This window comes from Citrobacter sp. Cpo061, assembly GCF_030332845.1.
Taxonomy (GTDB): Bacteria; Pseudomonadota; Gammaproteobacteria; order Enterobacterales; family Enterobacteriaceae; genus Citrobacter; species Citrobacter portucalensis.
Map to the genome: position 1 here is coordinate 1 of NZ_JAOWHB010000039.1, position 47,678 is coordinate 47,678.

Below are 47,678 nucleotides of genomic sequence, written 5' to 3' on the forward strand. Positions count from 1 at the left end.
ATACTGAATAAACGCATCGCTGATAAACACCTGACCATTAACAACAGCAAAGGGTGAATATTGCGTATCACCGCTGCCACTCATCAGGACGAACTGATTGGCGTTAAATCCGACACGAGTGACTACCGGCTTACCCGCCTCCGCCAGCACCGCAATCGACATTCCGGCGTTATACATCACACCGTTAATCCGGACCCCAGTTTTGAGGGTGTAAATCGCAGAGGCTCCGGTAGCATCAACCACGGCAGTAAGCTTGTCCTCCAGTGCGGCAGTTACATTATTGAACTGCGCCTGCACCTGCGTCGACATTTCAGCCATGGCCTTATCGACCTGCGCAATGGTCGTTTTAACCACCAGAATATCCGCGCGTACTTCGCCGTACTGCGCCCACTGATGTTCCACGGTTCCATGGTTGGCCAGCGCATTCTGCAACGCAGCTTCCAGATTAGTATCAATGTCACTTGTCAGGCGATCACCGTCGGCAGACGTCAGAAAATCATCGGCAATATCGCCCAGGTAGTCGTCAGCATTCGCGTTGGATTGGCCACAAATCCAGTCGGTCCAGTCACTCTGATTACCAATGCGATCGACCAGACGAGCCCGGTACCAGAACTCCTGACCAGCCTTCAAACCCAGTTGGGTATATGTGTGTTGAGGATACGGAACTCCTGCGAGCAGCAGAGGATTATCCCCATTACCGTTTGCTGAATACTGCAACTCGGTCTGGAGCGTGTCACCTGTATCAGCCGGGAAGGACCAGTCAACCTGAATACCCCAGTTGATTGCAGTGGTACGAAGTCCAATCGGTTTTGGAACTTCACCGGTGCGGCCGGTAAGATGGGTCAACGCAGAGGTGGCCCAAAGGCTAGACGCTCCCCCAGAGTTAATCGCACGGACGCGCACAAGGTAATCACCGGAAAAAATCCCGGACACTTCTATATTGCGCAGGCCTGTTTCTGGAATATTGATCCACTCATTATCACCACGTTTCCACTGTGCCTGATACGCTACGATATCTGCCTGGGTTTTCCCGTTTTTATCTACTGGCGCATCCCAACTCGCAACCATAGTGGCGATACGCTGTCCCTGGCGGACCGAATCGTAGCTGCTAATTGCGATATTCGTGGGCTGGCTAACCAGGCCTGTCGGTAACAGACTAATCGGCGGCGTATCCAGCCGGGCGTTGTTATCAACGGCATCGTACTTAGCCCCATTGTACTCTGCACCGGTGATACTGTAGGTGTTCTCTTCATCGTTAAATGTCAGATTGGTTACGCGGAAATACTGGAGGCGCAACTGGCCAGCATCAATAACAAAAATGGCATTAGGTAGTGGCTCAGCGGTAAAGGCAGTTGCCAGTATCAGTTGCTGGCCGTTAACCGCCTGAATGGTTCTGCTCTCAACGGTACCGCCCAGGGTACGAATCATCAGCGTATCGCCGGCTAATGCGCTTGTACCCCGATCGGTAGTTACAGATTTCAGAACGCCGTTGTATTCAGTAATACGTCCACCATAGACACGGCCAGATAGCCGTTCATCGGCAAACGCAAATACGGTCCCCGGCACATAAGCGAAGCCATCAAGTCCCGTCTGGACAGTGATAATACGGTCCAGCGAGTTGGAATAGACGGCCCACCCTCCTCGGCGCTGCGCCTCGCTTTCACGCGTGCATCCGATTGCAGTGAGTTGTGTCTGCTTAAACTTGAACTGTTTTACCAGGTCAGGAAACATTACTGCTGTAGTTCGGTCCTGATAGTGATTCTCCGGATCGCTAAAGTTAATCAGTGCAGAGCTATAGCGGTTCTTTTCACTGCCACTGGAATAGGTTGGTTTCCCGACCACGGAGGCGCGCGTGAGGATCTGGAGTTTTGATGTATCCGCAGGCATATCAGAGACAACATTGAACATATTGTTGCCCCAGAACGTCATGCCATTGAAACCAGCCGCAATATCCTTAATCACCTGCCAGGCATCGGCCTGAGCCTGGATATAAACGTCAAACATAAAGCGAGGCTCGGTACCGCTGCCACCCTTACCATCCGCCACCTTCTGGTCGCAGCGCTGGGCAATACGATATAACTCCCATTTATCGAGCATCGCTGGCGTAACCCTGCGACCCAGGCCGAAGCGAGGTTCAGTAAGAATATCGAACCAGATCCATGCAGGATTATTCGTCCATCCCCATTTGAATGTACCGTCCCATGTACCGCCATAAGTGCGTGTAATCGGATCGTAGTTCTGAGGGATGCGGATTACCCGACCTTTAGGTTTACAAGAAATCTTCGGGATATTGCTGAATGACTTTGCGTTGAATGACACATACAGCAGCGCAGTATGCGGATAGCGCAGGCGAGCATCTATCACCTCGGTGATCGCCTGTACCTGCGTTTTGTTCTGGAGGATCTGGCTGGTACTGTCGTCGGTATCGCGCACGACCCGAATCTGCCAGCCTGTGTTCGCTTTCGGCAGGTTAATACGGTGTGTCAATTCATAGAGAGAGCTGAGTTTCTCCGTAACCGTTTTGGTCATTACCGTCGCGTAAACCCCACCATCAATGGCAAGATCGATATGGTACTGAACGGTTGTGCCAACGATATCGCCATCATTCTCCTGCTGCTGTAATCCAGGGATACCAATACGTACCAGCACCGCGTCAATCTGGGTGTTACTGATCGCACGAGTCCATGGGGTAACTTTCGTCAGCGACACGCCAATACTGGTTTCATTTTCAACAGCTGGAAAGCCTGGGATTGGTGTCTGAACCTGAGTGCCGGGACGGAAGTCCCAGGTAACGTTCTCAAAGTTCATTGAACCGTCTGCATTGCCCAGCGGGGTTCCGTCAAGGAAGATGCGCGTAGCATCCAGCCCACCAGCAAATTCGCCCTCTCCCAGCGCCAGCAGCATACGGCAGCGAGCCATTGATTGCGCGGAGTCCGGCTGTTCTACAGGTGTATGCTGTTTTTGACTTCCGCCCTTCGCACCAGTAATCGTTGCCATATTGCATCCATAAAAAAACCCGCCTAAGCGGGTTGGTTTTTGCTGTGGCTAATCACTGAAAATACGTGACCAACCTTATCTCGTAATCGAAAGTATTTTCAATTCCAGGCTTTTCCACATGAGTGATGATGTCTCCGGGGCTCAGTCGTCTGCCAAGGACATTAATTGTAGAATTGAATTTCTGGTAGTCCCGTCCCCAGTCCATTTTTAAGCATCCCTGCTCACTCTTTTCGCCCGTGAAAGGATAATCCCCGGGAGGTAAAGAACCGTAGCCATATCCCGTAATTAGGCCATATACCTTTTGTTCAGGTTTGATATGTCCGTTGAAATCAATAGCTGCAACAAACTCTAAAGTAGATTCCATGCGAGGATCATTTTCCTCTTTCAACCATTCAGCGACTATTTTTACAGCTGGCATTGTTGTGTCCCCATAGTGGAATGCTGTTGAAGGTAGCATAACACTACGCATGTTAACCGCGAGCTATGTTGCTGAAACTTAAATATCTTCTGCAACGATTCCTGCACTAATAATTGCACCGCCGATCTCCCGCTCCCCATAGAGTGCGGCAACCGGGTTACCCATTGCCAAGGTGTTAACTGAGCTGCCGAAAGCATAGCTGGGTTTGTTATCGGGATCATCGCGCCCCTGAAGCCCTTTTGGTTGGGGTGACAGCATCTGGTAGATACCTCCGGCCATCATCCCGATACCCGCGGATATCATGGCACCACCTACAGGGGAAGCCCAACCATACGAAAGACCAGTAACTACGATACCAGCTACCACCATCACGGCTCCGAGAATGGTTTGAAATATGCCGGCCTTCTTTGCACCTTCCATAACCGGTGCAATGCGAATATCGCTATTCCCCGCCAGTTCCTGGAAGTCCTGCACGCCGATGTTGCGTTTACCGCGGAACACCGCGAACGTCATTCCGTTTTTCTTCGCGTTCATCAGGTAACTTTCCAAACCGTCCAGGTTGATACATAACGCCTTCACAGCTTCAGCTGACGTCTGCACCGCCAGCTTATGCACGCGCCCAAATCTCGCACCCAGCGCACCGTACAGGCGAATTGTCGTTAGCCGCGCCATGGTTTTATTTCCTGAGATAAGTTTTTATGTCGGACGCATATCATCGTCCGGTCTTTGAAATAGCCGCGCGAGTACGGCGTGATGCAGGATGGTTGCCCGTAGAGATGATGAAGTAGCTCACCTTCTTCGGTAATGATCCCCGCATGGTTCCACTTACCAGATTCAACCTGCATGATGACCATGCAGCCTGGCGTCGGGTCACACTCAACAAACCCTTCACGCTCCCAGTTCTCGAAATAGAGGTTGTCCGGGTAGTGGCCTTCCCACCACGGATAATCGACGCGGAAATCGTTTAGCGTCACGCCCTGGGTGGCGTGCCAGTCCATAATCAGTCCCCAGCAGTCATGCGAACCGAGGATGAACGGGCGGCCGATTAGCGGAATAGAATCCGGGGTTATCTCGGCGTATTCATCGCAATCAGGCGCATATATTCCCCATACCACACCTGACTGGTTGCATTGCTGGCGATCGAGGTCTGATGGGATAGCCCTGGCACCATCGCCAGGGTGCGAGTGTATGACTCTAATAATGGTTCCTGCGTCCTCGGCATTTACCCAGTGCTCACCATCAATACGGAAATGCTCAGATGGGTTTTCATGACTGTTCGGTACCGGAATGTATCGCTGACGCCGTCCTGACTGGATGACGAAGCCGCAGCACTCGCGTGGCGATTCCTCCAGAGCATGCACCCGGATAGCGTTCATTATCGTTTTGTTCATATTGAAGTCCGGTTATCGGGAGAATAAAACCGTTGCGGGGAAACCGCCGAAATCAAGAATTGCGGTGTTTGGCTCTGCCAGGCCCGCACCAAATCGCTTCCGGCAATCGCTCAGGCAACCACCGCACACGTCCAGCGCAGGGTCAGCAACCACATTCCCCTTCGCATCAAAATACGCTGTTCCGTTGTAGGTGCAGCCGTCACCGCTACGGTATTGGCCACGCAACGCCCACTCACAAAGTGACGTTATTTGGCGGGTGGGGATTACCAGGTTCTGCAGGTCTGCAGGGCTACTCAACGCCCATGTCACCACTTCATCATCTTCAGATGTTTTCGTGTCCAGCCAGAAAGTCTGGAGAGTAAACATCGACGGATCAGCTGTCGCGTTCAAGCCACCCGGGAAGTTCACCGCATCGAGGTAAACAGCGTAGGTGTCGATAATACTCACCTTTGCATTCACCATATCCTTGAACTGGAGGCACAACGCAGTGATATGCCCGTCAAGGTTCGATACGCTCAGTTTCGGTTCTGCGGCCTGGTCGGTCGATAGAGCGAGGTCAGAAATCTGGAACGGCCAGAAGTCGAATATTTTGCCATCCCAGATGATGGGCTTTGGTCCAAGCTTAGTTTCATTGCCGTACGCCGCTTCAATCTCGGCGGGCGTATGCGGAAATGGTGCATAGTGAAAGCGGTGAATACCGCCGCTGAACTCTGAAGCATCTACTTCGACCAGGCGGACCCTACCACCTGGCGCCAGCATTGCCGCCGTATCAATCAGTGCTGTCATGCTCCACCTCAGGCATAGACGCCGTAGGCGCGCTTAATGGTGAAGGTCAGCTCGGCGAACTTACTGCTGATCTGGTTCTTTCGCACTGAATCGGCCACGACGCGATAAAGCCCCTTCACTTCGCCAGGAGGCTCGATGATAAAAGCCTTAACGGTATGCGCCAGCAGAAAGTCACGGACGGTATTCACTTCAGAGTCAGTGCCCACATGCTTCATCGGTACCTGAATAGCAGTCGAGTTAATGCCGTTCTCGGCTACCTGCTCATAACCATCACCGAACTGCGCAGACCTTATTGTTTGGCTGTATTCGACGGCACCAGCGCCGAGCTGCGAGTGCCAGTTGTATGTTTCAACGGCCATATTTACTCCATAAAAAAACCCAGCCAGGGCTGGGTTCATAGATTGCCAATTATGACTTTCACTTACCGCGATTCTCTTTCATTTCTTTGTACATATTTAAAGCGAATTCAAGATCATTAGCGCTACTGTCAACTTTTTCTTGGCAACGATTGAATCCGCGCAGGGGTTCTTTCCCATCACTAGCAGGTCCTTGAGATAACCCCTGGGCTTCACGCTGAACTCTGTCAGCCTCTTGTATGGCTAAATTTGGCGCGTCAATGATGCAAATCGTTTTTGGAACAGCCATTTTTGTAGATAATTTAAGATATCCCCAATAGCTTCCAGCAACTCCAAAAATAAACGACACGAGCACACCAAATAAAAAACAAAACACTCTATCTTTTGTCACCTAATACTCCTTATGGTTTTCCCATTTATATTCTTTGTCTCGGTATCGTTTGGACCATTCCCTGAGTTCGTAACAATTGGCATTTCTAATCCCGCAACCGTGAAGACTTTATTCACCATCATTCCCTGATTAATATTGTTTGCGCATAATAGCCAGGTGATGCTTTGATGTAACCTGGTGCGCATGATATTGCTCTCTCAGGATCACATTCAGGCTATTATTTTGTCTGGAATTGCCTTCCAAGCAACCCATCACTTCTGGTAGCCCTCATTAAGACCTCGGTCACTTTGGCCTCAATTTCCTTTCCTAACGCCCTTGCTGCGGCATTCCCATCTCCAGACGAGTTTGATGATGTGTTGCCCTTATTATCGACATAAATATCTATGTTGACCTGCGGTTGCCCACCGCTCCCCCCTTGGGCTCTTACCCCGAGACGACCTGATGAGTCGCGCGTGAGTGGCATGATTGCCTCCGCCCCGGCTTCAGCGAAAACGCCACCTTTGGCGAACTTAGATGCACCCTGGAATGTGAAATACTGGGGAGTGTCGTAGACACCGTTCACGTATTTACTGAGGCCCGAAGATTCATAGACTCCACCTTTAGCGTTGAACGTTACCCCTGCTGCAGCATTTGCATACGATCCACCAGGTGTGGCTCCACCTCCCGAACCACCACTTATCCATCCCATAGCTGCCTGCACCGTATAGGCCACCATGAGACGGTTCGTCACATCAAGGATCATCTTGAGCATGGATTTGCCGAATTCTTTAACTGATGCTTTGCCAGTGGTCATCAGCTCAGTCAACATGTCGCTCAGACCTGTTAGCGTGGAACTGGCAACGTTCTTAACGGCGTCGTAAGTGTTCGTGGCTGCATCAAGATATTCATTCCAGCCACTCACCGCACCTGCTTTCCAGTCTCCCCGTAATTTGTCTTCTTCAGCGTAATACTTTCTGAGAGCTGCCAGTTCTTTTTCATAACCGGCATCCTCAAGTTTACCACCACCGTTGAGCCAGCCCTGGCGAAGCTGCGCTTCTTCCATCATGCGTTGAGTTTGGCGACTGCTGAAGCCTGCACTAGCACGCAAAGCATCGGTCTTTTCCGACATCTGGGTGACGTACTTATTAGCCTGCTGTGCCAGCCCGTTAATCTTCTGCTGGGCCTCTACTTCTTTGTTCTTCTGATCCACAACCTTCGCGGCATTCAGAATGGCTTCCCGGCTAGACAGAAGAGATTTCTCCTGTGCGGTGAGGGCTCGGGTTTTGGCGGCCTCGTCCAGTTCCGCAAAACGTGACTGCTGCTTGCCCAGTTCGGTGTTTTTGGCGTGAATATCGCCGGTCTGACGCAGGGTTTCGAGGGTTTCCGTTAAGGTCCTTGCCTGCGCCCGGTAGTTCTCCAGCGTGCGATCGCCAGCATCCAGCGTGGCTTTGGCTTCTTTGGTCTTTTTGGCTGAGTCTTGTGCAAGCTTCGAGACTGCGTCTCTTGATTCTCGACTTGTTCCGCCATCACCTTTTACGTTAGACCCTCGCGCTTCAGCCTCATAGTTTGCCTGTGCGTTAGGCGCAGTGACGCGCTTCCAAAGCTCGTTATAGCGTTTTTTGTTCGCCTCAATCTCTTTGTCCGCTTCCGCACCAGCCTTTTTCATTGCCTCAACGTCCATGCCGAGGAAATTAACCAGCGCACCGCCACCCGGGATTATGTCTGCCCAGCCAGCGATGGTGCTGGTGAACTTGGCGTCCAGAGAGGTGATATTGAGGAACAAGTCTTTGATCGAGGACTTAACCAGTTCGAAAATATCGATGATCTGGTTTCCCCATGCGCGCACGGTAATACCTATATCGCCAAAGGTGTCAGAAGCGCTCTTTTTAAGGTTTTCCCACGTTTTACCGATATTATCGGTCGCTTTGTTGGTCTCCTCTGCGCGCTTTGCCATGACGCCTGCAAACAGCTCAATAGCTTCGGTAACAGCCGCCTGCTCCCCCTTCTGCTTACGTAGCTGGATAATGTGCTTGATCATGGCTTCATCAACGAAACCATATTGTTCATTGAGGCTGGCAAGCCCTTTAACCGGATCGCTGACAATCTTTTCGAAGTCGCTCATTGCCGCTTTGGTATCATTTCCGGCCTTACCCATGAGGGTGATGGTCGTTGCGACCTGCTTCATCTGGCTTGCGGTATATTTGCCAGTATCGTTCAACGTAACCAGCGTATCGACAGTGGAGCTAATCGATGTATTCGTCTTGCCAGCCACTTCCTCAGCGGCCTGGTTGAGCTGCTGCATTGAGGAGAAGCCAGCCCCACCCATCATGATGACAGAGCGTGCCACCTGCTCAAATTGCTCCGAGGAGTTATACGCTGCGGCAGCCAGCAGGCCGATCGTGCCAATCAGCCCACCAAGTGCGATTGTGGTAGGGTTAATCATCCCAGCCATGCTGCGGATGTATTCGCCGACGCCGGACAACGCCCCCTGAACCGAGCCGAACTGGTCTTTAATCTGCCCGCCCTGTTGCAGCAGAATCAGGAACGGCGACTGACCGCCAGCCAGCTGCGTGGCGATATCGGTGAATTGCGCCGGAAGCGTGCGCATTGCTGCGCTGTACTGGCCAACGGAGATTCCAGCGCGCCGGGCAGCAGCTTCCTGCCGGGATAGCGCCTCAGGAAGGACGTCAGCCACGCCCGAGAGCCGTTCGCGCGTCTGGTTTAGGATGGTGTTGAAATGCTCGAACTGGGTGCCGTTAATACGCCCCGCTTCGAAGTGTGTCACCAACTGCGCATGCTGCTCATCCAGCGAATTAAAGGCGCGGATCGTCGGGTCGATTGAACCCAGCAGGTTCTTCAGCGCGGCGGATTGTTTATCTGCCGCCTGAGTGGCCGCGAGTTCTGCCTGGGCGCGCGCCGCTGCTTCGCCAGTGTCAGTCAGCTTAAGGCGGGTGTCGTCCAGAATCTTGTTGTAGTGCTGAAAATCGTCGGTATCCAGAAAACCTTTGGTCTGGAAGTTACGCAGCGCAGCCTGTTGTTCATCCAACCGGTTGAGCGCTTTGTTAACTGGATCGATATTCTCCAGCAGGCCTTTGAGCGCAGCCTGCTGTTCTTTGATACCTTCACTGCCCTGCTTTGCGTACCAGATCGTCTGCACGCTCTTTCACCTTCGCATTGAGGTCACGAGACCATTCATCACGTTTGGCACGCTTACGGATAGCGCCTTCGCTGATGCCGTTCTGCGATGCAATCTCACGGAGGGACATCACTCCGGCCCGGTAAGCCGATTCGATAGCCTCCCAGTCCGGCTTGCTCATTAGACATTCCTTTTTAGAGATTATGACGACTGAAAATAAAGTGAAAAAATCATTCGATTAGAGTTAAGTTATCTAATCACTTTGCCGATACCTCAATCAACCACACTCTACAGGGTAAAACTGATGTTAGGACTTTATGGCGGAGCTACCGGTTTAGTTATTGAATTAGCCGCACGAAAGGCTATTGAAGCCTTTAGTAAAAAATCGACTGATAGCGCACAGACTTCAGCCCAACTATCTGATGAAGCCCAAAAGGCGGAACTTCAGTCGTTAGTTTTTCAATCTCAGGCAAAAGTCCAACAAGAACTCGCTATAGCAAGAAGAATTCTCGCGGCTGAAGAAGTTGAAATTGAAGAGTTCTATGATGGCTCCGCATCGGCTGAATTAGGCGCAAAAGCTTCAACTGAGAAAGTGTCACTTGGGCTCAATGGTGAGGGAAGAAAAATCACTAAGCGTGTCATTAAATTCAAGGGGTTCAATAACCAGGTTGAGCATATTTTACAAGAAATCGATAAGAGCACGTCTGAGATTATAGATACACAGCAACAATGAAAAGTTGGTAACGATGCTCAATATTGCCATTACGATAGTTCTGCCCATGGTGATGGCAATAAAAAACCGCCCGGAGGTGGCCTATGGGATGGCAATATAAATAAGCCAGACCAGATAGATTCAAGCTTTCGGCAGCCGCATCCAGCGCCTTACTTCAAATCGCGAATGACCGACTGTACCAGTAAACCCAAAAATTGCCTGTTTTGGCTCTCCAAATGGATCGAAGCAACCCACAGCGATACCTTTGTCAGTATCCAAAATGACCATTTCAAAACCTTTTGGTTTTTGGTCTTCAACGTTAATCCATTCCATCTCATATCCCCTTATTTAGAATTGAAATAAGAGAATAACAGCGGGAAAAATATTAATGAAATTTGTAACGCCATTATCGAAGCCCCTCAGCGAAGAGCTTCTGTAATGCGGTCAGGCCTGCGCCTTACTGGCAAGCTCAACCAAATCTTTGAAGTCCTGGCACATATCCAGTCGATGACCATGATCATCGACAAAGTTATAACTTTTGAATAGCTCTACGATTTCCTCGGGACTCTTCCCATTCAAACGAGGAAACTGCTTTGATTCGTCAACCTGTTTCATCTTCAAATCTCCAATCAGTAGGTTATGACCAGGCCACTTCGACGCTGGAAATTGCATTCCATAGCAGTGGCATTTATCAATACTCTCGGGTTCCTTCTGCCGTGCACACAGCGTTAATGAATGCACCGTCAAAAGGTCAGTATTTTGATGCCCACATTAAAAAAGCTGGCTACCCTTATCGCAAAGTTGGCTAACAGCTAGCGGGGATTCGTCCCCGCTTTTTGCCACTTCCCGTTGTTCGACTGTCTCACCGAATCGTAAATGCGCTCACACGTCATTCCAGCCCGGTAGCTTTCGTCAGATCGCTCAGCATAATATCGAGCTTCTTCTGCAAAGCGTCCGAGCATGTCGGCGAGCACTGCGGCGTCGGCTCCGGCTGTTTTGCTTCTAACGGCAGAGGCAAGATCTGCGGTGTGCTTTGCGGCATCCAGGCGGGTGGCAAGCTTTGTTGCTTCGGTGCGCAGCTGGCTAACAGTGGCAGACAGGCCAGCAGCAGTGGCAGCAGATTTAGCGGCTTGTGCTTGTGCATCTTTTACAGCCTCATCACGGGCAATAATACGCCCTTGTTCAATCATGCGAGCGGCGGTTTGCGCGTTCGCTGTTCGCGATGATTCCGCGCTATCACGTTCCGCCCACTTTTTTTCCCAACTACGGCTGCTCCATACATTCCCAGCAATGAATGCAACGGCCACCAGCAGCAAAATGGCAACAAATCGATAGCGCAGGCTCACTGGTCTATCCCCCAGCACGTCAGCGCGCTTTCCTGGTCTCGTCGTTCTACCTGGCCATAGCAGCCATTTTTCTGGCCTTTCGTCAGGCGACAATCGCGGCCACCGTCTTTAATCCACCAGCGAATAGCTTCACAGGCTCCTTTACGGTCGCCAGCGTTTATTCGCTTATAGAACGTAGACGGGAAACATTTTCCGGGGCCGATGTTATATGGGCAGAAAGATGCGATACCGGCTTTCTGTGGTTCGGTCAGTGGTACCTTGATATTACGCTCAACCCACGCCAGCGCCTTGTCGCGTTCTATGGCGTTCACCTGGGCGCATTTCTGAACAGCCAGCTTCATGCCCTGAACTACTGGCTTACCATCAACCATCGTGGCGCCACGGCAAATGGTCCAGAGTCCGCCACCGTCGCGATATGCTGTAAGGCTGTTACCCTCTTTCTCATTAAGAAACTGATCGAGAATTACAGGTGCGGAAGCCCCGGCAAGAATTAACCCAACGACCGATGCGCTCAGTTTATTCTTCAGCTTTGGTGACATTGCCATTAAGCCGGTCCTCCCTTTCCTTTTTCCTGTAATACCAGTTCACTGCACAAGTGATAACAGTGCATGCGATACCGACAATAATTGCCCAGTCGCTCAGGCTTAACCCTGCAATTCTGTCGGCCAACATCCAGGACACCTCTTTTGCTGTTTTCGCTGTTTCGGCATATGCCTTCGCTGATACACCGCAGCCGGCAAGCGTGGTTCCTGATCCATATGAAAGTCTGCTGTAAATGGTGCTCATTCTGGTCATAGCCTCACCTCCGATAGTTCGGATGGCATTATCAGGTGTGATGTAATAATGGAGTGGTGATTCCCTTTTTTAGTGCAATCGCACTTCTGGAGTGCATACACCGTAACAAGGTCACCATAAGTAATTGATTTAATTCTCTGAAAAACTGGTTCATTTATTGCTTGATGAACATAACCAAATGGAACCAGAGGGATGAATGATGACAAATACTTTCTTTTACCATTTACAATACTGGGGTTACCTTGCAGTTCTAATATTCCTGTATCAGGCAGTCTTCAATTGAATGACTATTAAGAGCCTGAAAATAAAAATCCCCGGCCATAGCCAGGGATTTGATTTTTGTTTTTTATCGCGGCGGTTGCAGCGGCCCTGGAGAACCTCTGCCTCACCGTTATAGCAAATGTCATCGCCTCTGGTCAGATGCCAGACACCTGTGATTGTTTTACCCGTTTCCAGATCATCAACAGTGTCATTCGTGTAATACGCTACCTGTACAATGCCTACATGCTGAATCCAGTAATACCCTTCTTTCATACATTCCTCCGCAATACTAAGCAAACAGTATAGAACGGAGCAGATGATGCAGCGTTGCAAGAAACCACAACAAACTCAATGTTTGCTGTCCAAGGTGCACATCCTGGCCTTAGAGCCTCACATCCGATTCTTCGGATGGCGCTGTGTGTATGAAAAGGGTCGCCATATGGCGACCTCTAAACTTTAAATAGGATTTTCTCAATGAACGGCTTCGTGATAAATAATCTGCCCGCCCATACCTGAAATCAGCTTATCTACTCGAATATAATCCGTATAGAAAAAAGATGGAGCATAATCCCAGTGACAGAGTGCGATTTCACGCTTCAGATATGTGTCATAGTAGATAACATGAGCCTTACATGACCTGGTTTTTCCTCCAGATTGCGTGGGGTATCTCATTTTGAATCGGTAATTGTCACTCACATGCTTATTAGCTGATGAGATCATTATTAACTCTGGAACGTTCCAAAAGGTAAAAGTCAGGTACATCATAACGGTGAGACAAACGCCAAAAAGCCTCTTAACCAGACCTGTTGAGAACTTATTACTTAGGTACACACGCCAAGCAATGAAAACTCCTATCACGAAGGAAGTCCCCACAATAACTGACTTATAAAGCACCCCATCAAAAAGGTATGTGTCGTGAGTTGTTTTGTCTGCCCATGCACACCAGATAACCCAAATGACTACGAAGCAGAATGAAATCAGCTCTACCTTTGTTGGCAACCTCATTATCATTAATCCATTTCTCAACTTCTTTGAAGCGAAATATATCAAATTGACAACTACCTTTGATACCTCGAAGTGAACTTAGACTTGACGCGTCTGGCAGGGATTTAGCCAGCGAGAATTCAATTATGGCTTGAGTGCTTTACCGCTTGTCTACATTCAAATAAAAAAGCCCAAGGCGTCAACCTCAGGCTTGAAAACTCATTTACTGCCAGTGCATACAACAATGGCACAATATCAGATTTACACGAAATATATGCCAATTAGTTCATTTATGCAATACCTTGCCGACAATTTGCTGCCTTTTGTTGTGAACGTGATCGCGAAACATGAAGTAACGCCTTGGAGTCGAGCCCCCTATAAAGGCTAATCATTGCATCGTAATGTTCCACGTAATTCTGAGACCAGTTTGTTTTGTTAACGCCCAACAGCGCAGCCAGATCGCCATACTGATACGGATCCTTCCCGGATAACGCGCGTTTCACATCCTGCGCAGCAAGCCAGATTAGCTGGCGTAAACGGTCTATCGTCTTCTTCGCTACTCGCTTCCCTTCCAACTGTTGGCTGAACTGATCCCAAGCCCAGCGTGTTATGGCGACCTGATTGTCCCAACCGGTGTTTTCGCTGTAGCTCCACAGCAACCAGGCCTTCTGGTGTTCTTCGAGCGTCATCAGTGCGCGGCGCCACGATGCGGTGGAGTATTCAACTGGCTGCACCAGAGGAATATGTGAACCCTTAGCATGCGACTGTTTGCCCGGTATTGGTGGGTTATCCAGCGTAAACAGTTTCCCGGTCACTTCATCCAGCACTCGAGGCTTTTTACGTTTAAACGTTCCAGTATCGAACTGTGCATTCTCAAGCCAGGCCATTAACTGCCCTTTCGTCGCACCACTTAAATCGGCGGTGGCCACCACCAGCTGCTGGCGCACGTATTCGAGAAATTGAGTGTTCATACAGCACCGCCTATGGTTTTGATGTAGTTCTTCAGTATTCGGTAGTCCGTCAGCACAGAGCCGGGGAAATGGTATAAGCGCAATCGCTGCCAGCGAACGCGGAGGTGATCGGCAAAGTAGGATTCAAATGTCATGCGGCCTCCCTGCTCTTAATTAACCCACGGCGAAGCGCGCTGTAGTGCTTCCTGATGGCTTCGAGTTCTTCGATGGTGTATCGGTGCGGGGTGTTATTTTTTTCGAGTGCCTCGACGCGCTCAGGCCCAATTTTCTCGATAAGGCCAAGGCGGTACTGCTGCTGATTGCCCGACAACTGCACGTTACAGTGGTGACATTGTTTACTGATATTGTCTTCGTGGTAGCGCAGGTGGGATGCCTTACCGCGTGAGCGGTAGTGACCAGCTTCCCACTGGACGGTTTCGAACGTCCCGCAGCTAATGCATGGCAGATCGGCATCACGCTCGCGGATGTAGTCATTGACGACACGCTGCGTTAAATCTTCCCAGTGCTTCAGCGGCTTAACTGCAGCTTTACGCTGGCGCCAGGCGGCTCGCTCTTTCTTCTCAGTGGCGCGCTGTTTGGCGGACTCCTTGCGTTGTGCGGCTCCCCGCGCTTTTCTGGTCTGCTCCTTGCCGACGATGCTGGCACACTCATAACCGCAGACGGTCTGCGTGTCGCGCACCGGATGGAACCACTGCCGGCATTCTTTGTTGGCGCACTTACGGCGCGGTAACTTGGCCATGCTCAACCCCACGCCCTGTTTTGCCATACCTTACTCGGGCGCGGTGCTTTCTCGCTTTCAGGCAGTTGCACGCTGACAGTCCAGGTGATGTTGTCGCGATTCAGGCTACGTTCTACTGTGGCGCCACGGCGGCGGTAACTTGCCACCAGCTCGTCTGCCTGTTCGGTTGTGCATTCGTGATGGTGGAACCAAGAAAATTTCATCGCCATCACCCCGCAAAGCTCATAAGCTGCGCAGCGGCGTTTTCCGCTTCTCGCTGAGTCTTGAATGCCCGGGACAATACCCAGCGCCACAGAACATCGAGCGCGGCTTTGTACAGCTGCTGGAACTCGGTTTCATCCATATTGGCGAAGGCAATGCTGCGGGGGTGTTTGCGAAGGGTGCCGTCAGGAAGCTGTATAGCGTCGTAATGGCCAGACTCGACGATCACCCATGCTCGGTATGCGTCATAGGATTTGCAGATGCTGATACTACCGGCGCGCTTATCAGCGATACGCTCAAGGTATTGCTCAGCAGCATCCAGGAGTGCGGCTTCACTTCCCGCGAATGAGGCAAGGAACTTGGCATAGCCGGTCACCAATTTACGTTCGTTGGAGGAGATTGCCCCGCCAGTAGGTTCCCAGTATTCAAACCCGAGATTCAAGAGCGCAAAGAAACGGCGATGGAATGCGGGATTCCTCACCTGACGAAACTCGGCTACCAGTACGGCACCAAGTTTGATTTTTGATTGCAGAATATCGCTGGTCTCCGGCGTAGCAGGGATCAGGATTCCTGAGGAATGCTTGATTAATTGTAACTGCGCCATGGTACTCTCCGTGGCGCATAAGGTTGTCAGTTGCTCAGACTGACAGAGTCAATTATGGAGGGTTGATTATGGAAAATCAAAGGTCTTCTTCGTCTTGATATTTTAGCCTTTTGGTTTTGATTTTATGAAGCCTTTCCTCAAGTGCGGGGATCACCCACGATGCCAGTTCTGTATCAGGGAAGCCATTCTCTTTGCGGATTCCAGAAGCAATCTCAGCAGCTTTTAACCCAAGTAAGGCAAATTGGAATTGTCTCTCTTCAAAAAACTCTCGATGATCTGGAGGAGACGACATGTATTCACCAGCGAAGTTAATGGCTTTCATAGCCTCATTTTGTTTCATTGGAAGGCTACATATTTCGTACATTGTCTTTGATTTTAGTGACTTCCAGTTTCCCTTAACTAACGAGTAATCAATTTTGTCAGGAATTTTTGTTGTCGTGTCATACTCACCTTGATCGCCATTAGGTTCGCCATCATCCTGAACAACCTCAGCACACTTAACAGCATAATTTTCAAGAAGGAAGACTAGTTCTGCACAAATGAATTTTCTTTCTGGACTGGACTGTTTATTTTCTTTAAACCACCCAATAAAGTGATTTGCGCCATGGCCCATTACTGCCCCGATTACGCCACCGATCATTGAACCAACCCACAGTTCCATTCAAATTCCCTATTTAATGTTAGCTTCTGCTATTTCTATGTAGCCTGGTCAACGTTTAACTTGTCCTGCTCTTCTTTCGATTTTGCTGCGATGCTGAAAGTTCACAAATCTAAGGCTCGCATTTCCAGAATGTATTCTGAACACCACTCCCCGCGGGTAAATTTGGATTCATATTTGCGCTATGAAGATAAGTAGCTCTCGTTTTACCATATTGGCTACACGCTTTAACAGCTGTCTCATGAAGGCTATCGAGTCCGTACCAGCCATCAGACTGGATACTAACCTTCTCACCGTCGTTGTACTGTACTGCAGCGCAGCCAGATAACATCACAGAAAATACAGTCCCAGCAATCATCCTAGAAAATTTCATATAATCCCTCTCTTTATATTGAAAGGGATTATATGTTATGTCGCGATTTGTTTCGACTGTCATAGCTCCGGCAGGTTCGCGCTCACCAGCGCCTCAGCGAACGATAGATGAGTAACACTATCTCCACCTTCAATGTATGAAAAAGGCCTCCGGAGAGGCCTGTTCTGTCGATATGGTCATATAGGCGATTGGGTTATGAAAATTAAATTTCCCCAATAATTTCGATTGGTACTGGCTTCATACCTGAAGACTCAATCAAGGTGTTAATTTTAGATGCAGATAATGTTTCGCCATCCTCCAGAGCTATAGCAATAGCATACCGGTTACCAAGATGGTGTATGACTTTGACATCAAATGTTTGCGCTGGGTATTGCTTCGAAGATGGGTTTGCCGGAGCAAATTTCAGAGAGGGCGCTAGCATGTCTCCGCTATTACATTCATCTTGTTTTATCTCTCCATCCCTTCCATAACCAATCAACAGATAGTCAACAATCATCAGATCTCTCCCGTACTTTAAAGGTAACTTACCGTCTGACTAACGAGTACTGCCTGAAGTGTATCAAGCTACTCACTCAAGTTCTCTACAACTTTCCGGCACGAACTAATGTTTTTGCTACAATTTTGCGCTTCGACATACCTCCCCTCTGGTTTTGCAGGGGGTTATAAATCAGGCTGCTATTTGTTTCTGCTGACAATGCTCCTGCAAATTGCCTTCACCAGTGCTTCAGCGAACGGCGGCGGGACCGCATTACCGCAGCGCGCAACCTGTTTGTCCTTCGCGTACTTCTTGCCCCGATAGTCCTGGTCGATGATGTACCACTCAGGGAAGCCCTGCGCGCGGTAAAGCTCATGTGGTTGCAGCATCAACAAATAGAAAGTTATTTATAATACGTATACAGGATCGTTTGCTACCTTAGGTCTGTTCTCAATGAATATACCTACAAAGCCGTTTCTGATCGCCCCTCCTGACCACTTATTCCAGTTTCTCCCATCCATCGTAAATTGTAGGTTCTTTTCATCCCCTATAAATCTTACCCCCTCAAAAGTCATGTCTAATCGCTCTACAATTATTCCCCTCGGGGGATTCATTTTCAAAACAAGGGCAATCTGACGGGGAGCACTTCTAATGGTTATTCTCGGCCCCTCACAGTCCACATCCCAATTATCTGAATTAACAGACCATTCATTCTCATGGATCCTTAACATCTCCCTTCCAAGTACATCGCAGAATACTCCCGAGAGTAACATTGGAGAGTTTGGTTCAGGAGATGACTGAACAGACAAGATAGGCCGATCATTTACTACTATAAGGTGCTCGCAGTTGTAGAACGTTAATCCACCAAAAACTATTTCCAATGGTTCGCTATGAAAATCAAAAAGCTCATTCGCAAACCCTTGTTGAAGGCACTTAGGATGAGCATTAGCTGACGCAACCTTTTCAGCGGACAGTCTGCCCCTGGCTCGTTTCTGGTTACATTGAGAACATAACAATGTCATTCCATTAGGGTTGTGTTCGGTAGCATCAGCAAAATCTGGATCGAAGTGCTCGTACTCATAAAATCCGAAGCCACAGATCACGCAGCCAAATCCACATCTTTGCCTGATAACTCGTTTAACCTCTGCAGGCACTTGCCGAGAAAGTCCGTGTCGATTCTTTGTTGTCACTTGATTAACTCGATTTTATTTTCAGGTTGATAACTTATACCCCCTCTTTCTATCCCATAAATAATAAAAAAACCATCGTGATAAGATGGTTTTTCATTCTATGGACAATTCATTCAATTCATTAATTATTTGTTTATTCCGACCCCGCATTCCTCGCTTCAAGCACCCATTCAATTACCTTCACAGCATCAGCCATTGCGTATCCGAGATTGCCGCCGTCGCTTTGTGCTGCTGCTTTGCTGAGTATTTCTCGTATCTGGTGCAGGCGCTCGAGTGATACAGGACCGTGCGCCGGGTGGTTGTTAGTTGTCATGGGTTAGTGGCTCCTGAATCCGTTGCAAGCGCGAAGAAATTCGACGATATAACCCTTCATTTTTTCAGCCATGTCGCCTGACCATCCTTCAGGTGGTGTTCATGTTTCTACGATGTCAGCCATCTTTTTCGCTTTGGCTGGGGTGACATCGAGCGGATCATTGGTATGTTGCTGGTTAACAAGTTTTTCCATGCCTGGAATATCCAGCACCGCGAACCATGTCCCATTTGACATTCCGAGTCCGGGGATGCGTTGCCCACTGCGACGTTTATCTCTTAGTTCTACGGTCATCTCACTACCCCTTCACGCCAATGCCAGCGACTATCGGCATAAACGACAGGTCGGCAAAAAATTCACCGAAACCAAAACTGATGGAATACACCATTCTGCCGTGCGGTTTTATGCTTGGGCTTGTGACGTCGGTCATTGCAAAAGTTGAGGTAAACTCATTCACTACAACCTGCGGCGCTGACGGATTATCAGTCCAAGGAATACAAATCAGGTCGAAGTCTCGTGCCATTGTTCCGTGTATTGCCATTGCATAGCCGTGTTTTCGTGATATCTCAGCCAGCTCTGGATAAAGCGAACAATAAACCGGGGCCAAATTTGCTGGTTTCATCTCACTCCCCCTTCACGCCAATGCCAGCGGCGCGGAGTGCTTCTATGAAAATATCAAGCCCCTGATTAAATCCGATAGCCTCATAAAACTGTTTTGTGTGCATGTCCGGTGAATTGCGATATTGGGGCAGCATCACTGTCCGCGCCTCCAGTTCTGCTATGCGCTTCTCTGCGGCTTCCTTTTCCACGCGCAACCGACCAACCGTAAGCATCAGGTCTTGATTCTCTTCGTCGCGTTCTTTTGCGTAACTCTGCGCGGCTTCCAGCTCATCCAGCTCATCCAGCAGCGCCAGCACGGTGCCAGGGTTAGCGGCCTGTGAAAATTCTCTGTTGGCCCGAGCGTCTGGCCCCTCAAAGTGCGCGATTATGAAGTTGCCGTTGGCCTGGTCTTCAGCACTGCAAATTGCCTCCCAACCATCGCCAGACTCTTTAATCCATTCACCTGCGCTGGCTGACCGCGCCTTACTGCGCAGCGCCTGTTTGTTGAGTGCTGTCATTGAGCTGCCTCCTGGGTATCTGCGAGAACTAAGCGCCCATCACAAAGGGCATTGATGATTTCCCGATACTCCCACCCGAAATACATGCTTTCGACGTAAACTCGAAGTGGTGGATAGTCGTGCTGTTTTCGTCGAATGAACGCCTCAGCGGCCTCTCTGGTAAGGTGCGCGTTTACGTGCTGCCATTCTTTTTTGAACCCGCTTACAGTATGATTTTCGAGATCTTCGAGAACAGACCACTGAGTATCTTCACTAAGATCTGTGAATGTCGTGTCGTATGTTTCCTCACATTCAGCATTGAGATCAGCCTGTTCATCATCGTCCAGGTCATCCCAGTATTCTTGTGGGGAAAACCAGACGCTATCTTCGAACGCTACGAAACGTCCATCGCAATAATCGGTGTCCATACCGTAAATTGTGGACTGCTTCTGAACCATGAAAATTGGGTCTGCGGTGATATGGCGGCTAACACCTTCTCCGCGATGGTGATATTTCAGGCGTTCAACAAAATCAGCGAATGTTTCCGGCGTCAGTTTTGCGCCATCTGCGATTGACTTGCTCATAGCGCTGCTCCTTTGCACAGGTCGTGCATTTCCTGAAGCGTCTGCATATCGACAAGGTCACGGTCTGGCATCTGCGTGTCGTTGTACTTGCTGTAAACCAGGCTGGCTTCGCATACCAGTTCCATTGCTTTTGATGACAGCTCCCTGCACTTGCTCTCGGCGTTAGCGAGCTGTACTGCCATGTCTGTGACTTCGGCTTCAAGTTTTTCAGCATATTCAATCAGGAGATCGATTCTTTCCGGCGTTACGGTTTTAACGTATTTGCAAATTGATGACGCATAATTATCATCCTGGAGTGTGCCAGCCAGGCCATTACAAAATTTGCGGTTCCCTTTTGTCGCCTTGATATCGGCGATGATTTTTTTAACATCTGGTTTCATGCTGATGCTCTCCCGTAAAACGCCAGTACACGCTGCATAGCCGGACTTGTGCGGCAAACTGATGTGACCATGTTTTTGCTCATGTTCGATTTGAGCTGCTTGATGTTCAACTCCCCGCCGGGTTGCAGCGAATAGACCGGGTGATGTGGCTCGCCAGCGCGGATTACTACCGCTCTGCGTACCAGGTGAAGCAGCAGGTTGTGTGCCTTCTTGCAGTCGCATCCCAGCAGTCTCTGAACCTGACGCGGCGTTACGGTCTGGTTAACCTGAAGAAAATCGACAATTGCCCACAGTGATTTGCTTGCCATAGTGATTTCCCCCATTAGACCAGATCGGCGTTTTTGCGTTGTTTGTACTGAGCCATCAGCATCTCTGCCGGTGTTGGGCCAGTAGCTGCTTTCGGCGCTGCAAGTGCGCGACGGATTGGCGGTACCGGCTTACCGGACAGTGCTCGTTTTTCCCAGTCATGCAGGATGTCACCAGCGGCTCGGATAAGTTCCTTCTCACTGAACTGTCCCTCTGTTCCACGACGGCGAAGCTCCAGGCAGACGTGGTAATACAGCGGGTTTTTATCCTTCCATGGGAACTGCTCACTGGTCGGATAGCGAAAAACAAGTTTCCGCCAGCGCCAGTATTCGCACATGATGTCGTCCACACTGACCCCCAGCGCACCACTCCCCTCACGGCACCACGAAATAAACTGACCCGGCGACGGCCAGAACGGTGACTGGCTGGATCGGGCTTTCTGCATCCCGGCGGAAAGTTGCTCACGGGAGGTGATGCCTGACTCAGCAAAAGCCGCGATCCATTGCTGCTTTGCAACGCGAATATCAGCGTCAGTACGTAGGTTCGTCTGAGTGGATGCCGGGAATACCTGCATGAGGTTTTCAAAAAGCATATCCACCAGCTTTTCAGCGTCAGCGTTTACAACCTTGCGTCCGTCGTAAGAATCTCCAGCCATGCGCGATAGCATTTCGCTGTCGCAATTCTGAATTGCACGATAAAGATCCGGGGTCATAAAAATTTCTCCCATGCTTCAGGACTGTTCCAGTGCGGGCCAGTTTCGGATTTGTTTGCGCTGACATCTGTGCGTGGCTTACGGGTAGTGTCTTCGCTGTGAAGGGTTAAAGTGTCCCACTTGGCGCGGAGCTTTGCGGGGGAGAGAATATTTTTGTACCAGAACGAGTCTTTGCAGGCCCATCGGAAAAGCTCACAAATCTCTTTGTGGGTGCGTCCGTCCAGTTGGCGCATCAGGCGTATATCATTCGCCCAGCCAGTCATGTTCGGTTTTTTCAGGGATGGTTTGGTGATGTCGCGCAGCGCCAGCATCCACTCTGCACAACGGAGATCGTCAGATGTCCCCCACTTGTCACCTTTCGGAGTCTGGACAGCTGCATCAGGAACAATTTTTGAAATTCTCTGACGTACATTAAATACGTTAGTATTTAATATTACTTCTTGTTCATGATTCTCGGGCTTAAGCGCGGCCTTATGCTCGGGGTTATGCTCGGCATCCACTCCCGAAGCCTCGCCATTGCTGGGTTCGCTATGCGCGGGACTATGCTCGCTGTTATGCGCGGCGTTATGCGCGGGTAAATCGTCCATTTTTTGAGCGTAACGTGCGAAATTTGTGATGGTAATTACAGTGCCTTTTCTCTTCTCGCCAGCGGTTGAAATCATCCCTTCTTTCACGAAAAGAGACAGCATTCGATCCACTGCATGACGACTTGTTGGCTCACCATTTCGGTCGCATAATTTCAGCCCGAGATCTGCCGACGTGGTCACCAGTTGTCCGGTTTGTAATGGCCACTGCCGGCCTTTAAAGTTTGCCGTGTAGGGCTGGCGGGCGGCGCCCAACAGAAGGTTCTCCCACAGAGTGCGAAGGAAAACATCTTTAGCCCAGGGCTTCTTCAGTACACTCCGGTACAACGGGATGAATCCGGTCTTCTGGTTCTCCATCCGGTTGCTCCTGACGGCGGTACGCGCCGCAAAATCGGCGTAGGCAACATTCGACATAGCTATGCTCCTTTCGCCTGGTGTTTTGTATATGCGTTTGTCATAATGTTCTCGCAATAACTGCCAGTTTTTGCACCCGAAGGCCGTCTGTGTTCGAGCACAGCGGCCTTCACCCTTTCAGAACAGTCCTTGCTGACCACCGCGCTTAACGCGCTTCGTTTCAAATCGTTCAGCCGGCAACGTCTGTTTTTCTGCCCATAATTTCGCGTGACGCAAAACATCATCAAAAATCCTCCCTTTGCGACTTGCCTGAGACATGCGCTTGTACATATCGACAGCCTGAAATGCCCCCCCCCTGCGCCACTGCCGCAGTGAAGCCCTGCCGGACCAGTTCTTCGCGGACGTGCTTTTCGATAAATTCGATGTGGTTCATTGCCGTTTTCCCTCACATCGCACCCAGCATCATCTCCACCATCTCGATCAGTGGGCCGGTTAAGCCAGGGTCAACGCGATACATCTCCACGATCCCCTCACTCAGCTCTTTCAGCTTCTGATGCCGTGGCGCATTCATAGCGACGGCAATCTTCGCTTCGCTGGTTTCTTTCTCCAGCCGAGCCAGACGGGCCATAACGTTGTCTTTTGGTAGCAGGCGGTTACGGAACTCGAGCGGCATAACAGCAAGAATTGCCGGAGTTAGCTGGCGAACGTTTTCGCGGTACCGTTCGCTGTTGAAATGGTTGTCCAGGAAGCGGAAAAGCTTCTGGCGCGCCCGGCTGATATCCTCCGGGAAGCTGATATCGGTCCCGCCCTGCTCCCGGTATTCGTTGATGATCAGCGCTGATACCACGTCCTGATTGCCCAGCGCCGACGACCAGGCTCGGACCGAATCACGGATCTTTTCGTGGTCTGGTGCCTCTTTGGGTTGAGCGCGGTTTATCATCGCTCCCGGATGGCTGTGGTCATGCAGGCCGCACGATGGGGTATGGACCCCTTTGCCGTAGCTCAGAAGACCCACATCGTCGGTAATAGCGGAGTGTTGGGTTACGAAGCTCAACTGGTTAATGCGGTTGTTACCAACATGTCGCCTACAAAAGATCGCCTTCATTACGATTGGTTTGGCCCATGGGAAAACATCATTGGTCGATTTGTAGAGAGAACCAGTTCTAAAGGCAATAAGTACATCGCGCCCGGTTGGGATTTAAAGGATGAGGCCGGTGTAGGAATTCGTGTGTGGGCAACGATGAAAGGCGAGGATGAGCCACGCGAACTGGTACTCATGCTTTCTCAGGCTCAGGTTCGTAATTCGACACTATGGGCAAGTGATCCGCGTCAGCAGCTCGCTTATCTCGCGGTAAAGCGCTGGGCTCGCTTGTACTGCCCTGATGTGATTCTTGGTGTTTACAGTGCCGATGAAGTCGAAGAACGAGAAGAAAAAGTTATTAACCCTGGCTCAGCCCAACGAATGAGCGTTGCTGAAATCGCAGGTGACACCGTCACAACTACGCAAAGCGCACACGAATCGTCGGTAAATATCGACGCTCTTGCCGATGATTTCCGCGAGCGCATCGAGGCAGCACAGGATGTTGATAGCGCCAAAGCACTGCGTGCTGATATCGAAAGCGCGAAGGCCACGCTCGGATCTGCCCTGTTCACCGAGCTGAAGAATAAGGCAGTGAAGCGCTACTACCTGGTTGATTCACGTAACAAGGTTGAAGCCGCGATAAACTCCCTGCCGTCTCCGGATGAACCGGATGCAGCTGAACGGTTTGGGGAAGTTGAGCGAGTTCTTGCAACGGCGAAACGTCATCTTGGCGACGAACTGCACGATCAGTTCAGCATCACCTTGGCGGATATGAAACCGGAATACGTGGCCTAAGGGAGGCGGGAGGGCGAACCCTCCCGGTAACGAGATGAGTAAATCTTTAAACGCACGCTGCATCCGCCGCTGGGAAATTGAGTTCAAAGGACGTTGCGATTCGAAAGTAAGTCCTTGGTGGCGCAAACACCACCTTCGCGGTTACATCCGGGAATGCGCCCTGACAACTGCCGACTGCATGGTTGAGCGTATGGCTGAGGACAACGCTCTGGTTGATTTTCAAGGTAATGGTCGCGGCTGGTCACCGGAGTTCTCTGCCTGGTACCACGAACGCCGAGAACAGTATCTTAAAGAGGCGCGCGACTATCTAAACGAAGACGCCACCAATGACGAGATCGACGAGGAAATCCAGAACGAGCTGGAGGCCTGGAATGACTGAGCTAAATTATAACCCGGCAGACCCCGATAAAATGCAACTCCCGAAGGGTAAGACCTGCGGCGACTGCGCCCATATCCGTCGCTGTAAGGCAATTTTCGGGCATACCGAAACCGATGCATATTGCGATTGGTCACCGTCCCGAGCGGTTTTCCGTCAACCATCCAATCCAGAAGGCGGTGACCATGCGACTGATTAACCGAGGCAACCAGCAATCCCCGTTAGCGCGTAAGGCATGCGACATAGCACTGGCCACTCATGCAGAACGTTACGGCGACTATGGCCTCAGCAAGATGAAAGAGACGTACACGGTGAGAGTTGAAGGTGTGAAGGTCTGGGTGGAGGTAGTGAACCGTAAGGCTAGCTACGTGGCCACAGCGATGACAGGTATGCGTCGTTTGCGCGCGCTGCCGGGTCAGGTTTCTTGATATTACTTTTGGAAATGGCCCAGTTCGGGCCATTGGAGAAAAATGATGGATGATATTTTGCTGACGTCAGACCTGACCAGTCGATACAAAATCTCACGTAAAACCCTTTGGTCATGGCAAAGCACAGACACGATGCCGCGGGGTTTTGCGAAGCCGTTCCCCGCCCCGGACTTTCCCGGTAATCCTAACCGCTGGAAGTCGGAGTCAGTCAAAGAGTGGGAAGGCGTGAAACAGCCAATTAACTGAACGGCTCACCGATGATGTTTTCAAGATGGCTCTGCCAAACGTGGAGCCAGTGTTTTTGATCATCGATGTAGTCATGCAGGTTATAGTGCGCCATCACGCCAACCATTTGGTGACCAAGTAACTTTTCAATCACATGCGGCGGACAGCCAAGTTCTGAAAGATTTGTTGCGATTGTTCTTCTCATATCATGGAGAGACCAGGGCTCCATGCCGGATTCTGACCAAATATACCTGGCGTAGTTCGAAGCAACTGGCGGATGAACCGGGACGTCTTTAATTTCCCCATCCAGTAAGCGCTGTGAAGTGACTAAATGCTTTGTGTTGATCTTCTCAAGATGATTTTTTACCAGTCCCACCGCAGCATCAGAAAGAGCCCTTCTCATGTGCACTCGCGTTTTGTAACTTCCAGCAGGAACTATCCATTCATTTTCATCCAGCTTGAACCATGACCTTTCGCTCAACCGAATCTCTGCCGTCCTACAGCCGGTCAACATAATAAATTTCACAAGAAACACGGACTCTATGGACATGCGGTTTTGCAGCCACCGATAAATAGCCACCAGCTCACGATCATCCAAGCGCCGCGTTCTCTTTTTCGGTTTTTGGCCAACGTCAGTGGGAAGCAATCCCTCGAGCGGATTGGTCGATATTACGCCTCGGTTAATACAGAATCTGAATGAGCGTTTACACAGCGAAAGCATATAATGAGCCATCACCCTGCTTTCAATCTGATCAAAAACATCTATCCAGTGCCTTTTTGTGGAATTGTCGACTTTGACGTTTCGCATCGGCTCGGCGATATGCTTGGCAAATACCAACTGATAATAATCTGTCTTTGTCAGTTGATTAGCGATGCAGTGTTTCTCGATCCAATAATTGAATGCTTCCGATACGGCCATGGAACCTTCGCGGGTCAATTTCTCCAGCTTTACTTGCTCCCGGGGATCTAGTCCCTCAGTAAGCCAGGTTCTGAATTGCAGACGCCTTTCCCTTGCCTGAGCAATACTCATTGCTGGATAATCGCCGACATTGAGTTTTACAGCTTTGCCTGCCCATCTGTACCGGTAGAAGAAAGAGACCTTTCCGGCCTGACTGATCCTTGCGTTGAGTCCGTGAGAATCTGAAATGGTTTCGATATCATCGCGCTTCTTGCCAAGGGCCTTCCTGAGCTTTGTGTCAGTGATCATTGAATGGGTACACATTTGGCTTTTGAGTACGCAAAAGTGTACACAAAACTCGTTGCTCTAAGCTACCCGCAATGTAACACTTGTACTCAAAGTGTGATGATTGGAAGGCCGAAAGGCAGGTAATAGAAGGCGTTAGCGTAACAGAACGTTTTTACGCGGAATTCTTCGAAATAGGCCGAATGACAATACAAGAAAGTATTTTAAAAAACAGAACAAACGCAGACATTGGGCACCGCCAGCGGTGCCCTTTTAGATCAGATACTGTGGATTGCAAACAGCAACGAGTTGCGTTGATGATTGAGAATGCACTTTCTGATAGTGTGGATACGCATATTACGACGCGATTGTCCTTCAAGCCAACGTGCTTTACGGCGGCTAGCCTGACGCTGCATCCTCCAGCGTCCCACTTCCGTTCTACTACGCTTCATGTTAACTACTCTTCCAGTCACTGAGCGGCCATTATAACGCCAGACCGAATGCAGACCAGTGGTTTTCCCGTGTTTTTATTTGCCAGATTAATCCTGATGCGTAAACTCTTAACAATACGCTTTCAAAAGGATTTTTAAATTTATGACAACCTTCTACACCGTGGTGAGTTGGCTGGTCATTCTGGGTTACTGGGTACTCATTGCTGGCGTAACGTTACGCATTCTGATGAAGCGACGCGCAGTGCCCTCCGCAATGGCCTGGCTGTTGATCATCTACATTCTGCCATTGGTAGGAATCATTGCTTATCTGTCTTTTGGTGAACTTCACCTGGGCAAGCGACGTGCCGAACGCGCCCGGGCGATGTGGCCTTCAACCGCCAAATGGCTGAACGACCTCAAGGCCTGCAAGCATATTTTTGCCCAGGAAAATAGCAGCGTCGCCTCTTCGTTATTTAAACTGTGCGAGCGTCGTCAGGGAATAGCCGGCGTAAAGGGAAACCAGCTGCAGTTGCTCACCAGTTCAGATGACGTGATGCAGGCGCTGATCCGTGATATTCAGCTGGCGCGCCACAACATCGAAATGGTGTTCTACATATGGCAGCCAGGCGGTATGGCCGATCAGGTAGCCGAGTCGTTAATGGCTGCTGCGAGACGTGGCATTCACTGTCGCCTGATGCTGGACTCCGCCGGCAGCGTAGCGTTCTTCCGCAGTCCTTGGGCGGCGATGATGCGTAACGCAGGTATCGAGGTTGTAGAAGCGCTGAAGGTGAACCTGATGCGTGTATTTTTACGCCGTATGGACCTGCGTCAGCACCGAAAAATGATCATGATCGATAACTACATTGCTTATACCGGCAGCATGAACATGGTCGATCCGCGTTTCTTCAAACAAGATGCGGGCGTCGGGCAATGGGTTGATTTAATGGCCAGAATGGAAGGTCCTGTCGCCACTGCTATGGGCATTGTCTATTCCTGCGACTGGGAAATTGAGACCGGGAAGCGCATTTTGCCCCCGCCACCAGACGTCAATATCATGCCGTTTGAGCAAGCCAGCGGCCACACCATTCACACTATCGCCTCGGGTCCTGGTTTCCCTGAAGATTTGATTCATCAGGCGCTACTAACCGCTGCTTATTCAGCACGTGAATATTTAATAATGACCACACCCTACTTCGTCCCCAGCGACGACCTGTTGCACGCGATCTGCACGGCGGCACAGCGTGGGGTTGACGTCAGTATCATTCTTCCACGTAAAAATGACTCCCTGCTGGTTGGCTGGGCAAGCCGGGCCTTTTTCACCGAGCTGCTGGCGGCTGGCGTTAAAATTTATCAGTTCGAAGGTGGCTTGCTGCACACCAAGAGCGTACTGGTCGATGGCGAGCTGAGCCTGGTCGGTACGGTTAACCTGGATATGCGCAGTCTGTGGCTCAATTTTGAAATCACGCTGGTCATTGATGATGCCGGATTCGGTGGCGATCTCGCGGCAGTACAGGATGATTATATTTCGCGTTCCCGCCTGCTTGATGCCCGTTTGTGGGTAAAACGACCACTCTGGCAGCGGATAGCAGAGCGACTGTTTTACTTCTTTAGTCCATTGCTGTAAAACGTGCCCATCAGACAGTAAACAGGTAGTCATTATGGATATGGATTTGAACAATCGCCTGACCGAAGACGAAACGCTTGAGCAGGCTTATGACATTTTTCTCGAACTGGCTGCGGACAATCTGGATCCAGCCGACATCATTCTGTTCAATTTGCAGTTTGAAGAGCGTGGCGGTGCCGAGTTGTTCGATCCGGCAGAAGACTGGCAGGAGCATGTTGATTTTGACCTGAACCCTGACTTCTTTGCCGAGGTGGTGATTGGTCTGGCAGATACAGAAGACGGCGAGATTAACGATATTTTCGCGCGCGTTTTATTATGTCGCGAAAAAGATCATAAGCTCTGCCATATTCTCTGGCGCGAATAATCAAACAAAAAAGCTGCTCTCGCAGCTTTTTTCATTTTTAACCCGGCAGTTTACTTCCACAGCGGTTACAAAATTGCGCACTATGTTCGTGCTGCGCCTGCTGGCACTGGGGACATTTTCGTTGGTGCCCGCGCTGCTGGAACGCACTGCTCATGTGCGTGGTAATCAATCCCGTCGGTATCGCAATCACCGAGTAACCAATCAGGATAAGCACAGACGCCACCATGCGCCCCAATGGGGTGTGCGGCGTGATATCGCCATAGCCGACGGTGGTTACAGTAACAATCGCCCAATACACCGACGCATTCAGCGTAGTAAACCCATATTTTGGCCCTTCAATCAGATACATCATCGCGCCAAAAACCACCATCAGAATGGCGATAAAGGAATAGAACAGCATCAGCTGATGTCGGGCGCTTTTTAACGCATTCCAGAACACCCGTAGAGAAGGCATAAAGCGCAGCAGCTTGAGAATACGCAGGACGCGCAGGACACGCATCGCTCGCCAGGCGAAAACATAGCTCAGACTGATTTCCGGCCATAGCCACATCACATACAGCGGCAGAATGGTGGCAAGGTCAATTATCCCCCAGAAGCTGAACACATATTTAGCGGGGTTGGCCCAGCAACATAAGCGCAGAAGATATTCGAGGGTGAAGACCAGAGTAATAAAGATCTCCAGCCAGACAAAAACGCGCCATTCCTCAAAGGTTAAATGGTATTGCGTCCCTACTCCGGACTCAATGAAGATAACGATAACGCTGAGCAAGGCAAATAGCGCACACATACCTTCAAAGCGACGCCCTGAACGGGTATTTAAATCAAATAATTTGCGATAGAGCGCACGGCGGACAGAAGAGACTAAACCTGGCACAGATACCTCACCAAAAAAAGGGCTGACCTTTGTCAGCCCTCAGGATTATAGCGGGTCTACTTTCAGGCAGGAAACTGCATGTCGGAAACTTCCTTCCAGAACCGGGCGCGTTTTTGCGCATTCCGGTCCAGCAATCGGACAGCGCGTACGGAACACGCAACCGGAAGGAGGATTAATCGGGGACGGTAACTCGCCTTCCAGCAACTGGATAACCTTGTTCCTTTCCTGATCCGGATCGGGGATCGGCACCGCAGACATCAGCGCTTTGGTATAAGGATGCAGCGGGTTATGGTACACCTCGTCATAAGTCCCTAATTCCACCGCATGTCCGAGATACATAACCAGCACACGGTCGGAGATATGTTTAACCACCGCGAGGTCGTGAGCAATGAAGATTAACGATAATCCCATTTCGCGCTGTAGTTGTTGCAGCAGATTAACCACCTGGGCCTGGATTGATACATCCAGCGCCGAAACCGGTTCATCGCAGATAATCAACTTTGGTTCAAGGATCAGCGCGCGGGCAATACCGATACGCTGACACTGGCCACCGGAAAACTCATGTGGGTAGCGGTTAATCAGGTTGGGCAGTAGCCCAACCTTCATCATCATCGCCTTCACACGGTCGCGGACTTCCTGACCCGGAAGATTCGGATGATAAGTTCGCAGCGGTTCAGCAATGATTTCACCAATGGTCATGCGCGGGTTTAACGATGCCAGCGGATCCTGGAAAATCATCTGGATATCGCTGCGCACTTCCCGCCACTCATCGGGTTTCATGCCCAGTAAATCTTTACCCAGCCAGGCAACCTTTCCATCGGTGGCCTTCACCAGGCCGATAATCGCACGGGCAAAGGTCGATTTCCCGCAGCCTGATTCACCGACCACGCCCAGGGTTTCGCCCTCATACAGTCGCAGGGTTACGCCATCAACCGCCTTCAGGGTTTTAGACGGTTGCCAGAACCACTGTTTGCCATCTTTAATATCGAAATGGACTTTAAGATCGGCAATCTCAAGGAGCACTTTACGTTGTTCGGTCACCGTATTCATACCAGTTCCTCCACCGGCTTAAAGCAGGCACGTAGACGGCCTGGGCTAAATTCCTCCAGTGGCGGAGCACTGCTACAGATTTCCATCGCATGCGGGCAACGCGGCTGGAATGGACAACCTTTTGGTAGACGCAGTAAGTTCGGTGGGTTGCCAGGGATAGTGAGCATCTCTTCCCCTTCGGCATCCAGACGAGGTACGGCATTTAGCAAACCAATCGAATACGGATGAACGGGTTTATAAAAAACATCCCGCGCACTGCCGTATTCCATAGTACGTCCGGCGTACATCACCAGGACTTTATCGCAAATACCGGCAACAACCCCCAGATCGTGGGTGATCATGATAATCGCGGTGTTGAATTCACTTTTCAGTTCATTCAGCAGCGTCATAATTTGCGCCTGTACCGTCACATCGAGCGCAGTGGTTGGTTCATCGGCAATCAGTAATTTGGGCCTGCACAGCAGCGCCATGGCGATCATTACGCGCTGACGCATACCACCGGAGAATTCATGCGGATACATTTTCATACGCTTACGCGCTTCCGGCATCTTCACCGCATCCAGCATTCTGACCGACTCTTCAAAAGCTTCCGCTTTGCTCATGCCTTTATGCAGCATCAGAACTTCCATCAACTGCTCCCCGACCCGCATGTATGGATTGAGGGACGTCATCGGGTCCTGGAAAATCATCGAGATTTGCTCGGCGCGCAGTTTGTTCAGTTCACGTTCCGGTAAATTCAGAATTTCACGCCCGTTGAACGTTGCGGAGCCCCCGATACGACCATTCGCCGCCAGCAGCCCCATCAGGGCAAAGGCCGTTTGCGATTTACCCGAACCGGATTCACCGACAATACCCAACGTTTCTCCGGCTCGCAGAGAAAAGTTTAAATCGTTGACCGCAGTTACATCGCCGTCAGGGGTCGCAAACGTCACACGCAAATCTTTTACGTTTAGCAGTGCGTTAGCCTGTTGTTGCGCGAGCGGCGCGGTTGAGGTTTCAATTACGCTCATGGCTGCACTCCTTAACGGTCTTTCGGGTCGAGGGCATCACGCAGGCCATCGCCAATAAAGTTAAAACAGAACAAAGTGACCACCAGGAAACCTGCCGGGAACAGCAGCAGCCATGGTGAGACTTCCATCGAGTTGGCACCATCACTGAGCAGCGCACCCCAACTACTTAACGGTTCTTGCGTACCTAATCCCAAAAAGCTCAGGAAGGATTCAAACAGAATCATGCTCGGCACCAGCAATGAAGCGTAAACCACCACCACACCCAACACGTTCGGCACAATATGGCGGATAACGATACGCACGGTAGACACCCCGCCGACTTGCGCCGCTTCAATAAACTCTTTGCGCTTCAGGCTCAGCGTTTGTCCACGCACGATACGCGCCATATCCAGCCAGGAGACCATCCCGATAGCGACAAAAATCAGCAGAATATTTTGCCCAAAGAAAGTGACCAGCAGGATCACGAAGAACATGAACGGGAAGGAGTTGAGGATTTCCAGCAGACGCATCATCACCGAGTCAATTTTTCCGCCAAGGTAGCCCGACAGAGAACCGTACAGCGTACCGACAACTACCGCGACCAGCGCCGCCGCAATGCCGACCATCAGCGAAATGCGCCCGCCAATTGCCACGCGCACCAACAGGTCGCGTCCCGACGAGTCAGTACCGAAATAGTGCCCGGACTCCATATCCGGCGCGCTGGACATCATTCCCCAGTCGGTATCAAAGTAGGTAAACTGCGACAGCATCGGTGCCAGCGTCACGAACAGCGCAATAATTACCAGCACCACCAGGCTTGCTACCGCCGCGCGGTTATGCATAAAGCGTCGACGCGCGTCCTGCCACAGGCTGCGGCCTTCGACCTCCAGCTTTTCACTGAAATTCTCCAGTGCCTCGCTGTTTTTCTTACTTAACATCATAGCGAGCTCCAGTATCAGTAACGAATTTTCGGGTCGATAACGGCATACAGCACATCGACAATCGCGTTAAACACGATGGTCAGCGTACCCACCAGTATGGTCAGGCTAAGAACCAGCGAATAGTCGCGGTTTAACGCCCCATTGACGAACAACTGGCCAATACCCGGCAAACCATAAATGGTTTCAATAACCATCGAACCGGTGATAATACCGACAAATGCCGGTCCCATATAGGACAACACTGGCAACAGCGCAGGTTTCAACGCATGGCGGAAAATAATCCGCCGCATCGGCAGCCCTTTAGCGCGTGCGGTACGAATAAAGTTAGAGTGCAGTACTTCAATCATCGAACCGCGAGTAATACGGGCAATACTGGCGATGTAGGCCAGTGACAAGGCCACCATCGGCAGGATCATAAATTTCAGCGCCCCGCCGTTCCAGCCCCCGCCGGGTAGCCATTTCAAGGTTATGGCAAATATCATGACCAATAAGGGAGCGACCACGAAACTGGGGATAACCACCCCGGTCATTGCCACCCCCATCACCGTATAGTCCCAACGTGTATTTTGCTTCAGCGCGGCTATCACTCCGGCGCTAACACCGACGAGCACCGCCAGAATAAAGGCTGCCGCACCCAGCTTCGCAGAAACCGGGAAGCTCGAGGCAACGAGGTCGTTAACCGTGTAGTCTTTATATTTAAAGGATGGTCCAAAATCGCCGTGCGCCAGCTGTTTCAGATAGCTGAAGTACTGCGTCGAGATGGGATCGTTGAGATGATATTTCGCTTCAATATTAGCCAGCACTTCTGGCGGCAATGCGCGTTCCCCGGTGAATGGGCTACCCGGCGCAAGGCGCATCATAAAGAATGAAATCGTAATAAGAATAAACAGCGTCGGAATCGCTTCCAGACAGCGACGTAATATAAATTTTAACATTGCCCGTACCTTCTGGCGTGTGCCTTTATACCCGTCATACTTCAAGCTGCAAGTGCGTTGGCTTTGCTCGCTCACACCAGTCACTTACTTAAGTAAGCTCCTGGTGATTCGCTGCGTTGCCGCCTTCCTGCAACGTGAATTATTTAGGGTATACCTCTCTTTGTCTAAAGAGGTATTTATAGTTCGAAGAAAAAGACACTGTGGGGCAACATGATTGCCCCACGTCTTGCCATTAATGCTTGATAATATACAAGTCTTTAACGTGGATATTATCCATCGGGTCTTTACCGGAGTATCCGCCAACCCATGGTTTCACCAGGCGGGCGTTAACGTAGTAATAAACCGGTACAATCGCAGAATCTTTATCCAGCTGCTGTTCCGCTTTCGAATACAGTTCGCTGCGCTGCGCTTCATCCGTCACTTTCAGCGTATCCGCAATCAGCTTATCAAATGCCGGGCTCTTATAGTGGACGGTATTATTGGAGCTGTCGGACAGCACCATATTCAGGAAGGAGGTAGGTTCGTTATAGTCCGCACACCAGCCCGCACGTGAAACATCATAGTTGCCCTGATGGCGCGTATCGAGGAACGTTTTCCATTCCTGATTTTCCAGCTTCACATTAGCACCCAGATTTTTCTTCCAGATAGATGCCGCGGCAATAGCCAGCTTCTTATGCAGGTCTGAGGTGTTATACAGCAGATCAAAGGTCAGCGGTTTCTCAGCGGTATATCCGGCCTCAGCCAGCAGTTTCTTCGCTTCTTCATTACGTTTTTCCTGAGACCACTTGAACCACTCTGGCTCAACCAGTTTCGCACCATCGGTGTATGGAGGAGTAAAGCTATATGCTGGCAGGTCACCCTGGTTTTTCACTTTATTGACGATAATGTCACGATCCAACGCCAGCTTTAGGGCGGTACGAACACGAACATCGTTGAACGGTGCTTTCTGGTTGTTGATTTCGTAATAATAGGTGCACAGATACGGGTCAACGTGGACTTCGTTCGGGATCTCTTTTTTCAGTTTCTGGAATAACTCAATCGGCATGTTGTTATAGGTCATGTCAATTTCACCGCTGCGATAGCGGTTAACGTCAGTCACTTCAGAAGAAATAGGCAGGTAAGTTACCTGGTTAATAACCGTTTTGGCGTTGTCCCAATAGTTGGTATTACGCTCAAGCACAATGCGCTCGTTCACAACCCAGTCTTTCAGTTTATACGCACCGTTAGTAACGATGTTAGCGGGCTGGGTCCACTTCTCGCCGAATTTTTCAACAGCCGCTCTGGGAACCGGTGAAACGGAAGAGTGCACTAGCAGTTTGTAGAAATAAGGAACTGGTTCGCTGAGGGTAACTTCAAAAGTATGATCGTCGAGAGCTTTTACGCCCAGATCGGTGACCGGCTTTTTACCGGCGATAATATCATCAATGTTGACAATATGACCGTACTGCAAATAACTGGCATACGGTGATGCAGTATTTGGATTAGCCAAACGTTGCCAGCTATACACGAAATCTTGCGCGGTAACAGGCGTGCCGTCAGACCACTTAGCATCTTTACGCAGATGGAATGTCCAGACTTTAAAATCTTTATTTTCCCATTTTTCAGCCACGCCAGGCGATGGTTTGCCATCGACATCACTGATTAATAAACCTTCAAACAGGTCACGGTTAATGTTGGATTCAGGTACACCTTCGATTTTGTGGGGATCGAGTGATTGCACTTCCGAACCGTTATTACGCACCAGAGTCTGCTTTTCAGCAAGCTGCACACCCGCGGGCACTACTGCCGCCGTGGCAACATTTCCAGCGACTAGCGCAGTTAAGATCCCCGCAGCTACTAAACTTTTTTTAGTGATGTTAGTCATTGTGTTGTACTCCCTCATTATTATGGCTGGTTTTTTAACCAGACTGTTAATCCTGTCAGGATCCCTGTACGGCACCGGAGATTTTCTGCCGTCAGGTGGTTTATTGTTTTACTGCTTGCTATCACCGACTTTATTTATTCTGGCGATTCGTATGACCGCCTTGCGTCGATTCTCTACGTGCCTCCCCTGCCGGAAACACGCTATTACCCTGTTGAGAGAAACTAACTGCAAATGATTCTCATCAACGTGAATTCTTCTGCATAATACTTGGCCGGAAAGTATCAAATGCGTTTCTTAACCGCCAATACATTTTACAAATTTGTTAACCAATTCTCTTTTATTGGAAATAAATCTCACTTAAAAAGTCTTACGAATGAAGATTTATTATGGGAAGTTCACAAAAATCAATGCATTATGTCGACCATGGTGTTAACCATCCTGTCCTAAGTCAACGCCATGTCAAAATGCACATAAATTTAACAATTGGTTATTAATTAGCACATTCATCTGAAATAAAGGCTGAAATAACTAATAACATTTCGATAATCCTTCAGCAAGCCCCAGAGTATGATGTTAATAAAATAACAGCAGTATCGGTCTTCGCCGGGCGTGCTGGGACGTGTTATATCTTTAGAATCAATGGCTAACAGGAGAGTTAATCATCAGCATTTTTTATTATTGCTCTGCTGATTTTCAACTTTAGTGAGAAGTTTTACTGATAATGAAAGGAAACGGAGCCGGACACGACTCCGTTTGCACAGAAGAGAGGTTTCAGGCCAGCAAACCTGGGAAAATGGATTTGATCCCTGTAACGATAAATTCGATACCCAAAGCCATTAACAGCAGCCCCATAATACGCGTAATGACGTTGATACCGGTTTGGCCCAACAGGCGCACTAACCATGGTGCCATGCGGAACAGCCCCCAGCAGCACAGGGCAAACAACGCAATCGCTACAAAAAAGCCAAACAGGTTAATCGCGCTATGATACCGCGTACCCCAGACAATAGTTGAGCTTATCGCCCCCGGCCCCGCCATCAACGGTAATGCCAACGGCACAACGCCGATACTTTCACGGATTGCGGTTTCTGATTTTTCCTGTTTGTTTTGTTTATCTTCCCCTAGTTTTCCGCTAATCATTGACATCGCGATAGTCACAACCAGAATGCCGCCAGCGATCCTGAACGAGTCAATTGAGATGCCGAAGAGTTGCAGAATACCATCACCAAGAAACAGCGAAGTCCACAGGATAATTGCGACCGATAGGTTTGCCGTGAGGTTGGTTTTGTTTCGTGCTGCGGCAGTTTGATAGCTGGTCATACTGATAAAGACGGGGATGATCCCTACCGGGTTGACCAACGCAAATAACCCAATGAAAAATTTAAAATAGACAGGAAAATCAAATAGCGTTTGGATCACGGTTAGCTCCGAAGCGTTAGCCGGATAAAATGAGTCATAAAAATTGATAAAATCCGCGCTGAAGATACGCCTTTTGTCAGCATACTTCACCTTCTATCTGCGTATATCAATGTAAATACGCTACCAATACTCAGTGTTATTAATATGTATTAAATATGCTAATGTTATTAGCATTCATTACGTCAATTTATTAACACTTAACGAGAAACGCTAAAAGGGCTTGCTGAAAGGTGTCAGCTTTGCGAATTTTTGATCCAGATCACGCAATTACTACTCAGAAGTGAGTAATCTTGCTTACGCCACCTGGAGGTAACGCGTTAGAGTTAACAGGCGCTAGCGTATAAGCTCTTTTAGTAAATCAAAGTAAAGTGGACGTTAATTAACCGTTTGATTTTCAAACCATTACACAAATTTTCGTCGGTCTGTCTATACTCTCGTATCGAGCAGATGATTTACTAAAAAAGTTTAACATTATCAGGAGAGCATCATGGCTGTTACTAATGTCGCTGAACTTAACGCACTTGTAGAGCGCGTAAAAAAAGCCCAGCGTGAATATGCCAGTTTCACTCAAGAACAGGTTGACAAAATCTTCCGTGCCGCCGCTCTGGCTGCCGCAGACGCTCGAATTCCTCTCGCGAAAATGGCCGTTGCCGAATCCGGCATGGGTATTGTCGAAGATAAAGTGATTAAAAACCACTTCGCTTCTGAATACATTTACAACGCTTACAAAGATGAAAAAACCTGTGGTGTGCTGTCTGAAGACGACACTTTTGGTACCATTACCATTGCTGAACCGATTGGTATCATCTGCGGTATCGTTCCAACCACTAACCCGACTTCTACTGCAATCTTCAAATCACTGATCAGCCTGAAGACCCGTAACGCCATCATCTTCTCTCCGCATCCGCGCGCAAAAGATGCAACTAACAAAGCAGCTGACATCGTTCTGCAAGCAGCAATCGCTGCTGGCGCACCGAAAGATCTGATCGGCTGGATCGATCAACCTTCCGTTGAACTGTCTAACGCGCTGATGCACCACCCGGACATCAACCTGATCCTTGCGACCGGTGGTCCAGGCATGGTTAAAGCGGCATACAGCTCCGGTAAACCGGCTATCGGCGTAGGCGCAGGTAACACCCCTGTTGTTATCGACGAAACCGCTGATATCAAACGTGCTGTTGCATCTGTTCTGATGTCTAAAACCTTCGATAACGGCGTAATCTGTGCTTCTGAGCAGTCTGTCGTCGTGGTTGACTCTGTATATGATGCAGTACGTGAGCGTTTTGCGACTCACGGCGGCTACATGCTGCAGGGCAAAGAGTTGAAAGCAGTTCAGGACGTTATCCTGAAAAATGGCGCGCTGAACGCAGCTATCGTTGGTCAGCCGGCATATAAGATTGCTGAACTGGCAGGCTTCTCCGTACCAGAAACCACTAAGATTCTGATCGGTGAAGTGAAGGTTGTCGACGAAAGCGAACCGTTTGCTCACGAGAAACTGTCTCCGACGCTGGCAATGTACCGTGCGAAGGACTTCGAAGACGCAGTCATCAAAGCTGAAAAACTGGTTGCGATGGGCGGTATCGGTCATACCTCTTGCCTGTACACTGACCAGGACAACCAGCCAGAGCGTGTTGCTTACTTCGGCCAGATGATGAAAACCGCACGTATCCTGATCAACACCCCGGCTTCTCAGGGTGGTATCGGTGACCTGTACAACTTCAAACTCGCACCTTCCCTGACTCTGGGTTGTGGTTCCTGGGGTGGTAACTCCATCTCTGAAAACGTTGGTCCTAAGCACCTGATCAACAAGAAAACCGTTGCTAAGCGAGCTGAAAACATGTTGTGGCACAAACTTCCGAAATCTATCTACTTCCGTCGTGGCTCTCTGCCAATCGCACTGGATGAAGTGATTACCGATGGTCACAAACGTGCGCTGATCGTGACCGACCGCTTCCTGTTCAACAACGGTTATGCAGACCAGATCACCTCCGTTCTGAAAGCTGCTGGCGTTGAAACCGAAGTGTTCTTTGAAGTTGAAGCTGACCCGACTCTGACCGTTGTTCGCAAAGGTGCTGAGCTGGCTAACTCCTTCAAACCAGACGTAATCATCGCACTGGGTGGTGGTTCCCCGATGGACGCCGCGAAAATCATGTGGGTTATGTACGAGCACCCGGAAACTCACTTCGAAGAACTGGCACTGCGCTTTATGGACATCCGTAAACGTATCTACAAGTTCCCGAAAATGGGCGTAAAAGCGAAGATGGTTGCAGTTACCACCACTTCCGGTACTGGTTCTGAAGTGACTCCGTTTGCGGTCGTTACCGACGATGCAACTGGGCAGAAATACCCGCTGGCAGACTACGCGCTGACTCCGGATATGGCGATTGTTGACGCCAACCTGGTTATGGATATGCCGAAGTCCCTGTGTGCGTTCGGTGGTCTGGATGCCGTCACTCACGCTCTGGAAGCTTACGTTTCAGTACTGGCTTCTGAGTTCTCTGACGGTCAGGCTCTGCAAGCGCTGAAATTGCTGAAAGAAAACCTGCCAGCGTCTTACCATGAAGGTTCTAAGAACCCGGTAGCGCGTGAGCGTGTACACAGTGCAGCAACTATCGCTGGTATCGCGTTTGCTAACGCCTTCCTGGGTGTATGTCACTCAATGGCGCACAAACTGGGTTCTCAGTTCCACATTCCTCACGGTCTGGCGAACGCCCTGCTGATCAGCAACGTTATTCGTTACAACGCGAACGACAACCCGACTAAACAGACTGCATTCAGCCAGTACGACCGTCCGCAGGCACGCCGTCGCTACGCTGAAATCGCAGACCATCTGGGTCTGAGCGCACCGGGTGACCGTACTGCCGCGAAAATCCAGAAACTGCTGGGCTGGTTGGAAGAAATCAAAGCTGAACTGGGTATTCCTAAGTCTATCCGTGAAGCTGGCGTTCAGGAAGCTGACTTCCTGGCACACGTGGACAAACTGTCTGAAGATGCGTTTGACGACCAGTGTACTGGTGCTAACCCACGTTACCCGCTGATTTCTGAACTGAAACAGATCCTGCTGGATACCTACTACGGTCGTGAGTATAGCGAAGGTCAGACTGCCGCTAAGACTGAAGCAGTAGCTGCACCGAAAGCAGAAAAGAAAGCGAAGAAATCCGCTTAATTTGCTCAGATAAGTTTTAGCTTCATCATAAACGGTCCCAATTGGGGCCGTTTTTTTCGTCTTGTGTTATGAAAATCGGGGAATACACAATTTAACCATGTGAATAGAATGGCAGTGTAAGAGATGTATTCAGGAAGATGTGAGACCAGCCGTCAGAAAAGAGTCTGACAGGGTAGAGAACATTGACGAAGGTTCCGGCCTACCCTGTGTTTATAAGCGCTCAGAAGCGTACAGGGTTAATCGTGGCTGTGTCGTTCTTGTATCGCCGTCAGAGAGCCCTCAGACTGCGCTTGTTTGTAGTGTTTACGACATACCGACACATAGCGTTCATTCCCGCCGATAACCACCTGCTCGCCCTCGTTATAAGGTCTTCCAGCCTGATCAAGGCGTAATACCATGCTGGCCTTACGGCCACAAAAACAAATGGTCTTTAATTCAACCAGTTTATCTGACCACGCAAGCAGGTATTCGCTGCCACCAAATAACTCACCACGAAAATCAGTGCGTAAGCCGTAACACAAAACAGGAATATCCAGTTGATCGACAACTTCAGATAATTCATAAACCTGTTGTCGGGTCAGAAACTGAGACTCATCGACCAGTACACAGTGAATTCTTTGCTGCGCATTCTCAGCGCGAATCTCTTCGAACAATGATGAATTTTGGTTAAACAATTTTGCAGGTGACGACAGACCTATACGTGAACTTACTTTTCCAGCACCAAAACGGTCATCAATTTCCGCTGTATATACAACGGCACGCATCCCACGTTCCTGATAATTGTACGAAGATTGCAACAAGGCAGTCGACTTACCTGCGTTCATTGCAGAATAGTAAAAATATAGTTGTGCCATTGACCGAAGGCCCTCACGAGGGGAAATAAATATGGGCTGGATTGTATCATATTTCACGAACATGTCGGTGTAGCGTTGGCCACAAAGGCGTATAAATGAGCGGGCAAGCTCGCACAGTGCCGCCTGAATTTAAGTAACGGATAGTGAGAGAGCATACAACCATCGACCAAACAGCCTGAACTCGGACGCGTATATACACACTCTTTCACAAATAGTGCTCATGAAATTTATCAATGTCACTTATCATCATACGGCAATAAAGAAACCCTTCCCATATTGTTATTGAATCTACCCACTGTCGCCGTGTATTAGCGAATTCACGTAAGCAAAACTAATACAAAAGGTTGAAATCACTGCAAAGAGATACTATTTGTACACCATAAAATGTGACCTGAATCTTGAATTTTTACTCTCAGCCGCTGAGAAGCCCCCTCGTCAATAAGCCTTTTTTATGCCCAACATCATGGGGAATTTAAGACAGGAGAATTAATTCTGATACTAAATAAAGCGCAATTTTGAATTCCTTACATTCCTGGCTATTGCACAACTGAATTTATCGCTCTATTATTAGCTCAACAAACCACCCCAATATAAGTTTGAGATTACTACAATGAGCGAAGCACTTAAAATTCTGAACAACATCCGTACTCTTCGTGCGCAGGCAAGAGAATGCACTCTGGAAACGCTTGAAGAAATGCTGGAAAAATTAGAAGTTGTAGTTAGCGAGCGTCGCGAAGAAGAAAGCGCTGCTGCTGCTGAAGTTGAAGAACGTACTCGTAAACTGCAACAATATCGTGAAATGCTGATCGCTGACGGCATTGATCCGAACGAATTGCTGAATAGCATGGCTGCTGTTAAATCTGGCACCAAAGCTAAACGCGCTGCACGTCCGGCTAAATATAGCTATGTTGACGAAAACGGTGAAACTAAAACCTGGACTGGCCAGGGCCGTACACCGGCAGTGATCAAAAAAGCGATGGAAGAACAAGGTAAACAACTGGACGATTTCCTGATCAAGGAATAATTCAGAAATAGTTTGCTTAAAATCCCGCCACTGGCGGGATTTTTTTTACCGGTACTTCGCTCAACCCTACCCGGATTAGGTATAAAAAAACGGCGCTGTTAATACAGCGCCGTTCTGACCAGATAATACCAGAAGGTTACTTCTTAATACCCATCTCGTCTTCCAGCCAGGCTTTAAATTCGGCGCCGAGAGTATTATGGCGAATACCATATTCAACGAACGCCTGCATATAGCCCAGTTTATTACCACAGTCATGGCTTTTGCCCTTCATGTGATAAGCTTCAACCGTCTCTTTTTCAATCAGCATATCGATAGCATCTGTCAGCTGAATTTCATCACCCGCTCCCGGAGGGGTTTTAGCCAGCAGAGGCCAGATATCGGCACTAAGAACGTAACGACCCACAACGGCCAGATTAGAAGGCGCAACATCAGCTTTTGGTTTTTCAACCACGCCAACCATCGGGACGCTTTCGCCCGGGGATAATTCAACGCCTTTACAATCAACAACGCCATAAGCCGTAACATCTTCTACCGGTTCAACCATAATCTGGCTGCTACCTGTTTCATCAAAACGATGAATCATTTCGGCAAGGTTGTCGCGGGATAAATCAGATTCGTATTCGTCAAGAATTACGTCCGGCAGGATTACAGCTACCGGTTCATCGCCAACCACAGGGTGCGCGCACAATACCGCGTGGCCCAGACCTTTAGCCAGCCCCTGACGCACCTGCATAATAGTCACATGTGGCGGGCAAATAGATTGCACTTCTTCCAGAAGCTGGCGTTTTACACGTTTTTCCAGCATCGCTTCAAGTTCAAAGCTGGTATCAAAGTGGTTTTCAATAGAATTTTTAGACGAGTGAGTTACAAGTACAATTTCAGTGATGCCCGCAGCAATACATTCGTTTACGACGTACTGAATTAATGGCTTATCAACCAACGGTAGCATCTCTTTCGGGATTGCTTTCGTAGCCGGTAACATCCTGGTTCCTAATCCCGCAACCGGGATAACGGCTTTTTTGACTTTTGAATTAAGGGCAGCCATTTAAAACTCTCCTGGACTGTTCATGTATTGAACGTGTTCATCATTCTGTATCGCATCCGAGTATATCAGTACAGCGACAAGCTTCTGGTCTGAAAAGGACGCGCGTCGGTATAATTAAGATAAATACGAATAAAACTGGCGCTGATAGTAGCACTCACAGCATGGGGAGGGTGAACCAATTTCATTTACACGCCTCTCAATTGTTCATTCTGCAGACAACATCAAGCGCAGGCGACCTCCCGCCCCCCAAATTTGGCATTGCCATGACTCACAATGTTGGCTCAGCTGATTAAGATACGTATTACCTAAGGTACCCAGCGGAACGCCATTGCTGATTTGCACTTGGTGGGAACCTGTATTTAATGTCGCATTCAGCCCTGCCGATACCAGAATCAGATTTTTTAATCCGCTGTGGTAATACCCCACCAGCAAGGGAAACTGCCCTGGTAAATTGGCTTGCCGCAACAGATGATTTACCTGTTTCAATAACGTACCTAGCTCTGGCAGTCGCTGATTTTGTTGTGTCAGTTGCTCCTGCAGTAAACCATTAAATAGCGCCCTCAGTAATAATGCAGCCAGCACGCCATTATCCCCTGCCCGCGTCACATCAAGGCAATAGAATGCAAGGTCATGATCAGACAGCGGAGCAATATCCAACACCAGCCCCGGTTGGTCGGCTGCCACCAATTGTCGATAGTTAATGCGACAGTGCGAGATCACTTGCGACACTGGAGGCTGTAATTCTTTTAGCAACTTCGCAGCTGCAGCAGGATCGTCCACCATCGCATCCCAGTCGCGAAACAGCCGTTCTTCTTCTTCCACGCGTGAATTAAACATGTTGGGATAAAGACATGCAAAGACGGTTTCTCGCAAGCGATTAAGATCTTTCACCGGCTTCAACAGGACGTCATCCACACCGAGTCGTAGCGCTTTGGCTATGTCGGACATGTTTTCCGTCGCAGAAATCACCAGTATTGGGGTCTGATCGCCACGATTGCGTAAATACTCAACCAGTTTGAGACCGTTCATTCTTGGCATAGCCAGGTCGCAGATCATCAGGTCGGGTTTAAAATGCCCAAGCAAGTCCAGTGCTTCAAGTCCGTCACCAGCTACCGCCGTTGTCGCTCCCAAAGAGGAAAACCATGAGTCCATGAGTGAGCGAAATACCGGCTCATCCTCAACGATAAGAATCTGTTTTCCGACCAATGGCTGCGTCATATTCTCCCCCCTGACTGGCTTTAATAAATAGTGGCATGCTATTGCCACTCACGCCTGTCAGAATTAGCTTAAGTGTTGATAAAAAATGCGTTAGACGTTGGTTTTCACCAGGGGTAGAAGCTCATCCATTTTCTTCTCGACCGCTAACTGCCCGGCAGCAATTGCCGCACTGGCGCGGTGAAAATCCAGCGTGGATATTTGTGGACAAAACGGCTGAATCAGAATGTCTGGAGGGTCACCGGCCATGCGGTTACGTTTCAGTCGGTTTTCCAGAACCTGAATAGACGTCGTCATAATCTCCATCGCCGTGGGCGCAGTTACTGCACGCCTGGCAGTAATGTTGCTCAAGCGTTCTTTCAGACGGGCATGCCATGAAAGTTCGTCAGCATCATCACCCGATTCGGCATCGCTATTGACGTTGAAGGAGAGTAAATCTTGTTGCATGAGATGCGCATCGTGTTGCAGGTCGACCGCTATAACAATATCGGCCCCCAACGCGCGAGTCAGGGAGACAGGGACAGGATTCACCACCGCACCATCGACCAGCCAGTAACCATTGTGCGCCACAGGTGACATCAAGCCAGGAATACTGCAGGAGGCCCGGACGGCCAGATGTAAATCACCTTCGGTGAACCAAAGTTCCCGACCCGTACTCAGATTGGTAGCCACTGTTGCGAAACGGCGAGTACATTGCTCAATTGCTTCTACCGGCATCACATTACGGTACTGATTGAATACCCGTTCACCGCGCAGTAAACCTCCCCTGCGCCACGAGAGATCCATCAACCGTAAAACATCCCAATAGCTGAAAGAACAGACCCACTTTTCGAGAGCAGGCAGCTTATTGCAGGCGTAGGCAGCGCCAACCAACGAACCGATGGAGCACCCTGCCACAATATCAACATCAATACCCATATGCTTAAGGGCTTTAATAACGCCAATATGCGACCAACCTCGCGCCGCGCCGGAACCTAGCGCCAGCCCAATTTTTATTTTTCTCATTATACGTACAAACTTCCCCTGGCTTGCAGACGTAGCAACATCGCTACCGCTCAGTTAACATAGTGCCACTCTGGCGTTTTTACGCCGTTTTTATATTCCAGGGAGTACTTTGTGTCTCAGCTTTGTCCCTGTGGTAGCGCTGTCGAGTATAGCCTATGTTGCTACCGTTATGTGTCCGGCGCGCAAGTAGCACCTACGCCGTCACACCTCATGCGTTCTCGTTACTGTGCTTTTGTGATGAAAGACGCAGATTACCTTATCAGAACCTGGCATCCGGATTGTCATGCGGCCGAGTTTCGCGACGACATTATCGCAGGATTTACTCATACCGAATGGCTTGGACTGACCGTTTTTGAACAAGAGACGGCAGACACAGAAAATACCGGCTATGTCAGTTTTGTCGCACGGTTTTCTGAACAAGGTAAAACAGGTGCAATTATCGAGCGCTCTCGTTTTTTAAAAGAAAACGGTCAGTGGTACTATATAGACGGTACACGCCCTCAAATTGGACGAAACGATACCTGCCCTTGTGGCTCAGGTAAAAAATTTAAAAAGTGCTGCGGCTAATCAACGCCCGACAGTATCAATTTTGCAAACATTCTCAACAGGATCACCGCTGCAAATGCATTCATTACAACGAAAAGTGCTGCGTACTATTTGCCCGGACCAAAAAGGTCTGATCGCGCGCATTACAAATATCTGTTACAAGCATGAACTGAACATCGTGCAGAACAATGAGTTTGTGGACCACCGTACCGGACGCTTTTTTATGCGCACCGAACTGGAGGGCATTTTTAACGACGTCACGTTGCTTGCCGATCTGGACAGCGCCTTACCTGAAGGCTCGATTCGTGAATTAACCCCAGCAGGCCGCCGCCGCATCGTCATTTTGGTCACCAAGGAAGCGCATTGCCTGGGCGATTTATTAATGAAGGCCAATTATGGCGGGCTGGATGTTGAAATCGCCGCGGTGATCGGCAATCACGAGACCTTGCGTCCTTTGGTTGAACGGTTTGATATTCCGTTTGAGCTGGTGAGCCATGAAGGTTTAACACGTGACGAACATGATGAGAAAATGGCTGATGCTATCGACGCCCACCAGCCGGATTATGTCGTGCTGGCTAAATACATGCGCGTTCTGACCCCGACATTTGTTTCACGCTTTCCGAATAAAATTATCAATATTCACCATTCATTCCTGCCAGCATTCATTGGTGCTCGTCCGTACCATCAGGCTTATGAGCGTGGTGTGAAGATCATCGGCGCGACGGCCCACTACGTGAATGATAACCTCGATGAAGGCCCAATCATTATGCAGGACGTGATCCATGTTGATCACACCTACACTGCTGAAGATATGATGCGCGCGGGTCGCGACGTTGAAAAAAATGTATTAAGCCGTGCGCTATATCAGGTTCTGGCTCAACGCGTCTTTGTTTACGGTAACCGAACGATTATTCTGTAATCGATTGATAAGTTAATTGGTTACCTTTACATCTTTACGTGTAAAAATCAGGCAACCAGTTCTTTTTTATCAACGGAATGCTTTACAGGGGCGCATCATTTGATATGATGCGCCCCGCTTCCAACGGAAGCAGGCCAGTAATTAGCATTACCCCGTGGTGGGGTTCCCGAGCGGCCAAAGGGAGCAGACTGTAAATCTGCCGTCATCGACTTCGAAGGTTCGAATCCTTCCCCCA

Annotated in this window: 56 protein-coding genes and 5 pseudogenes; 13 read left to right on the forward strand and 48 right to left on the reverse strand. The window is 49.5% G+C overall.

Features of this window, described 5'->3' with window-relative positions; all coding sequences use genetic code 11:
* The 9 genes and pseudogenes from OGX97_RS10570 to OGX97_RS10610 form a co-directional block, all read right to left on the reverse strand.
* On the reverse strand, positions 1-2,997 hold a 2,997-nt coding region (locus OGX97_RS10570), incomplete at its 3' end, for a host specificity protein J (protein WP_286592367.1).
* Between the two features lie 52 nt (positions 2,998-3,049).
* Entirely contained in the window at positions 3,050-3,415 is a 366-nt protein-coding gene (locus OGX97_RS10575) for a hypothetical protein (protein ID WP_137377983.1), read from the reverse strand.
* Positions 3,416-3,493: 78 nt separating this feature from the next.
* Positions 3,494-4,087, reverse strand: a complete 594-nt coding sequence (locus OGX97_RS10580; RefSeq protein WP_191238453.1) for a tail assembly protein — start codon at positions 4,085-4,087, stop codon at positions 3,494-3,496.
* A complete protein-coding gene (locus tag OGX97_RS10585; RefSeq protein WP_191238452.1) occupies positions 4,075-4,806 on the reverse strand; it encodes a C40 family peptidase in 732 nt (243 codons plus the stop codon). The genes OGX97_RS10580 and OGX97_RS10585 overlap by 13 nt, the downstream gene beginning before the upstream one ends.
* Positions 4,807-4,818: 12 nt before the next feature.
* Positions 4,819-5,592, reverse strand: coding sequence for a phage minor tail protein L (locus tag OGX97_RS10590; RefSeq protein ID WP_286592369.1), 774 nt, complete (start codon positions 5,590-5,592; stop codon positions 4,819-4,821).
* An 8-nt stretch (positions 5,593-5,600) separates the two neighbouring features.
* Positions 5,601-5,951 carry a phage tail protein gene (locus OGX97_RS10595; protein ID WP_071692428.1) on the reverse strand — a complete coding sequence of 117 codons (351 nt, stop codon included), beginning with the start codon at positions 5,949-5,951 and terminating at the stop codon, positions 5,601-5,603.
* A gap of 58 nt (positions 5,952-6,009) precedes the next feature.
* The gene (locus OGX97_RS10600) at positions 6,010-6,339 is read right to left on the reverse strand and encodes a hypothetical protein (RefSeq protein WP_286554805.1); all 330 of its coding nucleotides are present in this window, start codon (positions 6,337-6,339) and stop codon (positions 6,010-6,012) included.
* Between the two features lie 217 nt (positions 6,340-6,556).
* A complete protein-coding gene (locus tag OGX97_RS10605; protein ID WP_286592371.1) occupies positions 6,557-9,475 on the reverse strand; it encodes a phage tail tape measure protein in 2,919 nt (972 codons plus the stop codon).
* A pseudogene (locus OGX97_RS10610) lies at positions 9,450-9,635 on the reverse strand (hypothetical protein); the annotation flags it as partial. The gene OGX97_RS10605 and the pseudogene OGX97_RS10610, both read right to left, overlap by 26 nt.
* A gap of 123 nt (positions 9,636-9,758) precedes the next feature.
* Between OGX97_RS10610 and OGX97_RS10615 the strand changes: the two are divergent.
* Entirely contained in the window at positions 9,759-10,187 is a 429-nt protein-coding gene (locus OGX97_RS10615) for a hypothetical protein (RefSeq protein WP_049041738.1), read from the forward strand.
* A gap of 120 nt (positions 10,188-10,307) precedes the next feature.
* Here OGX97_RS10615 and OGX97_RS10620 read toward each other — a convergent pair whose 3' ends face one another.
* Both OGX97_RS10620 and OGX97_RS10625 read right to left on the reverse strand, forming a co-directional pair.
* Positions 10,308-10,499, reverse strand: a complete 192-nt coding sequence (locus OGX97_RS10620) for a hypothetical protein (RefSeq protein WP_071701198.1) — start codon at positions 10,497-10,499, stop codon at positions 10,308-10,310.
* A 111-nt stretch (positions 10,500-10,610) separates the two neighbouring features.
* Entirely contained in the window at positions 10,611-10,781 is a 171-nt protein-coding gene (locus tag OGX97_RS10625) for a hypothetical protein (protein WP_167348818.1), read from the reverse strand.
* Between OGX97_RS10625 and OGX97_RS10630 the strand changes: the two genes are divergently transcribed.
* Positions 10,760-10,975 (forward strand): KTSC domain-containing protein, encoded by a 216-nt coding sequence (locus tag OGX97_RS10630; protein ID WP_071891841.1) that lies wholly within the window; start codon positions 10,760-10,762, stop codon positions 10,973-10,975. The two genes, OGX97_RS10625 and OGX97_RS10630, sit on opposite strands and share 22 nt — an antisense overlap.
* Positions 10,976-10,978: 3 nt before the next feature.
* Here OGX97_RS10630 and OGX97_RS10635 read toward each other — a convergent pair whose 3' ends face one another.
* From OGX97_RS10635 to OGX97_RS10750, 24 genes and pseudogenes are all read right to left on the reverse strand, one after another.
* Positions 10,979-11,512 (reverse strand): DUF2514 domain-containing protein, encoded by a 534-nt coding sequence (locus tag OGX97_RS10635; RefSeq protein ID WP_286592379.1) that lies wholly within the window; start codon positions 11,510-11,512, stop codon positions 10,979-10,981.
* A complete protein-coding gene (locus tag OGX97_RS10640; protein ID WP_286592381.1) occupies positions 11,509-12,057 on the reverse strand; it encodes a lysozyme in 549 nt (182 codons plus the stop codon). Before OGX97_RS10640 ends, OGX97_RS10635 begins: the two co-directional genes overlap by 4 nt.
* On the reverse strand, positions 12,029-12,307 hold the full coding sequence (locus OGX97_RS10645) for a phage holin (RefSeq protein ID WP_003826170.1): 279 nt from the start codon (positions 12,305-12,307) through the stop codon (positions 12,029-12,031). Before OGX97_RS10645 ends, OGX97_RS10640 begins: the two co-directional genes overlap by 29 nt.
* Positions 12,308-12,653: 346 nt before the next feature.
* Positions 12,654-12,841: pseudogene (locus OGX97_RS10650) on the reverse strand (hypothetical protein).
* 1,001 nt (positions 12,842-13,842) lie between these two features.
* Complete coding sequence (locus tag OGX97_RS10655) at positions 13,843-14,523, reverse strand: bacteriophage antitermination protein Q (RefSeq protein WP_040230844.1); 681 nt, start codon at positions 14,521-14,523, stop codon at positions 13,843-13,845.
* Positions 14,520-14,657: a YlcG family protein gene (locus OGX97_RS10660; protein ID WP_016156248.1), complete on the reverse strand. Its 138-nt coding sequence runs from the start codon at positions 14,655-14,657 to the stop codon at positions 14,520-14,522. Before OGX97_RS10660 ends, OGX97_RS10655 begins: the two co-directional genes overlap by 4 nt.
* Positions 14,654-15,262 carry a recombination protein NinG gene (locus OGX97_RS10665; protein WP_200083687.1) on the reverse strand — a complete coding sequence of 203 codons (609 nt, stop codon included), beginning with the start codon at positions 15,260-15,262 and terminating at the stop codon, positions 14,654-14,656. Before OGX97_RS10665 ends, OGX97_RS10660 begins: the two co-directional genes overlap by 4 nt.
* A gap of 2 nt (positions 15,263-15,264) precedes the next feature.
* Positions 15,265-15,471 (reverse strand): hypothetical protein, encoded by a 207-nt coding sequence (locus tag OGX97_RS10670; protein WP_040230841.1) that lies wholly within the window; start codon positions 15,469-15,471, stop codon positions 15,265-15,267.
* Positions 15,471-16,067 carry a DUF1367 family protein gene (locus OGX97_RS10675; RefSeq protein WP_200083685.1) on the reverse strand — a complete coding sequence of 199 codons (597 nt, stop codon included), beginning with the start codon at positions 16,065-16,067 and terminating at the stop codon, positions 15,471-15,473. Before OGX97_RS10675 ends, OGX97_RS10670 begins: the two co-directional genes overlap by 1 nt.
* Before the next feature lie 76 nt (positions 16,068-16,143).
* On the reverse strand, positions 16,144-16,728 hold the full coding sequence (locus OGX97_RS10680) for a hypothetical protein (protein ID WP_200083684.1): 585 nt from the start codon (positions 16,726-16,728) through the stop codon (positions 16,144-16,146).
* Between the two features lie 572 nt (positions 16,729-17,300).
* Positions 17,301-17,594 (reverse strand): hypothetical protein, encoded by a 294-nt coding sequence (locus OGX97_RS10685; RefSeq protein ID WP_200083683.1) that lies wholly within the window; start codon positions 17,592-17,594, stop codon positions 17,301-17,303.
* A gap of 171 nt (positions 17,595-17,765) precedes the next feature.
* Positions 17,766-17,962: pseudogene (locus OGX97_RS10690) on the reverse strand (DNA cytosine methyltransferase); the annotation flags it as partial.
* Between the two features lie 18 nt (positions 17,963-17,980).
* On the reverse strand, positions 17,981-18,676 hold the full coding sequence (locus OGX97_RS10695) for a hypothetical protein (RefSeq protein WP_286592387.1): 696 nt from the start codon (positions 18,674-18,676) through the stop codon (positions 17,981-17,983).
* A 220-nt stretch (positions 18,677-18,896) separates the two neighbouring features.
* Entirely contained in the window at positions 18,897-19,076 is a 180-nt protein-coding gene (locus tag OGX97_RS10700) for a hypothetical protein (protein ID WP_395126793.1), read from the reverse strand.
* 3 nt (positions 19,077-19,079) lie between these two features.
* Positions 19,080-19,367: pseudogene (locus OGX97_RS10705) on the reverse strand (DUF7739 domain-containing protein).
* A gap of 4 nt (positions 19,368-19,371) precedes the next feature.
* Positions 19,372-19,695 (reverse strand): hypothetical protein, encoded by a 324-nt coding sequence (locus OGX97_RS10710; protein ID WP_268056283.1) that lies wholly within the window; start codon positions 19,693-19,695, stop codon positions 19,372-19,374.
* A gap of 133 nt (positions 19,696-19,828) precedes the next feature.
* Positions 19,829-20,191: pseudogene (locus tag OGX97_RS10715) on the reverse strand (ead/Ea22-like family protein); the annotation flags it as partial.
* A complete protein-coding gene (locus tag OGX97_RS10720; protein ID WP_200083240.1) occupies positions 20,188-20,754 on the reverse strand; it encodes a hypothetical protein in 567 nt (188 codons plus the stop codon). The gene OGX97_RS10720 and the pseudogene OGX97_RS10715, both read right to left, overlap by 4 nt.
* Positions 20,751-21,134 (reverse strand): hypothetical protein, encoded by a 384-nt coding sequence (locus OGX97_RS10725; protein ID WP_233593557.1) that lies wholly within the window; start codon positions 21,132-21,134, stop codon positions 20,751-20,753. Before OGX97_RS10725 ends, OGX97_RS10720 begins: the two co-directional genes overlap by 4 nt.
* Positions 21,131-21,442, reverse strand: coding sequence for a hypothetical protein (locus OGX97_RS10730; RefSeq protein ID WP_200083242.1), 312 nt, complete (start codon positions 21,440-21,442; stop codon positions 21,131-21,133). Before OGX97_RS10730 ends, OGX97_RS10725 begins: the two co-directional genes overlap by 4 nt.
* A 14-nt stretch (positions 21,443-21,456) precedes the next feature.
* Entirely contained in the window at positions 21,457-22,152 is a 696-nt protein-coding gene (locus OGX97_RS10735) for a replication protein P (protein WP_200083244.1), read from the reverse strand.
* A complete protein-coding gene (locus tag OGX97_RS10740) occupies positions 22,149-23,150 on the reverse strand; it encodes a replication protein (protein ID WP_200083246.1) in 1,002 nt (333 codons plus the stop codon). Before OGX97_RS10740 ends, OGX97_RS10735 begins: the two co-directional genes overlap by 4 nt.
* Positions 23,151-23,373: 223 nt before the next feature.
* On the reverse strand, positions 23,374-23,523 hold the full coding sequence (locus OGX97_RS10745) for a hypothetical protein (protein WP_200083248.1): 150 nt from the start codon (positions 23,521-23,523) through the stop codon (positions 23,374-23,376).
* Between the two features lie 12 nt (positions 23,524-23,535).
* Positions 23,536-24,030 (reverse strand): toxin YdaT domain-containing protein, encoded by a 495-nt coding sequence (locus OGX97_RS10750; RefSeq protein WP_286592397.1) that lies wholly within the window; start codon positions 24,028-24,030, stop codon positions 23,536-23,538.
* A gap of 42 nt (positions 24,031-24,072) precedes the next feature.
* On the opposite strand from OGX97_RS10750, the gene OGX97_RS10755 reads away from it, so the two are divergent.
* The 5 genes from OGX97_RS10755 to OGX97_RS10775 are packed head-to-tail and all read left to right on the forward strand — an operon-like array spanning position 24,073 to position 26,016.
* Positions 24,073-24,966 (forward strand): RecT family recombinase, encoded by an 894-nt coding sequence (locus OGX97_RS10755; protein WP_286592402.1) that lies wholly within the window; start codon positions 24,073-24,075, stop codon positions 24,964-24,966.
* 34 nt (positions 24,967-25,000) lie between these two features.
* Positions 25,001-25,345 carry a hypothetical protein gene (locus OGX97_RS10760; RefSeq protein WP_048998009.1) on the forward strand — a complete coding sequence of 115 codons (345 nt, stop codon included), beginning with the start codon at positions 25,001-25,003 and terminating at the stop codon, positions 25,343-25,345.
* The gene (locus OGX97_RS10765; RefSeq protein ID WP_016247082.1) at positions 25,338-25,541 is read left to right on the forward strand and encodes a hypothetical protein; all 204 of its coding nucleotides are present in this window, start codon (positions 25,338-25,340) and stop codon (positions 25,539-25,541) included. The genes OGX97_RS10760 and OGX97_RS10765 overlap by 8 nt, the downstream gene beginning before the upstream one ends.
* Positions 25,528-25,770: a DUF4060 family protein gene (locus tag OGX97_RS10770; RefSeq protein WP_284969616.1), complete on the forward strand. Its 243-nt coding sequence runs from the start codon at positions 25,528-25,530 to the stop codon at positions 25,768-25,770. The genes OGX97_RS10765 and OGX97_RS10770 overlap by 14 nt, the downstream gene beginning before the upstream one ends.
* Positions 25,771-25,812: 42 nt before the next feature.
* Positions 25,813-26,016 (forward strand): hypothetical protein, encoded by a 204-nt coding sequence (locus OGX97_RS10775; protein ID WP_032160588.1) that lies wholly within the window; start codon positions 25,813-25,815, stop codon positions 26,014-26,016.
* On the opposite strand, the gene OGX97_RS10780 is transcribed toward OGX97_RS10775, so the two are convergent.
* Both OGX97_RS10780 and OGX97_RS10785 read right to left on the reverse strand, forming a co-directional pair.
* Positions 26,009-27,202 carry a tyrosine-type recombinase/integrase gene (locus OGX97_RS10780; RefSeq protein ID WP_071701160.1) on the reverse strand — a complete coding sequence of 398 codons (1,194 nt, stop codon included), beginning with the start codon at positions 27,200-27,202 and terminating at the stop codon, positions 26,009-26,011. The two genes, OGX97_RS10775 and OGX97_RS10780, sit on opposite strands and share 8 nt — an antisense overlap.
* Positions 27,203-27,456: 254 nt before the next feature.
* On the reverse strand, positions 27,457-27,630 hold the full coding sequence (locus OGX97_RS10785) for a YciY family protein (protein ID WP_094301000.1): 174 nt from the start codon (positions 27,628-27,630) through the stop codon (positions 27,457-27,459).
* A gap of 142 nt (positions 27,631-27,772) precedes the next feature.
* On the opposite strand from OGX97_RS10785, the gene cls reads away from it, so the two are divergent.
* On the forward strand, positions 27,773-29,233 hold the full coding sequence (gene cls, locus OGX97_RS10790; protein WP_003020687.1) for a cardiolipin synthase: 1,461 nt from the start codon (positions 27,773-27,775) through the stop codon (positions 29,231-29,233).
* 34 nt (positions 29,234-29,267) lie between these two features.
* Positions 29,268-29,597, forward strand: a complete 330-nt coding sequence (locus tag OGX97_RS10795) for an HI1450 family dsDNA-mimic protein (RefSeq protein ID WP_003020691.1) — start codon at positions 29,268-29,270, stop codon at positions 29,595-29,597.
* Positions 29,598-29,634: 37 nt separating this feature from the next.
* Here the strand turns inward: OGX97_RS10795 and OGX97_RS10800 are convergent, their stop codons facing one another.
* From OGX97_RS10800 to ychE, 7 genes are all read right to left on the reverse strand, one after another.
* On the reverse strand, positions 29,635-30,471 hold the full coding sequence (locus OGX97_RS10800) for an ion transporter (RefSeq protein ID WP_003833361.1): 837 nt from the start codon (positions 30,469-30,471) through the stop codon (positions 29,635-29,637).
* 45 nt (positions 30,472-30,516) lie between these two features.
* Positions 30,517-31,521 carry a murein tripeptide/oligopeptide ABC transporter ATP-binding protein OppF gene (gene oppF, locus OGX97_RS10805; protein ID WP_008784949.1) on the reverse strand — a complete coding sequence of 335 codons (1,005 nt, stop codon included), beginning with the start codon at positions 31,519-31,521 and terminating at the stop codon, positions 30,517-30,519.
* A complete protein-coding gene (gene oppD, locus OGX97_RS10810) occupies positions 31,518-32,531 on the reverse strand; it encodes a murein tripeptide/oligopeptide ABC transporter ATP-binding protein OppD (RefSeq protein WP_003833364.1) in 1,014 nt (337 codons plus the stop codon). Before oppD ends, oppF begins: the two co-directional genes overlap by 4 nt.
* Positions 32,532-32,542: 11 nt before the next feature.
* Positions 32,543-33,451: an oligopeptide ABC transporter permease OppC gene (gene oppC, locus OGX97_RS10815; protein WP_008784950.1), complete on the reverse strand. Its 909-nt coding sequence runs from the start codon at positions 33,449-33,451 to the stop codon at positions 32,543-32,545.
* Positions 33,452-33,465: 14 nt separating this feature from the next.
* Positions 33,466-34,386, reverse strand: coding sequence for an oligopeptide ABC transporter permease OppB (gene oppB / locus OGX97_RS10820; RefSeq protein ID WP_003020708.1), 921 nt, complete (start codon positions 34,384-34,386; stop codon positions 33,466-33,468).
* 232 nt (positions 34,387-34,618) lie between these two features.
* Positions 34,619-36,250 carry an oligopeptide ABC transporter substrate-binding protein OppA gene (oppA, locus tag OGX97_RS10825; protein WP_048216252.1) on the reverse strand — a complete coding sequence of 544 codons (1,632 nt, stop codon included), beginning with the start codon at positions 36,248-36,250 and terminating at the stop codon, positions 34,619-34,621.
* Positions 36,251-37,021: 771 nt separating this feature from the next.
* Entirely contained in the window at positions 37,022-37,669 is a 648-nt protein-coding gene (gene ychE, locus OGX97_RS10830; RefSeq protein ID WP_003020714.1) for an NAAT family transporter YchE, read from the reverse strand.
* Between the two features lie 487 nt (positions 37,670-38,156).
* On the opposite strand from ychE, the gene adhE reads away from it, so the two are divergent.
* Positions 38,157-40,835 (forward strand): bifunctional acetaldehyde-CoA/alcohol dehydrogenase, encoded by a 2,679-nt coding sequence (adhE, locus tag OGX97_RS10835; RefSeq protein WP_008784953.1) that lies wholly within the window; start codon positions 38,157-38,159, stop codon positions 40,833-40,835.
* Between the two features lie 236 nt (positions 40,836-41,071).
* Here the strand turns inward: adhE and tdk are convergent, their stop codons facing one another.
* Positions 41,072-41,689 carry a thymidine kinase gene (gene tdk, locus OGX97_RS10840; RefSeq protein WP_008784954.1) on the reverse strand — a complete coding sequence of 206 codons (618 nt, stop codon included), beginning with the start codon at positions 41,687-41,689 and terminating at the stop codon, positions 41,072-41,074.
* Positions 41,690-42,299: 610 nt separating this feature from the next.
* Here tdk and hns point away from each other — a divergent pair.
* Positions 42,300-42,713 carry a histone-like nucleoid-structuring protein H-NS gene (gene hns / locus OGX97_RS10845; protein ID WP_003020723.1) on the forward strand — a complete coding sequence of 138 codons (414 nt, stop codon included), beginning with the start codon at positions 42,300-42,302 and terminating at the stop codon, positions 42,711-42,713.
* A 136-nt stretch (positions 42,714-42,849) separates the two neighbouring features.
* Here hns and galU read toward each other — a convergent pair whose 3' ends face one another.
* From galU to rssA, 3 genes are all read right to left on the reverse strand, one after another.
* Positions 42,850-43,758 carry a UTP--glucose-1-phosphate uridylyltransferase GalU gene (gene galU / locus OGX97_RS10850; protein ID WP_003020727.1) on the reverse strand — a complete coding sequence of 303 codons (909 nt, stop codon included), beginning with the start codon at positions 43,756-43,758 and terminating at the stop codon, positions 42,850-42,852.
* A 204-nt stretch (positions 43,759-43,962) separates the two neighbouring features.
* Positions 43,963-44,976 carry a two-component system response regulator RssB gene (rssB, locus tag OGX97_RS10855; protein ID WP_032943688.1) on the reverse strand — a complete coding sequence of 338 codons (1,014 nt, stop codon included), beginning with the start codon at positions 44,974-44,976 and terminating at the stop codon, positions 43,963-43,965.
* Between the two features lie 90 nt (positions 44,977-45,066).
* The gene (gene rssA / locus OGX97_RS10860; protein WP_008784956.1) at positions 45,067-45,978 is read right to left on the reverse strand and encodes a patatin-like phospholipase RssA; all 912 of its coding nucleotides are present in this window, start codon (positions 45,976-45,978) and stop codon (positions 45,067-45,069) included.
* A gap of 111 nt (positions 45,979-46,089) precedes the next feature.
* Here rssA and OGX97_RS10865 point away from each other — a divergent pair, with 111 nt between their 5' ends.
* Entirely contained in the window at positions 46,090-46,545 is a 456-nt protein-coding gene (locus OGX97_RS10865; protein ID WP_235127400.1) for a YchJ family protein, read from the forward strand.
* A gap of 55 nt (positions 46,546-46,600) precedes the next feature.
* Positions 46,601-47,443: a formyltetrahydrofolate deformylase gene (gene purU, locus OGX97_RS10870; RefSeq protein WP_048224038.1), complete on the forward strand. Its 843-nt coding sequence runs from the start codon at positions 46,601-46,603 to the stop codon at positions 47,441-47,443.
* Positions 47,444-47,678: the final 235 nt, after the last annotated feature.

Excerpts from the sequence above, each read along its gene's own strand:
- hns (WP_003020723.1), top strand. The coding sequence starts at position 42,300 with ATGAGCGAAGCACTTAAAATTCTGAACAACATCCGTACTCTTCGTGCG.
- rssB (WP_032943688.1), bottom strand. The coding sequence starts at position 44,976 with ATGACGCAGCCATTGGTCGGAAAACAGATTCTTATCGTTGAGGATGAG.
- purU (WP_048224038.1), top strand. The coding sequence starts at position 46,601 with ATGCATTCATTACAACGAAAAGTGCTGCGTACTATTTGCCCGGACCAA.
- OGX97_RS10625 (WP_167348818.1), bottom strand. The coding sequence starts at position 10,781 with ATGAAACAGGTTGACGAATCAAAGCAGTTTCCTCGTTTGAATGGGAAG.
- adhE (WP_008784953.1), top strand. The coding sequence starts at position 38,157 with ATGGCTGTTACTAATGTCGCTGAACTTAACGCACTTGTAGAGCGCGTA.
- oppC (WP_008784950.1), bottom strand. The coding sequence starts at position 33,451 with ATGATGTTAAGTAAGAAAAACAGCGAGGCACTGGAGAATTTCAGTGAA.
- OGX97_RS10655 (WP_040230844.1), bottom strand. The coding sequence starts at position 14,523 with ATGAACACTCAATTTCTCGAATACGTGCGCCAGCAGCTGGTGGTGGCC.
- OGX97_RS10585 (WP_191238452.1), bottom strand. The coding sequence starts at position 4,806 with ATGAACAAAACGATAATGAACGCTATCCGGGTGCATGCTCTGGAGGAA.
- OGX97_RS10680 (WP_200083684.1), bottom strand. The coding sequence starts at position 16,728 with ATGGAACTGTGGGTTGGTTCAATGATCGGTGGCGTAATCGGGGCAGTA.
- OGX97_RS10745 (WP_200083248.1), bottom strand. The coding sequence starts at position 23,523 with ATGAACCACATCGAATTTATCGAAAAGCACGTCCGCGAAGAACTGGTC.
- OGX97_RS10735 (WP_200083244.1), bottom strand. The coding sequence starts at position 22,152 with ATGACCCCGGATCTTTATCGTGCAATTCAGAATTGCGACAGCGAAATG.
- OGX97_RS10780 (WP_071701160.1), bottom strand. The coding sequence starts at position 27,202 with ATGATCACTGACACAAAGCTCAGGAAGGCCCTTGGCAAGAAGCGCGAT.
- OGX97_RS10675 (WP_200083685.1), bottom strand. The coding sequence starts at position 16,067 with ATGGCGCAGTTACAATTAATCAAGCATTCCTCAGGAATCCTGATCCCT.
- OGX97_RS10640 (WP_286592381.1), bottom strand. The coding sequence starts at position 12,057 with ATGGCAATGTCACCAAAGCTGAAGAATAAACTGAGCGCATCGGTCGTT.
- OGX97_RS10575 (WP_137377983.1), bottom strand. The coding sequence starts at position 3,415 with ATGCCAGCTGTAAAAATAGTCGCTGAATGGTTGAAAGAGGAAAATGAT.
- OGX97_RS10795 (WP_003020691.1), top strand. The coding sequence starts at position 29,268 with ATGGATATGGATTTGAACAATCGCCTGACCGAAGACGAAACGCTTGAG.
- oppB (WP_003020708.1), bottom strand. The coding sequence starts at position 34,386 with ATGTTAAAATTTATATTACGTCGCTGTCTGGAAGCGATTCCGACGCTG.
- OGX97_RS10740 (WP_200083246.1), bottom strand. The coding sequence starts at position 23,150 with ATGTCGAATGTTGCCTACGCCGATTTTGCGGCGCGTACCGCCGTCAGG.
- OGX97_RS10670 (WP_040230841.1), bottom strand. The coding sequence starts at position 15,471 with ATGGCGATGAAATTTTCTTGGTTCCACCATCACGAATGCACAACCGAA.
- OGX97_RS10710 (WP_268056283.1), bottom strand. The coding sequence starts at position 19,695 with ATGAAACCAGCAAATTTGGCCCCGGTTTATTGTTCGCTTTATCCAGAG.
- OGX97_RS10730 (WP_200083242.1), bottom strand. The coding sequence starts at position 21,442 with ATGGCAAGCAAATCACTGTGGGCAATTGTCGATTTTCTTCAGGTTAAC.
- cls (WP_003020687.1), top strand. The coding sequence starts at position 27,773 with ATGACAACCTTCTACACCGTGGTGAGTTGGCTGGTCATTCTGGGTTAC.
- rssA (WP_008784956.1), bottom strand. The coding sequence starts at position 45,978 with ATGAGAAAAATAAAAATTGGGCTGGCGCTAGGTTCCGGCGCGGCGCGA.
- OGX97_RS10760 (WP_048998009.1), top strand. The coding sequence starts at position 25,001 with ATGAGTAAATCTTTAAACGCACGCTGCATCCGCCGCTGGGAAATTGAG.
- OGX97_RS10685 (WP_200083683.1), bottom strand. The coding sequence starts at position 17,594 with ATGATTGTTGACTATCTGTTGATTGGTTATGGAAGGGATGGAGAGATA.
- OGX97_RS10775 (WP_032160588.1), top strand. The coding sequence starts at position 25,813 with ATGATGGATGATATTTTGCTGACGTCAGACCTGACCAGTCGATACAAA.
- OGX97_RS10595 (WP_071692428.1), bottom strand. The coding sequence starts at position 5,951 with ATGGCCGTTGAAACATACAACTGGCACTCGCAGCTCGGCGCTGGTGCC.
- OGX97_RS10620 (WP_071701198.1), bottom strand. The coding sequence starts at position 10,499 with ATGGAATGGATTAACGTTGAAGACCAAAAACCAAAAGGTTTTGAAATG.
- OGX97_RS10770 (WP_284969616.1), top strand. The coding sequence starts at position 25,528 with ATGCGACTGATTAACCGAGGCAACCAGCAATCCCCGTTAGCGCGTAAG.
- OGX97_RS10720 (WP_200083240.1), bottom strand. The coding sequence starts at position 20,754 with ATGAGCAAGTCAATCGCAGATGGCGCAAAACTGACGCCGGAAACATTC.
- oppA (WP_048216252.1), bottom strand. The coding sequence starts at position 36,250 with ATGACTAACATCACTAAAAAAAGTTTAGTAGCTGCGGGGATCTTAACT.
- OGX97_RS10660 (WP_016156248.1), bottom strand. The coding sequence starts at position 14,657 with ATGACATTTGAATCCTACTTTGCCGATCACCTCCGCGTTCGCTGGCAG.
- OGX97_RS10725 (WP_233593557.1), bottom strand. The coding sequence starts at position 21,134 with ATGAAACCAGATGTTAAAAAAATCATCGCCGATATCAAGGCGACAAAA.
- OGX97_RS10700 (WP_395126793.1), bottom strand. The coding sequence starts at position 19,076 with ATGACAACTAACAACCACCCGGCGCACGGTCCTGTATCACTCGAGCGC.
- OGX97_RS10750 (WP_286592397.1), bottom strand. The coding sequence starts at position 24,030 with ATGATAAACCGCGCTCAACCCAAAGAGGCACCAGACCACGAAAAGATC.
- galU (WP_003020727.1), bottom strand. The coding sequence starts at position 43,758 with ATGGCTGCCCTTAATTCAAAAGTCAAAAAAGCCGTTATCCCGGTTGCG.
- OGX97_RS10755 (WP_286592402.1), top strand. The coding sequence starts at position 24,073 with ATGGACCCCTTTGCCGTAGCTCAGAAGACCCACATCGTCGGTAATAGC.
- oppD (WP_003833364.1), bottom strand. The coding sequence starts at position 32,531 with ATGAGCGTAATTGAAACCTCAACCGCGCCGCTCGCGCAACAACAGGCT.
- oppF (WP_008784949.1), bottom strand. The coding sequence starts at position 31,521 with ATGAATACGGTGACCGAACAACGTAAAGTGCTCCTTGAGATTGCCGAT.
- OGX97_RS10590 (WP_286592369.1), bottom strand. The coding sequence starts at position 5,592 with ATGACAGCACTGATTGATACGGCGGCAATGCTGGCGCCAGGTGGTAGG.
- OGX97_RS10765 (WP_016247082.1), top strand. The coding sequence starts at position 25,338 with ATGACTGAGCTAAATTATAACCCGGCAGACCCCGATAAAATGCAACTC.
- OGX97_RS10785 (WP_094301000.1), bottom strand. The coding sequence starts at position 27,630 with ATGAAGCGTAGTAGAACGGAAGTGGGACGCTGGAGGATGCAGCGTCAG.
- OGX97_RS10615 (WP_049041738.1), top strand. The coding sequence starts at position 9,759 with ATGTTAGGACTTTATGGCGGAGCTACCGGTTTAGTTATTGAATTAGCC.
- tdk (WP_008784954.1), bottom strand. The coding sequence starts at position 41,689 with ATGGCACAACTATATTTTTACTATTCTGCAATGAACGCAGGTAAGTCG.
- OGX97_RS10665 (WP_200083687.1), bottom strand. The coding sequence starts at position 15,262 with ATGGCCAAGTTACCGCGCCGTAAGTGCGCCAACAAAGAATGCCGGCAG.
- OGX97_RS10645 (WP_003826170.1), bottom strand. The coding sequence starts at position 12,307 with ATGACCAGAATGAGCACCATTTACAGCAGACTTTCATATGGATCAGGA.
- OGX97_RS10580 (WP_191238453.1), bottom strand. The coding sequence starts at position 4,087 with ATGGCGCGGCTAACGACAATTCGCCTGTACGGTGCGCTGGGTGCGAGA.